Origin of the sequence: Nostoc sp. GT001 (assembly GCF_030382115.1) — a bacterium.
Classification (GTDB): Bacteria; Cyanobacteriota; Cyanobacteriia; order Cyanobacteriales; family Nostocaceae; genus Nostoc.
The window spans coordinates 5229321-5286991 of record NZ_JAUDRJ010000003.1 but is presented as its reverse complement, the minus strand read 5'-3'; the positions used below and the strand labels follow the sequence as shown (position 1 = coordinate 5286991).

Sequence of the window (57671 nt, the reverse complement as noted above, 5' to 3'; positions counted from 1 at the left end):
ATTCGCCAATGTTTCAGTAAGTTTGGTTTTATCGGCCAAAAGGATAGCTAAAATCTTCGGTAACGCTATGCAAGCAGCAATATTGAGCAACGTTAGCATTATGCCGTCGATAAAATTCATAGGTAATCATCTCCTGTGAAACATAGGCGACCGCTGTTCTTAGATGCAAACACAATCATTGCTTGCACTCTATGTAAATTAACTTTAACATAAATTTTTGTAAATATAAACGTGGAATTCCTGGAATTATCATACACAGAAGGGTATGTGGATAATAAGGATGGATATTGTAGCGTAATAACAAAATAAGCTGGAAAATAATCAGTTTAAAATCTTTAAGTAAGGTGTTATGTCAAAAACCCAAACCGCGTCTTCTTTTTTATCTAACATCAGTGAGCGAGAACGGCAGGCATTAAAGCGGTTGGTAGATTACACAAATGTGGAATCGCTACCAGAAATTTGGCCTTTGGCAGCTCAACGATTTGGTGATGTTGTCGCTCTCCGCAATCCTCACGGTAAACCCGAAGTGGCGATTACTTATACCCAGTTGGCAGAGCAAATGCAACTATTTGCTGCTGGTTTACAGGCGTTGGGAGTAAAGGTAGGCGATCGCATTTCCCTGATTGCTGACAATAGTCCTCGGTGGTTTATTGCCGATCAAGGCATCATGACTGCTGGAGGCGTAGATGCGGTGCGTAGTTCCCAAGCCGAAAAAGAAGAACTGTTGTTTATCATCGCCAATAGTGGCAGTATAGCGATCGTTGTAGAGGATTTAAAAACACTTAAAAAACTCCAAGACCGCCTCAAAGATTTACCAATTCAAGTGGTAATCTTGCTTTCCGATGAAGCACCACCAACAGACGAAACCCTAAAGGTACTCAACTTTTCACAGTTACTCGAAATTGGGAAAAGTCATAATTTTGTGCCAGTCAAGCAAAATCGTAACGCTCTGGCAACTCTAATTTATACCTCTGGTACTACGGGTAAACCCAAGGGTGTAATGCTGTCTTATAGTAACTTGATGCACCAAGTGATAACTTTTGGCACAGTATTGCAACCAAATGCGGGTGATATAGTTCTCAGTATCTTGCCTTCTTGGCACAGCTATGAACGAACTGTTGAATATTACCTACTATCTCAAGGTTGTACGCAAGTTTATACCAACTTGCGCTCTGTAAAAGGGGATTTGAGACAATTTAAACCCAATTACATGGTCGGTGTACCCCGCCTGTGGGAGTCGATTTATGAAGGAGTGCAAAAGCAGTTCCGCGAACAACCAGCCAAAAAGCAACGCCTAATTAAATCTTTATTGGGCATGAGTGAAAAATATATTAGAGCGCGGCGAGTTGCTCAGGGACTAGATTTAAATAATCTTCATGCTTCAGGCATCGAACGATTAGCAGCTAGGATAATAGCAGCGGCTTTATTACCCCTCCATGCCTTGGGAGAACGGCTGGTTTACGCCAAAGTGCGGGAAGCCACAGGGGGACAAGTTAAGCAGATGATTAGCGGCGGCGGTGCGCTTCCTAGACACATAGATAATTTCTTTGAAATTATTGGCGTCCAGATTTTACAAGGCTATGGCTTGACAGAAACTTCTCCTGTCACCCATGTACGGCGTCCTTGGCGGAATTTGATTGGCGCATCAGGGCTACCACTCCCGGCTACAGAAGCTAAAATCGTCGATCCTGAGACAAAAGCGCCTTTACCAATAGAGAAGCGAGGCTTAGTATTGTTGAGGGGCCTGCAGATTATGCAAGGCTATTACCAAAATCCTGAAGCGACAGCGAAAGCAATTGACGCGGAAGGTTGGTTTGATAGCGGCGATTTGGGTTGGCTGACACCACAAGATGACTTGGTGCTGACTGGCAGAGCGAAGGATACGATTGTATTGACTAACGGGGAAAACATCGAGCCACAGCCGATCGAAGATGCGTGTTTGCGATCGCCATACATCGATCAAATTATGCTCATCGGCCAAGATCAGCGCAGCCTGGGAGCCTTAATTGTCCCCAATGTCGAAGCCTTAGAAAAATGGGCAGCAAGTCAGAATCTAACGCTGGATACGCTGGGCGATCAGGTGACTTCCTCAGATAGTCAAAAAATTGACTTCGAGAGTAGAATGATCCAGGATTTATTTCGCCAAGAATTGAATCGGGAAGTCCAAAATCGCCCAGGCTATCGACCGGATGACCGCATCGGAACGTTTAAACTCATCCTGGAACCGTTTTCTATCGAAAATGGCTTGATGACACAAACACTAAAAGTTCGCCGACATGTCGTCACGGAACGCTATCGCGATATTATTGACGGCATGTTTGCCTGATCATTCCACCTGCTAACTGTAAAGAGTGAACGTGAAATATTTATGGATGTCTCCAAATCTAATTTGCTTCTGAAACGCGTCGTTAACGTCAAAGTCATTGTGACTCCCCTCTGGAAAGAGGAAGTACAACAGCAGCTGCAAACCCAGATCAATCAACTCGATCAGCAACTGCAACAGCTAGACGTTGAAGGACAAAGAGCGATCGCGGCAATTCAAAAGCAGAGTCTGCAACCACCTGGGCCTCAGACCCTCCAACAAATTGACAATATCCAACTCCAAGTCAATCAAAAGAAAAGTGAATTTCTAGAGCAGAAAAATCAGTTGCTGCAAAACCTCCAGCAAGTGCAGTTTCTCCAGCAAGATCAAGAAGTCAACCAATTCCAAATGGAAGGCTTTTTCCGGGTAGAAATCGGTGATAACCTGATTAGCAAAATGCAAGTCGAAATCGTTCTACGCGATGGCGTTGTAGAAGAAATTCGCGGTGACATTTAGAGAGTTATAAGTTATTAGTTATGAGTTATGAGTTGGAATTCCTAACTTCTAACTTCTAACTCCTAACTTCTAACTTCTAACTCCTAACTTCTAACTTTTAACTCCTCACTCCAGCCCAAACGATTTGCCATACTGGAGGTGAGCTAATAAAAAGCGATCGCCCAAAGGTTGTCATCTCCGCTCGATATTTAACCGTCCCAACTGAATTATTACCCCGCTTGATTTGCGTAATCGTCACTAACGCCTGATTTGGTTGCGGATAAACTACCTCGATCTTTCGCGTTCCTCCCACTGCTATCTCCTCAAAGGCATTCAGGGCAAGGGTAGTAGGATTACTGCCTTGGAGAGATGAGTTAAGTTTTTCTAAAGGTATAGTTTGATAATCGGAACGCTCTGAGAATGCTGCAACTTCCTGAGACTGATGTATTGCTCCCATCTGCTGGGTTTGCCCATCACTAGTCTCAACAATCGGTGCAGATTGCTGGTGCTGAATAATATAAACTCCAGTACCAGCCGTAGCAGAGATACTCAATATCACAATCAAAAAGAATTTCAGCTTTGCCGACATAAAAGTAAACAGGAATTTCAAATAGGTTTATTACCAATTTTGAATTCTAGATTGAANNNCATCCCATATCCTCTATCCGCGAGAAGCTCTTGTATCTTAAGTAGTGGNNNTGAGGANATATAAATAGCAAGGGAATAGGGAACAGATGTATACTAAGTTTTTTCAAAAATCAAATACAAGTCCTATAGACCTCTAAGTTATATTTAGGTTCCTATTAGTCATTAGTCAAAAGCTAATGCCCAATGACCAATGCCCACTTGCCCTGAGCGACTCGTGCCGAGTATCTCGACTTACTTCGACTACGCTCAGTACACAGTCGCTCGATGGAGCCGGAGCCGAGGTAAGCCGAAGGGATGCCCAATTCCCAATGCCCAACCTAAAATATAAACAGTCTAAAACTCTCCCATCAAGATACAATTCGATCTGATAAAAACTGTTAAAGTCCATAAACCATTGATTTCCAAACCACCCTATGAGCATTCACGAAGTATTTATGCAGGCGCTGAGTTCCACGATGACAGAAGGCAAAATCGTTTCCTGGGTGAAATCGCCAGGGGACAAAGTGGAAAAAGGCGAAACAGTGGTGGTTGTAGAGTCAGATAAGGCAGATATGGATGTAGAAACCTTTTATGAAGGCTTTCTTGCCCATATCATAGTTGAAGCTGGTGAAACTGCCCCGGTAGGATCTGCGATCGCCTTCATCGCTGAAACGGAAGCTGAAATTGAACAGGCCAAATCTCTTGCCAATTCCGGCGGCGCGGCTGCTACTCCTACCTCTTCCCCTGAACCAGTTGCCGCCACAGCCTCAGTTGCAACACCTGCCTTAGCGTCTCAAAACGGGTCTAACCACAAAGAAGGAAGGCTTGTAGCTTCACCCCGTGCCCGCAAGTTAGCTAAAGAACTCAAAGTTGATTTAACTACACTCCAAGGTAGTGGCCCCCACGGACGCATTGTCGCCGAAGATGTAGAAGCATTGTCTAACAAGGGTAAACAACCTGCCCCAGTTGCTCCACCCGCACCTGTACCAACCAGCGCCCCAGTTGGACCCCCAGCACCTCGGACACCAGCACCTGCACCCGTGGCGGCGGCTGTTCCTGGTCAAACCGTACCTTTAACTACCTTCCAAAACGCCGTAGTGCGGAACATGGTAGCTACCATATCCGTGCCCGTCTTCCGTGTCGGTTATACAATTACCACTGATGGGTTAGACAAACTTTATAAACAAATTAAATCCAAAGGCGTGACAATGACAGCGCTACTGGCGAAAGCTGTAGCAGTGACATTGCAAAAACACCCATTGTTAAATGCTAGCTACTCAGACCAAGGTATTGTTTATCATTCTGATATCAACATTTCCGTAGCAGTAGCGATGGATGATGGCGGATTGATTACACCTGTGCTGCAAAATGCAGATGCAGTGGATATATATTCTCTGTCGCGTACTTGGAAGTCTTTGGTAGAACGTGCCAGGGCAAAACAATTACAGCCTCAAGAATATAACAGTGGAACTTTTACCCTGTCCAATTTGGGGATGTTTGGCGTAGATAAATTTGATGCGATTTTACCGCCTGGACAAGGTTCAATTTTAGCGATCGGGGCATCTCGTCCGCAAGTAGTAGCAACACCCGACGGTTTATTTGGCGTGCGGCAACAAATGCAAGTCAATATTACTTCTGACCACCGGATTATTTACGGTGCCCATGCTGCGGCGTTCTTGCAAGATTTAGCAAAATTGATTGAGACGAACCCTCAATCTTTGACAATGTAGTTTTGAAAAAACACCAAATTTAAATGTTAGCGCTATGAGCGAACATTACTTTTTCGTAGAGTAGCGCTAACAACAAACAATACTTAAACTAAATTTTTGATGGACAAACTATGTAGCGATATCACGTCTCTACATGAGTTTATATCCAAACTGATATCAAAGTGACATACGACAACACCCTGAAATATCTGGTTGAGCAGTATCCAGAAGATTTTATCCGCTACTTACTTGCATCTGAAGTAACGGATATCCAGATTCTCAAAACAGAATTAAATCAAGAACCAATCCGTGCCGACTCAGTAACCTTTTTGCAAACTGCCAATCAAATACTGCATTTAGAGTTTCAAACTTTACCAGCATCGACTCCACCCTTACCACTGCGGATGTTGGACTATTGGGTGCGGCTATATCGACAATACAATTGTGATATCGAGCAGGTAGTGATTTTCCTTAAACCGACAACTTCAGCAGCTGTCTTCGTAGATCAATTTACCGCTCGCAATACTACCCACCGTTACCGCGTCATCCGAATTTGGGAACAAGATCCAGAACCTTTATTGTTATCTCCTGGTTTATTACCTCTGGCAACTTTGGCGCGAACAAATTCTCCTCAAAGCTTACTCCAACAGGTAGCAGTTCAGGTGAGTATGATTGAAGAAGAAGCCACCAAGCAGACTATCTCGGTATGTACCCAACTTCTAGCAGGGTTAGTATTCGAGCCAGAACTAATTCGTCAGTTTTTGAGGAGAGAAGATATGAGAGAATCTAGCATTTATCAAGAAATTCTCCAAGAGGGACTCCAAGAAGGGAGACAACGAGGCATTGAACAAGGAATTGAACAAGGAATTGAACAAGGTCTTGAACAAGGAATTGAACAAGGAAGACAATCAGAACTAAGGCTAGTGATACGTCTATTAACTCGTCGGCTTGGTTCAATTAATTCTCAGTTACAATCTCGCTTGCAAGAGTTGTCCTTGGCTCAGTTAGAGGACTTGGGTGAAGTATTACTAGATTTTGTTAGTGAAGCTGATTTGATGAATTGGCTAAATACAACAGAAAATTAGAGTTTGCTTTAAACCTTTCTACCAGTTAGAAAAAANGTTAGATTTTCGTACCAAGCTCCTTGCTCGGTTGCTTTTGCTTCAATTTTTTGACGATATTCTGCTTTTAATTCTGCCATTTTCTCTGATGAAACCTGTAACAAAGGATTTTCTCTGGGATGAAACCATCCTCCATTCCATTCTCTAGCTTGCTCTACATTGCGATAGAAACCTAGTTGTTGGATTTTTACTTCAATATCTTTAAAACCAACTTCTGCAAGTAGATGATGACATTTTTCGGGTGTGCCTGTTGGCTCATTGATACTTGTCAGCGAAATGCCATGTTTGTTACATATTTCGATTATAAGTGGCGCTCCACAAGATTCCTCAGAGCAACAAGAAAAACCGATGACTCCCCCTGGTTTGAGAAAACGATACCATTTACGTAGAGCAGCAGGAATATCTTTAAAATACACTATCGCTGTAGAGCAAAGAATTACATCGAAACTCTCATCATTGAAGTTAATATATTCACCATCGGCTTCAATAAGTTCAATATTTTGCAAGCCTAATTCTTCAATTTTCTGTTGTGCTTGAGTTAGCATCCCTGAAGAAAAATCTACTCCAGTGACTTTTCCTTTGGAACCGATAATTTGTGCAACAGCAATAGCAATGATACCTGTACCAGTCGCCATGTCCAATACTTTTTGTCCCTTTTGCAGTTGAACTAAATCTAGTAGAGGTAGAGCGCGATGAATTGTGTAATCGTTATCGTAGCTAGTTCTACTATCAAAGAAATCAATTACTTTTTTCTTATACTGTTGTTCGTATTCACTATTTTGCATGACAAGTCTATTTACTTAAAATAATTATTTATTCTTCAGCATATCTTTACGTTTAGAAATAAAAAAGGTGGGCAATACCCAATACGCTTGGGTTAAGGCTAAAAACTAAAACTGGCGTATTGGAGCGCTACCCACCTACAAATTTATCCTTTAACACAAAGAACTTGTTTGAGTGTTGCTACAACCTCAACTAAATCTGCTTGATTTGCCATAACTTGTTCTATCGGCTTATAAGCACCAGGAATCTCATCTAATACGCCCTCGTCTTTGCGGCATTCTACGCCATTTGTTTGCTCTATCAAATCATCAAGTGTATAGACATTTTTTGCCTTATTTCTAGACATCAAACGTCCTGCACCGTGAGAACAAGAACAAAAACTATGAGCATTACCTTTACCCTTCACGATGAAAGATTTTGCCCCCATCGAACCAGGAATAATCCCATAATCTTCAGTCTGGGCACGGACTGCACCCTTACGAGTAACGTATACATCCTCATTAAAATGCACTTCTTTTTCGGCGTAATTGTGATGACAATTAACCTGCAATAAAGGTTTAGTTGCCTTCCCACCTGCCAGATGTTTCTCAACTATGTGCTTAAAACGCGCCATCATTACATCGCGGTTGACACGCGCATAGTTTTGTGACCATTGTAAATCGTGCCAATATGCCTGGAATTCTGGCGTACCAGCGACAAAGTGAGCTAAATCTGGGTCAGGCAATTTATTACCTGCCATTTTTGCTAATTCTCTGGCTGTGTGAATATGACACTGGGCGAGTTTATTGCCGATGTTACGCGAACCAGAATGCAGCATCAGCCAAACTTGATTCTCTGTATCGAGGCACACTTCAATAAAGTGATTTCCTCCACCGAGAGAACCCATCTGTTTCATTGCTTTACCTTGTAGGTCTTGCACGCCGCGATGCAAGTCTTTAAAATCATCCCAGTATTGCCAATTGCTGACAGATTTTTCAACGTCTTTATTTTCGTTAAATCCAGTCGGAATTGCTTCTTCAATATCCAAGCGGATTTTCTTTAGTTTACCTTCTAGTTGTTCGGCGGTAAATGCTGTTTTGATCGCGCTCATACCGCAACCAATATCCACACCGACAGCAGCGGGGATAATTGCCTCTTTGGTTGCAATTACAGAACCCACTAAAGCACCTTTTCCTAAGTGAACGTCTGGCATTAATGCCACATGCTTAAATACAAATGGTAATGATGCCACATTCTTGGCCATCTTGGTTTCTTCTGGCCCCAAAGAGTGATTTGCCCAAGATAAGACGGGTGCTGGTGTGGTAATTTCTAACTTTTCGTAGGGCATAATCGTTTCTATTTTTGATTTTAAATTTTAGAGTTTGGATTGGGTATTGGGCACTGTTAATTATCGGTATGACATATAACCCATTACCTAGTTAGTTGTAGCAATTTAAATGTTGTATTGTCTTTCATCTGGCTCCCTCAATTTTCGTGAAGCTGAAGAACTACTTTTAGGAGTTATATTTTTGTAGCATAAGTGTAGCGCTTTGAGTTACAGTCGTCAACCTATCACCACAGAGAGAAAGCAGATACTTCCCAGATGTATTAAAATTTGTAAAGAAAATAACTTTGTTTAAATAGCCCCTTAAAGTTCTGACACAATATGGCAGTCCGTCAAGATACAATCTGGGAACGTTTTTTATCCCCTGTAGTGCGTCTTTTGATTGATGAAGATGGGTTACGGCGTTACGCTGATAGTATTAATTGGGAAAAAGAGAGCGATCGCTATCGACGAGATGATGTCATAATTCCGTCGTACTACAGTAATCAAAACTTTCACGGGATTGCTGGCGGATATCTCAATTCCGATGCAGCAGTTACTTACGATCCGATTACTCAATACGTTATACCGCCTAATGAAGGTATTGTCCGTCAAGCTTTAGTTGATGCTGTGCAGGTGAAACCACGACGCATACTTGATTTAGGCTGCGGCACAGGTTCCACTACCTTAATGTTAAAACAGGCTTTCCCCGAAGCGGAAGTTATTGGTTTGGATTTATCACCCTATATGCTGGTAAGGGCGGAAGACAAAGCTAGAAATGCTGGCTTGGAAATAGTCTGGCGACACGGAAATGCTGAAAAAACTGGTTGGAAGGATGCAACATTTGACTTAGTAACCGCTTCTTTACTATTCCATGAAACACCAGATGCGGTGTCTCTAGCAATTCTGCGAGAAAGCTTCCGGTTGCTGGTAACTGGAGGACAAGTATTAATTCTAGATGGGAATCAGAAGACTCTGCGTCAGTTAGAATGGCTCAATGATGTTTTTGAGGAGCCATATATTCGTGAGTATGCTGCTAGTAGTACAGAAGCGAATATGGGTGCGGCCGGATTTGAAGCAGTGCGATCGCAGGATGTATGGTGGATAAATCAGGTAACTAGCGGCATAAAACCAATAGCAACCGAAAATGTCCGTCATTATACTCCCACATCGGTAGATAATAATGATTTGGAGGGACTTGGTTCTCCAGCGTTTGGCATAAGGGCATGAGTTTAAAGGCAGTTCTCTTTGATTTTAATGGTGTCATCATTAATGATGAGCCAATCCACCTGCAACTGATAGATGAGATTCTCATTGAAGAAAATCTCCAACCCCAAAAAGTAAGTGAGCGTCAAGCTTCTTTAGGACGCAGCGATCGCGCTTGTTTTCAACAACTACTCGCTAATCGTGGTAGAGTAGCCAATGAAAACTATTTAACTCAGTTGCTGTACCGCAAAGCCCAAGCTTATACGGTGGAACTAGAAAAAATAAAGAAACTGCCTTTATATCCAGGTGTAGAAGACTTAATATTTCAGGTGCGATCGCGGAATCTGAAACTAGGATTAGTTAGTGGCGCGATTCGCAAAGAAATAGAATTGGTACTGAATCGCGCTAAACTAGACGAACATTTTAAAATTATCGTCGCGGGTGATGACATCACCACCAGTAAACCAGAACCCGATGGTTATTTACTGGCAGTAAAACGCCTAAATAAAGAATATCCCGACTTGAATCTTCAACCACACGAGTGTCTGGCAATTGAAGATACTCCAGCAGGCATCGAAGCCGCGAAGCGATCGCAAATGCAAGTTGTTGGTGTAGCGAATACTTACCCATTCCACATGCTCCAACGCTGCTGTAACTGGACTGTTGATTATCTCAGTGATTTGGAACTAGAACGGGTGCAAAAAGTTTATTCCCAAAAACAGCCTCAACCATCGGTAACAGAATGTTAGAATAATCTATGGTGATAATGTCTTGAGTTAATGAGTAATATTACTCTTGACTTAATACCGATTAAGGGGAATTAGCTCAGTTGGTAGAGTGCTGCGATCGCACCGCAGAGGCCATCGGTTCGAATCCGTTATTCTCCATTTGTTGTAGTTCGCACATTAAATGTCGCAATTCGCAAATTAATGTCCATTTTTTCACAGTTCAGGGACAGAAGTTACGTATTTTCTTTCGCAGCTTTCAGCAATCAAATCAGTTTGAAAGAATTATTGTCCAAAATCAGCTTGTAAAACTTGGCTAAATAATTGAGATAGCTAAAGCCCAGTTAGAAATGACTGGGCTTTTTTGTATGCAATCTCTACTTTAAGCTACTTTAAGGCGCTGTGACCTAACTAGTAACTGATGGCTAATGTCAAACTCTTAACTGGGTGACGGCGATATTACCAGAAAAACATACATCTACATCGCTGCCAGGAGTGCGATCGCGTTTGCCATATTCCCCTACATAATAAAAATCATCACCTTCAATTCGATAGTTAACGGGCAAAGGTTTGGTACAAGCTTGGCAAAATACCACATTAGGATCTGGTTCTCCTGGTTGCAGATGCGGCAGATTCACATTCCAAAAACTTCCCGGTTCTAAGGGACGCTTGAGTAAATCCGCTAAAACTTCAGCAGTGAATTTGGCAGCCAGATCCCAATCAAAATCCTGTTTGGCTTTGCGATACTGAGAAATGGCAACTCCGGGAATCCCATGCATCGCTGCTTCCCGCACAGCAGCCACTGTGCCAGAAATATAGGCATCGACTCCCAAGTTGCCCCCAGCGTTGATACCTGAAAGTACAAATTTGACATCTGCGTGAATTTGTGTTATTGCAATTCTCACGCAATCAGCGGGAGTACCTGCGATCGCATACTCAGTCTCAGAACGTCGCTGGAGGTTGATAGCACGAGTAGTAGTAACTTGATGTCCACAGCCAGACTGATGATCGGCAGGAGCCGCGATAATAGAATTTTTGCCGTTTACAGCTTTCAGCAGCGCTTGGATACCAGGGGCATCAATGCCATCGTCGTTAGTTAAAAGTATAGTCATGTATATATGATATTGATTTAGCTAAAATATCAAAAAAATGCAGATATCAACCATCACATAGACATCTACAGCAGCATTTACCAGGCGGAGCCTGGGAACGCATTCATTGAGTCTGACAGGAGGCAGAGCCTCTAAATCAGGCAATATCATGTCCGCGTAATTAGTTATGCTAACCGCAGTCATTACACCCCACACGCCAGATGCTCCACTTGGGGAGACCCCATCGCCCTTGGCGTCTCCCCTTGGGAGAAGACCGCACTGGCTCCCCTTAATCCCCTCTCCCCGCTCTTCGGGAGGGGAGACAAAGCGTAGCTTTGGCGGGGTGGGGTTCTTCGGGTTTAATAAGCAATCAAGCGGACATGATATAAAATCCGCTTTATACCTGGGTAACAGACTTAGCTTGTCTACCTCGCCTACTTGAAATCTGCTGTATGTAAATTAAATATGCATTGTCCAGAACCCTTGTAGAGAGGTAGCAGGATAACGTCTTGACATTCTTTTTCATTCATATATCTAATTGAGTATGGCAGGAAAAGCTACTCGCAGATATGAAAAAATATGGCGTTGCTGAACCAAAATAGAAATCATGCGATATGATTTCTAGATGGTTTGCAAATTCCGCCCTCAGCATTTGGGTTAATTCCCAAAATGGCGGTATTTCTTATGAATAGTAAGGGGTTTAGCGTCAGGTTAATGCTTGCAACCGCTTCAGAACAAGTTTGTGTAATCAAAAATCCCGTACAATATACATATTTGCTGGGAATATCAGAAATTTTACACTGAAGAAAATCGGGAACGAGGTGATTTTTGCAGTGGTTCTGTAGTATTTTTGGTGCAAGTCTGTCTTAGGGATCACACGATGAAACAGCTCCTCAAACAAGTTTTTAGCAGTCAAAAACACCTCATACGGCTAATTCTACCTTTGGTGACGGTTATTTTCGCAGCCTCACTGTTTGCTACACCTGCTTTAGCCACAGGTGTATATCAAATACCCAGCCTGACAGCAGGGAATGACACTTGGGTTTTGGATCAAGGCGAAGTCATCAGCCGTCTGAATGAAGGCAAGATTAGTAGCGCTTTTAAGGATTTGGCAAAGCAAACAGATAAGGAAGTAAGAATTGTTACTGTTCGCCGCCTCGACTACGGGGAAACACCAGAAAGCTTTACTAAAGAACTGTTTGAAAAATGGTTTCCGACAAAAGCAGCCCAAGCTAATCAAACCTTATTGGTTCTTGATACAGTTACCAATGGTACTGCCATTATTACTGGGGATCAAGTCAAGCCAATACTTACTGACTCTATTGCCGAGAGTGTCGCTACTGAGACAGTAAGTGTGCCGTTACGCAATGGTGACAAATACAATCAGGCATTTCTTGATGCAAGCGATCGCCTTGTCGCCGTTCTCTCTGGCAAAACCGATCCAGGGCCACCCAAAATAACTGACAATGTGCAGGTTGGAGGCACTTACAAGAAAGCAGAAGAAACCAACCAAGGTAACGCTACTGCTTGGGTAGTAGGATTGTTAATTGCTGCCACTGTTATCCCAATGGCAACTTACTATATCTATCAGATAAATCAGCCCTCTTCTAATGGGTAATGCGGGAGTTAGGAGTTAGGAGTTAGGAGTTAGGAATTTGTAACTCTTAATTTTTAACTCCTCACTCCTAACTTTAATCTTGAACATACTCTTGCCGTGTAACTAAAGCTACCTCAGCCCGGACAAATTCTCGACCTAAATAAGCTGCATGATCTAATTGAGTTACCAAAGTGGGCTGAGTTTCTTCAAAAATTTTCACGCAAAGTTCTTTCGCCGTCCTCGCGCTAAAAACTGTTGTATGAGTTCGTTCTACCTTTTCTCGCGCTGGAATAACCTTTCCCGTTTCGGGATCGACAGCTAAACCGCGATCGTCAATCACATTTGTAAAATGCTTGGCATAAATTAATCCTGCATCTCGATCTAAGTAAATAATGAAATATCCACCGGGATCGAGGTCAATATGACGCTGGGAAAGTTTATCATCAATTGCGGCTAAATCTTCAAGTATTAAATCCATAAGCATTATAAAAAGAAATTTTCTTTTTTCAGGGTTTTACACTCTATCTCAAGTGTAATTCGTCCTTTACCCTCTGCCTTGGCAAACTTTTAAGAATCTCGGTTACTAAATGGCAACTCTGCATTAATTGCCTCAATCTGCTGCTGTTCGAGTTGGTTCACTTCCTTAATATAGGGACGGATAATTTGTCCTAAACGATTATTGTAAAAGCGGTGCAAACTGTGATTGGGCATAGCGGGGAAACCACGGCGTTTTTTATGTCGTCCACCCGCGCCAGGATCAAAAATTTGGATATTGTTAGCGATCGCCCACTCAATCGGTGCATAATAACAAGCATCAAAATGTAAGCAATCTATTTCTTGAAAACTCCCCCAATAGCGTCCATAGAGTTTGTCATCTTTAAATAAACAAAAAGACATTCCTAAAGGATGAGAATTATCTTCCTCGCTATATGCGGCAACAAACAAGACTCGATGGCGATAATCGGTGTGTAGCTGCTCAAAAAATCTCCGTGTGAGATACTTGCTACCCCACCAGCCAAACTTATCACAGGTGTCAGCATAGAATTGGTGCATCAAGGGAAACAAAGACTGAGGTATTTGATCGCCACTCAGTGGTTGCAATCGTAAACCTGCTTTCTCCACAGCTTTGCGTTCCCGCTTGATATTGCGGCGTTGATTGGCGTTAAACACCTTCAAGTAATCATCAAAAGTTTTAAAACCAGCATTTTCCCATATATAGCTGTGGTGCAGCCAAGTTGTAAAGCCATGCCGTTCCAGCATCGGCCGCCATTGGGGATCGACGTAGAGAAAATGACACCCAGAAATCCGGTTTTTGGAGCAAAAAGTGTCAATTTCATGCACCATCAGCGCTGTGATTTCATCCTCGTCTTCTCCTGGGGCGATTAAGAAGCGATAACCTTCTGCTGGCGTAAATGGTGTCATTCCCAGCAATTTTGGGTAATATTGGACTCCGATGCGATCGGCTAACTCTGCCCATTGGTGATCGAAAACAAATTCACCAGAACTATGTCCTTTAAGATAGAGTGGCGCAGCAGCAATCAGCGTTTTATCTCGCCACAATGTCAAGTGATTTGGCAACCAACCAGTTTTAGCCGTAACACTCTGGGAAGTTTCGAGATTATTCAGCCACTCCCATTCTAAAAATGGCGTTTTGAGTGGCATTGCCAAAGCATTCCAAGCATTTTGGGGTACTTCAGCGATTTTGTTCGTCCAAACGACAGAATAGCGAGGCTTAAGTTGTTCCACCATCTTAGAGGAGTAGGGAGTAGGGAGTGGGGAGCGGGCAGTGGGGAGCAGGGGGGCAGAGGAGACAAGGGGGACAAGGGAGACAAGGGGAAATTATTGAACAAGTCTCTCCCTTGTCTCCCCCCTCTTCCTTGTCTACCTTGTCTCTTCTCTATGCCCAATGCCCAATCCCCAATGCCCAATGTCCAATAAATAACTTAACTTAGCGTAATCTAATCTGCTGGTCGTTGCAGACGATAGTGCAAAAACACTTCTTGCTCAACTGTATGAACTTCTATGAGTTGTAACTTGGGAGCCAAATCAGGTAAAAATCCTTTCCCTTCGACCGGTGTGGGTGCAGTATTACCACCTAAAATCAGCGGACAGACAGTTAGCCATAATTCATCAATTAAGTCTAATTCCAGCAAAGAAGCGACTAATTCACCTCCACCCAAGATCGCCAAGCGTGTTATATGTAGAGTGGCTAGATACTTTAAAGCTGCGGGAATGTCAATTTCTAGCGTTGGTGTTTCAAAAACCAGAATCTTCTCAAATTCTGAAGGGTACTCCTGTACTCCGATTCCCAACGTTGAGTGAAGCGTCTGTAAGCGTTCTTTCCACGAAAATTCTCCTGCTGTTGTCGTGAGTAGCCAGCGTCTAACTGGTTGCTTAAAAAAGTGAATTTCCGGATTAAGGTTTGCAGAGTTTGTAATCACTATATGAACTGGTTGCTGAGGCTTCCCTCCTTGTGCCCGGAGTTGCACTAGAGTTGGATCGGTTACAGTAAGTGTTGTTCCGTATGCGTCCAGAGTACCAGCACCGAATAAAACGGCATCAGAGGCAGCAATTTGTTTTTCTAAGTGTGCTTTATCAACCTTTGAGCCGAACCGAGCAGGCGATCGCTTAAAATCTGATATCTTGCCATCTGCACTCATTGCTAAAACAACTGTAGTATGAGGACGATGTTGTAACATTAAATAGATTTGATAGTTTTAAGATTTTCTTTAGTCGTATGTAGATTCTCAAAAAAACCATACCTGCAAGCTACTATTTTATCATTTCACCACTGTATTGATATGCAACACAAATCGCTTCTACATTTAGCATATACGAGGTTTGGTATACCACGTTTCTTTTTGAATTATAGCAATTTGTTATTTTTAAACATTGAAAATAAAATTCTGATAATTTAATAAAATGTCTCATCTAGCTGGTTTAATTGCATATCTTTGGTGTTGTAGATTGCAGGTGCAAAGTGAGACACTTGATGACTAATTCCCGCCAATCTTCCTTTCGTCGAATTTTAGTAACGAGAATATTGCTGCTGTTTGTTCCAGTTTTACTTGTAGGGGAAATTGTTGCCTTGAATAAGGCACGTACTAGTATATTGAGAACTGCACGGCAAAATTTAACAGAAAGTGCCATCAGCAAAGGGGAGAGAATTGGTGATGCGATCGCAATCTTAAAAGCTAATTTGCAGAGTGTAAGTAAAACAACGGTTATTCCGTCGGATTCACCTATACAAGAGCAAGAACTTCTCAAGCAGTTAAAGCAACAACTTCCAGCCAGTATTGAGTGCATCCAATTAACGGATCTGCAAAACCAGAAAATAGTTGCCAGTAGCTGTGGGGATCAAGCTATTGGAGAATTGAGATTACCCTTCCCTAGTGACGGAATTAATGTCAAAGCAATCTTCCCGCCAAAAGCAGGAATGACTGGGAAAAGAAATACACAAAATCAACTGCAAATAGTTCTATCTGCACCAATCTTCGATAGCCGAAGAAGTTCAGTTTACAGTTTAAGTATTCAGTCTGCATTGTACCAACAAACCAGAAATCCGCCGGGATCGCTCACGGGCGCTATGGTAGTAATTGCTGAAGATGGAACAATTTTGGCACACCCATTCACCGATTGGGTGGGAACTAATATCAATCAGCACCCTCATGCTTCCCAAATCAAGAGCATAATTAAAAATGCAATTACGGGAAAAAATGATTCGATAAATTTGTCTTTTACACAGGGAGAAGAATTAGTAGCTGGCTATACAGCTATTGCAAATCCACTCACTCAAGAGCAGCAGCAAAAATGGATAATTTTAGCTGTTACTAGTGTCGATAATGCGCTTTTTGGTTTAGAGGAAATCAAATTAATTCTCATTGTTTTGACAGTTGGTTTGATTGGTGCAAGTTTGTTAGCATCTTTATACTTAGCTCCTTACTTGGCCCGTCCTGTAGAAGAATTGCGAGACTATGCTCTCAATATTCACTCTCACCATGCCGCACAACCAGTTCCGCACAATTTTCAAATTCGGGAATTCAATCAACTGGCCCAAGCATTAGACCAAATGGTAGAACGGCTGAAAGCTGGATCGGAAGAATTAGAAATAGCTTGGAAAGAAGCAAAAAGCGCTAACCAAATTAAAAGCCAGTTTTTGGCTACGACTTCCCATGAATTGAGAAACCCATTAAATATTATTATTAACTGTATTCGCCTGGTTGAAGAAGGCTTATGTGATGACCGGGAAGAAGAAATGGAGTTTCTCAAACGTGCCGATGAAACAACGATTCACTTGTTAGGTATTATTAATGATTTACTCGACATTTCTAAAATCGAAGCAGGTAAGCTTTCAGTTGTTTCCACGCCTATTGACCTCCGACAACTATTGTTAGAGGTAATTAATTTACAATCAGTTAATGTCCAACAAAAGGGCTTGCAATTGAAATGTGAGTTAGCTTCCAAAGTGATACCAATTAAGGCAGACGCGGGCAAACTGAAGCAAGTGCTGATTAATGTTATCGGCAACGCCACTAAGTTCACCGACACCGGAAGCATCACCATTGCTACAGAAATTCAATCTAGTAATGGTAAATCTCAGGTGGTAGTAGCTGTCAAAGATACAGGTATAGGCATCGATCCGACTCAACAGCACAAACTATTTCGCCCCTTTGTAATGGTGAATGGCACTACGACACGTCAGTTTGAAGGTACTGGACTGGGACTAGCAATTTCACGAAACTTAATCGAACTCATGGGAGGCAGTATTACTCTTGAGAGTGCGGGACTTTATCAAGGTACGACACTGAAAATTACCTTACCTTTGATTGATATCTCGCTGTTAGCTGTTCCAAATAAAGAAGCAAATGTCGGGGATTTGGGATTCTCCTCTGCGAATGAGCCAGTAAAGGCAAGCCGCTACCCCAACCTACAGGAGTCTGGAGGAAGTTCTTCTTTGGCAATCAACAAATCTGTGAAAGTAGAGGTAGACAAAGAAAAGTTCCCGAAGTCCCAGTTGCTATTTGGAAATGAGACTTGCGAGATTCGTCTTTCGCCCTTGCAAACTATTTTGGTAAGTCTTCCAAAAGGAGGAGTTTGTGTGAATGGGACTTTTGAAAGGTAATCCTTGCTAGACTCTAATTTCCTAACTCCTAACTCTATGGTTTCGATCTAGATTGAGAAGCGTTACTAAATAACCAAGATACAAGATTAGGAATCGTAGCAGCCCCAAAAGAGAATAGCGCAATAATTGCATCACGAGGTAAAACGCCATCTAACCAGCTACCCTGGATTCTGGAAACGGGAAAATCTTGATCTAGACCGATTTGAATCTGTTTAGTTCTGCCAGAGAAGCGGGCTTCTATGCCTTTTTTGGGAACAATTTGCAGATGGCGTATTAGTTGAATATTTAAAGGAATATCAGGGTTTTCTCCCATGAGAAATTGATTTTGTTTAATTTCTTGTTCCTGCCCTACCATGCGAATTTTGCCTTCGACAATAGTAGAAACATCTAAATCATCTCTGAGATCGCTGCCATTTCTATCCACATCTATAAACTGAACATTTTTGGTTTCTATCTTGCCTCTAAACCATTGTTCTGTTTCATATTTGGCAGCTTTGGCTAAGGTAATATAAATATTGGTGTTTTGTGGAAGTTCCAAGTTGAATTCTTGATTATCTGGATTTAAAATAAATTCTAGAGGTGTTGTTATTCAATGCGATCTGCGATCGCAAAGACGCGATAAATCGCCGTCTCTACAAAGGGCTGATTCTTGTAAAGACGGCGTTTATCGCGTCTCTTGCCTTAAGGGACTTCCAACTAAAAAAATATCCCATCGCTGTCTAGGCAGGGGAGCATACTTCTCTACGAGAGGCTGCGCCAACGACTACGCTCAGTAACCGGGGGCAGGGGGCAGGGGGAGAAAGAAAAATATTATCTGAGTAAATTGGATAATTTATTTTCTGGAAGTCCCTAACCGAACAGTATTAGGCGGTTATTCTCAGGGGAAAATTAGACTTGAGAGCAGTTGTTTAGAAAAACAGGTTTGCCGCCTTGTTCAAGAGATACTGTCAGAGCAGCAAGAATTTCTACTAACTGTGTGCCTACCCAGCCAGACGAAATCTCTGAGGGAGTATTGTTGAAGATAGAGTCAACAAAACAAGAGCAAACTCGCCCCAATGGTTCCCCTGGCTCTAATTCCAGCACTATCTGCTTTTGATTTACCGGAATAAAATTATTACCCTGCTGTTCAAACTCCCCATGCAGCAGCGTTAGAGGTGATAATTGCGACATTTCATCAAAAATCAAACTACCAAGGCTACCTACAATCCCCAGCCGTCGCTGCTTATCAGGATTTAACCAACACAAATGAATATAAGCTTGAAAGCCATCTGGGTATGTCAGTGTCAACCATACCAGATCGGCCAAACCTTGAGGCAGAGGAGAATTTATATCTTTCTTCTCCTCTGCTCCCTTGCTCCCTTGCTCCCCGGTAACTGAGCGTAGTCGAAGTGCTGCTCCCTGTAGCCACACCGTACCCGTAGCTTGTACTTTCACAGGAATCTGACCCAGCCAAGCGTTAAAGATAGCAATATCGTGAATAGCTAAATCCCACAGCGCATCAACATCTTGCCGAACAGGCCCTAAATGGGTGCGTGTCGCGTAGCCATAGCGTAAATCACCTAATTTACCCGCTTGTACTACACTTTGCCCTTGCTCAACTGCTGGATGAAATAAATAAGTGTGGTCAACCATGAGTATTAAATGATGCTGCTCTGCTAACTGGCAAAGTTCCCGACATTCTGCGGGATCAAGAGTTAGGGGTTTTTCTGCTAAAACATGGTATCCCTCTTGTAGAGAGTCTTTAATTAAAGCATAGTGGGTGATGGCAGGAGTTGCGATCGCCACCCCTGTCAACCCTGGCACTTTTTTTAAATCTTCCCACTGGGTTGTCAATATTACATTTTCATCTAAATTAAACTGCTGTTTAACCGCCGCTAATCGTTCTGGATGGGGATCTACTACAGCAACTACATCTACTTGAGGATGTGCTAAGAAATTCCGCAGCAGATGCACTCCCCAACGCCCAACTCCGATAACAGCAATTTTAATTTGGTTTGTCATTTGTCATTTATCATTTGTCATTAGTTATTTGTCATTTGTCATTTGTATACAAAGTACTAGGGACAAATGACCACTAACAATCAACTGATTATCGGCTAATTGCTCTTATTTTAAGCTCAGGGTATTTGCGGGTTAGGTATTGCTAAAAAAGCCACCTTAGCTGCGGCTTGTTCAGCAGTTTTGATCGATCGCCCTTTACCTTCTCCGAGTTTATTTCCGTGCAGCCACACTTCAGCCATAAAACGTTCTTGATTACGGTGCGGTTGAGTGACTTCCACAACACGATATTCTGGTAAAACTTTAAATTGCGCCTGAGTCCATTCTTGGAGAGCAGCTTTGTAATTAAGTCTGGCAGGATCGAGGCGAATTTCTGTCGTTAGTTGTTGGAAGTGGGGATCTAGCCAAGAGCGAATCAATTCCAGATTTTGAGTACTTAAGTAAAGCGCACCCAGAACTGCTTCAAAAGCATCTGCCAGTCGTGACTCTAGACCAACTTTATCAGCGGTAGCACTGCCAGCGACTAGTAAGTATAACTCCAAACCATAAACTCTGGCCAATTGGGCGAGGATGCGATCGCTTACCAACACCGAACGAATTGCCGCAAAATCCCCTACTGGACAATCGGGATAATTTTCCCATAACACAACAGCCGACACCAGGCGCACCACTGCATCGCCAACAAACTCTAGCTGTTCATAATTTGCTGAATCAGAGACAGTGGGATGAGTGAGCGCTAAATCCAGCAATTCCCACTTTATAGGTGCTTCTAGCGACAAACCTAATTTTTGGACTAAACTTTCGAGTTGCCGTTGACGGCGTGGATAGGCAAGGGGCATTACGTGAAAAGGGGAAGGGGGCAGGGGAGCAGCTAAGGTAACTAGCTATCTATACTTGTATATCTAAATCTCTTGGACTATTACTCTAACAACTTTTTGCTACTTCTCTCTATCTAGCTTTTCTTGGATAGCTTGACGGCAAAATTCAGGAGGATCGTCTTTAGCTTTCACTTCTTGCTTCATTTCCTTGGTGACACGAAAATTTAATTGTTCGGTTAATTCCTTGCTTGGTTGATTTCCAAAATTTTCAGGTTTTCCCTTAGCTTTAGCCATTTATATAGAAACGTAAATATAGCTTTAAGTCGATGTTAACAACGGAATAGAGTTTTATATCGGTGGCGATCGTGTCTTGCAAACTAGTTCACCACCGATTCCCACTTTTACAAGAGGTAACTCTATTTTATGTTTACGCGCACAGAATTAGAAGTTAAAAGCTTGAGAGCATTACGTGATTTGTGTCTGATACAGTATGGCATCCAAGCAATAAGAAACCCTGCTGATAAGGCATCCTATATTAATGCACTCCTGACTTTTCCTGTTGTAGCTTGCAAGCAAGTAGCGGAAAATAAAGGATTGAAGTCTCCCATATTCTCTCAAGTAGAAGCGCTAGAAGCTATGGGAACACCGACACCAGAGCAGTCAGCATTGCTCAAGGTGACGATGGAGGGGAGGAAACTAGAGTATCCAGCACGGTACAGTCAAGAGAAACTGTTTGGACTCTATCGGGTTAAATGGTATTTGGATACAGCATTAGAGATATTGGGAATACTNNNGGGACTTCCAAGAAATAAATTATCCATTTTGTGGGGTGGGCAACATGACATTGGTGTCAACTTAACGTGAAACCGATGTCCCGCGAGGAACTGAAGTTCCTTGCTCATAGCAAAAGTCATCTTTAGATGACTAAANTATCCCGGAAAATCTTTAGTCATCTTTAGATGACTTGAGCTGTTAGCCTGGAACTTTAGTTCTAGGCGGGTGATGAAGCCAACAGTGAAGCCATTCATAGCTTAAGTTGACACGTATGGCAACATGAGCGCCCTAAATCTGGGACGGGTGGGGACACCCATCCCACAAGAAAATTTGGGATGTTTTTTTATTTGGAAGTCCCTTAGATGATGAATTAGCGATCGCATAAAACCCATACAAAAAATAATAGAGTACAAACCGTGAAAGGTTCATACTCCATTAGAGGGGAGAGAGCAGGACATAAGCCGGGTTCTGTTCTCTTGCGAGGGCAGTTATCTATCTGGGACGTTTGTTACCAAACGCCTCAAGCGGCTCTCATTGAGCGGAACTGGTAAAAGACCAACCGTAGTTCCTATCGCCTTGCTCCCAACCGGGGTTTACCGAGCCAGCACCTCTCGATACTGCTGGTGCGCTCTTACCGCACCTTTGCACCCTTACCAGATCAATTAAAAATGTAAAATTAAAAATTACTCATTTTAGATTTTTAATTTTTAATTTTTAATTGATCTGGCGGTATCTTTCTGTGGCACTATCCTCACGATCGCTCGCACTGGACGTTATCCAGCAAGTTTGGTCTTTCGGGAGTCCGGACTTTCCTCAAACCAGTAACTATGACTGATCTGCAACCGCCTGCGCCTACTCTCTCCTTAGATCCAGTGTAATCTTGGATGACGTAGTATGTTGAGATGTTATTGCTTTTTTTTATTCCAAGGTAGAGCGTAAGTCCAAGGTAGTTTCCTGACTGTGAAAGGACAATTGATAATACTAATGGGAGGAAAATCACGACCTGGGGCTAGACCTAAACGCACTTCAGATATCCGTAGCACCAGTTGCAGGGAAAAGTCCAACTCCTTTTTTCTATTAATAAAGTCGTTGTACAACTTTTTTTGCCCTTTTTGTAGCCCGTTGATATCAATTAGTGGTTTTTTTGCTGAATAGGTTCCAGCTACTTGATCGCGCTCGAAAACGTCTTCTGCTGTCACTGTTTCAGAAAGTGTTTTCTTGGGAGCAATCAGGCTAGGACTTTGGGGTACTGCTAAGTCGCGGGTTAAGTCTGGTGATTTCCGAATTACGCGGCGCGATTGCTTACTATGTTCAACAACTAAAGAACTATTATCCCAGTCAACGTATACGGCAACATTATCCGATTTATTTTCAATGCTAATTCCTAAATCTTTCAAATCGTCAATTGGGTATGAGGGTTTGAGTTTAAAGGAAATTCCAATTTTATCGTCGAGATTGTGTTCTTTGAGTTGTTCGTCAACAGTTCCTTTTTTAAACTCAAATTTAACTTGGTCATCGATGGATTCAATCATGCGGTTGAAAACGTATGAAACACCGATAATATAAATTGTCAAAACTACTAAATTTTGGTCGCTACTCCTCATAACTCAGAATCTTAACTCCCGGTGCTAATGAATATATATTTGACTCATCGCTAATATACAATTTTTAATTGCGCTTGATTACTACAGAATTTTGTAGCCACCCTCTTCGCCAAAAAAAGAATAGCAAACTAACTGCGATCGCTATCATTACTGCCCAGCAAAGTGGATAGCCCCAATACCAATTCAATTCAGGCATATTATATGGCGATTTTTCCGTATCGAAATTCATACCATATATTCCTGCAACAAAAGTCAGTGGGATAAAGATTGTTGAAACTATCGTTAGCACCTTCATGATTTCATTCATTTTATTACTCACTGCCGAAAGATACACATCCATTAATCCAGATGCTAATTCTCGGTAAGTTTCTACCATATCCATCACTTGCACTGTATGGTCATAACAATCTCGCAGGTAGATTCGCACTTCTTCACTAATCAATTCACTCCCATCTCGAATCAAGGAATTAATTGCATCCCTCTGGGGCCAGATAGCACGACGTAGTTGCAGTAATTCTCGCCTAATTTGATAAATATTTTGTAGTGTTTGTGGGGTAGGTCTGACTACTACCTCCTCTTCTAACTCTTCAATTCGCTCACCATAAAGCTCCAGTACGGGGAAAAAGCCATCAATAATTGCATCTAACACAGCGTAAGCTAAATAATCTGCTCCTTGTTTACGGATGATACCTTTATTTTTTTCAATTCGCGATCGCACTCCTTCAAAACAATCATGTTCTGGTTCTTCTTGGACTGTCAGCAGATAATTTTTTCCTAATATCAAACTCACTTGCTCGCTATAAAAACCACATATTTTTTCCTTTGCTACTACCATCCGAGCAATAAATAACAATTGGTCTTCATAATCCTCTGTTTTGGGACGTTCTGGCACATTGACTATATCTTCTAAAACTAGAGGATGTAATTCAAAAACTTTACCCAATCGTTGTAATATATCTTGACTACCTAAACCTTGCACGTCTACCCAAGAAACCGATTCTGCGTCAAGATAGGGAACACACTCCTCTGGAGTTTCTATTTGTTCGCGGATGAAATTGGTTTGGTTATAGTCAATCAAAAAAATTATTGGTGGTGGAGCATCTGCATCAATAAAAATGGTTCCAGGTATAGTCCCTGGTTGGTGATGGAACTCATCTTCATAGAGCTTGGTGAGTAGTTTAGGAAGACGACGTAGTTTTCGTGCCATGCAATATTACCTAATAGTGATTAGTCATTTGTCATTTGTTACTTGTACTGAGCCTAGTCGTAAAGCCTGCGGCATATCTACGCTTAGGGCGCAGCCTCTCCAAGAGTTGTATTTGTTGTTAGTGAATAACAAAGGACATAAGAATAACTTACACGTCCTTTTACAAAAATTAATATAAAGACGGTAATTTCTAAATTAAGCAATTATTTAAGTTGCTAATTTGGTCATCAGCCCGATTAAATATTACGAATTACGAATTACAAATTACGAATTGGTATAGCATATTGCCTTTGAATCAGCAATGCTACAAAAAAAACAGTTTGCCTTGGCAAGACAAACTGCTAAAAAAATATTTATCTGGATGAGCAGAAGTTAGAACATACCCATGCCGCCCATGCCGCCCATGCCGCCCATGCCACCCATACCGCCCATACCACCCATATCAGGGGCAGGAGCAGCGGATTTCTTCTCTGGCTTTTCAACAACGATCGCTTCGGTGGTTAAGACCAAACCAGCAATGGAACCAGCGTTTTGCAAAGCTGAACGCACGACTTTGGCAGGGTCGATAATCCCAGCAGCAATCAAGTCTTCAAATTCGCCAGTAGCGGCGTTGTAGCCAATGTTGAAGTCGCTATCCCGAACTTTCGAGACAATCACAGAACCTTCCGCACCAGCGTTGTCTGCTATTTGGCGCAAGGGGGCTTCTAGCGCTCGTTCGACAATATCAGCCCCAATTCTTTCTTCGTCATTTTGCAAGGTCTTTTTAATCGCTTCTACCGCCTTAGCTAAGTGAATCAAGGTTGTGCCACCACCAGGAACAATACCTTCTTCCACAGCAGCTTTAGTAGCGTTCAGCGCGTCTTCAATCCGCAGTTTCCGGTCTTTGAGTTCGGTTTCGGTTGCCGCACCCACTTTAATCACTGCCACGCCGCCAGCGAGCTTGGCGATGCGTTCTTGGAGTTTTTCTTGATCGTATTCAGAATCAGTTTCTTCTAACTGTCTGCGAATTTGACCAATCCGCTTTTGTACTTCTGGCTTGGTGACACTGCCAGCGACAATTGTGGTGCTTTCTTTGTCAATGGTGATTTTGCGGGCAGTTCCCAGTGCTTCTAAAGCAGCGGTATCCAAGCTTAAGCCGATTTCTTCCGAAATCAACTGTCCATCGGTGAGAATAGCAATATCTTCTAACAAAGCTTTGCGGCGATCGCCAAACCCAGGTGCTTTAATTGCAGCTACGGCCAGTACACCCCGCGCTTTATTCACCACCAGAGTTGCCAAAGCATCACCTTCGACATCTTCAGCAATAATTAGCAAAGGCTGACCAGAACGGGCAACTTTTTCCAAAATCGGCACTAAATCTTGGATGCTGCTGATTTTTTTATCTGTCACCAAGATTCGGGCGTTTTCAAATTCGACGATTTGCCGTTCGTTGTTGGTGACGAAGTAGGGAGAAATATAACCCCTGTCAATCTGCATCCCTTCAACTACTTCTAGTTCAGTTGTGAGGGATTTAGATTCTTCAACGGTAATGACACCATCTTTGGTGACTTTTTCCATTGCTTGAGCTAACATTTGGCCAACTTCTTCATCGTTACCAGCAGAAACAGTGGCAACTTGAGCGATCGCACTTCCTTCTACTGGCTTGGCTATTTTGGCAATTTCTTCTACCAATGCCTCAATAGTTTTGTCGATCCCGCGTCTCAAGCTAACAGGGTTACTACCTGCCGCGACGTTCTTCAAACCTTCTCGAATTAAGGCTTGTGCTAAAACGGTGGCGGTGGTTGTACCATCCCCAGCGACATCTTTAGTTTTTGAGGCTACTTCCTGGATGAGTCTTGCACCAGTATTTTCCAAAGGATCTTCTAATTCAATTTCCTTGGCAACAGTGATACCATCGTTGACAATTTGAGGTGCGCCAAATTTTTTCTCTAAAAGGACATTGCGACCTTTAGGCCCCAAGGTGATTTTTACAGCATCGGCAAGGGCGTTAACACCCCTTTCTAGAGCTCTCCGAGATTCCTCGTCAAATGCAATAATTTTCGCCATGTTTTATTTCTCCAGCGCTTCCATTAGACAATTTAGCACTCACAGCGCCAGAGTGCTAATCTCTCAACCTACTCAAGTTACAAATGGAAATAAAAAAAATTGATTAATATACAGGTGATGCTCATATTAGATACTGGCAGTAATGCTTGAATTGGGAGATGAATCTAGACAACTCCCTTAAGTCCCTTGGTATTGCCGACCCTAGCGGCACTGGCTGGTTGGCAGTAGTATTTACGTTCCTCTTGGCTTGGCTTGTAACTTGGCGTTTAATTCCGACAGTACGCAAATTCGCCTTGCGGGTAGGTTGGGCTGACCAACCCAACGCCCGGCGACTCAACCGAGAACCTTTACCCAATGCAGGGGGGCTGGCTATCTACGCGGGCGTGATTGCCGCGCTGGTATTAGCTAGCCTTTTACGACCGATCGAACTCCAAAACGTATTGGCTCAGGTGCTCACTATTCTGTTGGGGGGTTCGATATTAGTCCTTGTGGGCTTTATTGACGATCAATTTGGCTTACCGCCCTCTGTGCGATTGTGGGCGCAAATTGTCACGGCACTTTTGCTGGTAGCTAATGGCATCAGCGTCAAAGTGCTGTTTGGCACTCCCATCGACTCGCTTCTGTCCATGTTGCTAACAGTACTATGGGTAGTAGGGATTACCAACGCCATCAATTTGATGGATGGTATGGATGGCTTGGCAGGAGGAATTAGCTTTATTACCGCCATGAGTTTGTTGGGCGTTGCTGCTCAATTTAACAATCGTGCAGCGGCAATCTTAGTCCTCGCAGCTTTGGGAGGTGCTGCACTAGGATTTTTGCGCCATAATTTCCATCCATCACGCATTATTATGGGTGATGCTGGAGCATACTTTTTCGGTTATGTGTTGGCGGCAACTAGTATTTTAGGAAAACTGCAACAAAACACAATTTATGCGCTAATTCCCACGGTTTTATTTCTATTATTGCCGGTGCTAGACACCACTCAAGTATTTGTGCGACGGCTACTAGCAGGAAATAACCCTCTGAGTACTCCTGGCAAAGACCACCTGCACCACCGCTTACTTGCTTGGGGACTCTCCCAGCGCAATGCTGCGTTTACCCTTTGGTCAATTACCTTAGTTTTCAACTTGCTGGCGATGAGAATACAAGGTATGAGTTTGGCTGTAATGCTGACAACCGCCAGTAGCATTATCCTGCTTTTGGGCTTTACAGTCTGGCAAAGGATACGCCAACAGCCTTAGTTACTGGTAGGGTGGGCATTGCAGTGCTAGCCCTACTATGTTTATTCAGTCCATCAAAAATTCAAGCTTGAGTTAAATTGTCTTGCAACCAAGCAACTAAATCTCCTTCTGTGGAAAAATCCAACAGTGCCTCGGCTAGATTTTAAAGCTGTTCGATAGATAACTGGCTGATACCCTCTTGCAATTGCGGACTCAAATTACCAATGCGTCGTCGTAACTGGCGCATGACTAGCTCTAGAGTTGTTTCCTGCTTGAGTTCATCATAAAGTCTAGTCGTTTTAATATCAAAATCACCGAGTCCAAACATTTTTATTAACTCCTGACGACTGATACGCGGTAGTTTGTAAACTACAATTGTTTCTATTAAATCTAGCACTTTCTTTTGAAGTGCTTTATCGCTCAATTCCGAACGTGTCTTTGTAATCAAATTTTTGACTAATATGGGAGTTTGTTTTTTATTTACAACTACTAGTTTGATAATACCAACTCCCAAGGAATATTCAGTTACTTCTCCAAGCTCGTTTAAATATAGCCTCGTTACAAGTTGGCTTTCGAGTAAGACTCGATAAGGTTGGACTTGGGTTGGTTCAAGGCTACGGCGAGGGAATATAACTACTGCTCGCCAATCTATAGTAGGTGCGTAAAGTCGTAAATACAGAAATATTTCTGAAAATAAACGAGCATAAAATTCATTATCTTTTTGAAATTGAACCTCTACAAAATAAATCGGCTGATGACTAGTGTCAGCAACAGAAAGAAAGACTCCATTAATGCGAAATGCTGTTTGCTTTAATTCTACTGAAGCGAAATTATATGCATTTGCTTCTGATGGTTGCAGATTAATTAATTCAAAAAAAGCACTGGGGAAAGTTTGAAATCAACGATAAAAAATAGAGTCTGTTTTCATAACTAGTCTGTCAAATATTATTTAATAAGTTCGTAGTTGGCGCTAAAGCGCCAACTACGAAAATCGCTACCCCTCAATTATTTAGCTCAACTATTTAAGCCATTACCATGCCGCCATCGACGTTAAAGACTTGTCCGGTGACGTAAGCGGCGGCGGGATCGGCAGCGAGGAAACGCACCATCCCAGCAACTTCTTCAGGTTGACCGAAGCGACCGAGTGGGATGTATTTCAGAATATCTTCGGGGTTGTTGAGATCGCTGGTCATGTCGGTGGTGATGAATCCAGGTGCGACGGCGTTAACGGTGATCCCACGAGTAGCTAGTTCTTTGGCAACGCTTTTGGTAAAGCCGATTACACCTGCTTTGGCGGCGCTATAGTTTGACTGACCTGGGTTGCCCATTTGCCCAGCAACGGAGGTAATATTGATAATCCGCCCCGATCGCTGCTTCAGCATGATTTTACTGGCGGCGCGTGTACATAAGAAAACACCAGTTAGGTTAAGGTCTATTACAGCTTGCCAATCTTCTGGCTTCAAACGCAAAAGCAGTGTGTCGCGCGTAATTCCGGCATTATTGACCAAAATATCCACACGCTTAAACTTTTCCATAACGGTGTTAACTAGTGCGTCTACTTGATCGCCTTTAGAAACGTCTGCTTGGATCGCGATCGCTTGACCTCCCGCACTTGTAATTTCTGTAACAACTGCTTCAGCCGCAGCACTAGAACTGGCATAATTAACAACTGCGATCGCTCCTCGTGAAGCTAATTCAATTGCGATCGCGCGGCCAATTCCTCGTGATGCACCTGTGACAATTGCGACTTTATCTTGTAATAGTGTCATTTAATGTTCCTCAATCTTAGAAATACCGCGCTAATTATCTTATGGTGATTTCGGGAACATCTGAATATTGTCTGAGTAAAATCCCACTCTTGCGGGATGACAATCTTGCTGTCATGCTCCAAATTAGATAGCTAATAGATAAAGTTATATGTCGTATTTAGCTAGATACAGGTATCCTGAATCAAATGCGCAGAAATAAGATCCCGACTTGATAAAAGTTGTCGGGGACGCGGGTTGCAATTCTGACAAATCAAATAGGATTGCTATATAACTCGAATAACACGAATTAACGTTTTACTATAATTAAATATCTATAGTTATTTCTCTGTGAATAGATGAATAACTTGAAGCAATATATTCACCTGGCTGGATAGACTAGAAAGTGTTGCAGCTAGACCCTTCGTAGATATCACTCTCGTGAACGCCTTTATAATTATTTGGTTAGTCAGGATAGGTTTAAATACATATTTAATGCGGATGCACAACCTCAAAAAAATACCTATTTTATTATAATAATTTAATATTTTGGGTTACTAAATCGTTCTATATTAACTAATTTAATCTTTTCCCAACAAAAACCCATGAACCTATACCTATTTTATTTTCTAAGAATTACTATTGAAACAAACAATTGAAAATCGGTGTGTGTCACATGGCAACTAAAAAGCAATTCAACAGCTTTGAAGAGATGCTGTCTGCTTCTGATGTACCTGTATTAGTAGATTTTTATGCTGACTGGTGTGGTCCCTGTCAAATGATGGTGCCAATTTTAGAGCAAGTCAATGCCCAACTTAAGGATCGCTTAAGGATTGTCAAAATCGACACAGAAAAATACACAGATTTGGCTACTGAGTATAAAATTGCATCTCTTCCAACCTTAGTACTGTTTAAGCAGGGTAAGCCTGTGGATAGGATAGAGGGAGTGATGCAAGCACCGCAGTTGGTGCAATATCTACAAACAAAGATTTAAGCTAACACTTAGAATTTTGATTTTAGTTCTTAGAGGCGCGAAATATCGCGTCTCTTTCAATAGATAGATAATAATCTGCGCCCATATTAATCAAATCACTGTTTTATTAAACTTCTAGGAGCTATAGGACTCTATTTGATTGGGTGAAAAACTTTGAAAAGCCTGATTCCCTATTACCTGCCTATGGCGCTTGCACTGTACTTTGAGTAGCACGCAAATAAGTTTAAAAATTAAATCGGATTGCGAGCAAACCTTAAGTAAATATTAAGCATATTTACTTATATATCTAGAGAAAGTAGTTTAGAAGTTGAGATGTATATATTGTATAGATATAACAAAATATCTTGACAAGTAAAGCAATATATGAGCTATAAACAGCAAAAACCTGATAAAGCCTATATTTGGGTGAATATTGACTTTGATAAAGTTAAACATAGAATAGATGCGGTAACTTGCCAGATTGAGCGGGTTATACAAAAGCACCAAATTTCAAATCAAACTGCTAACTCAGGTAGAAGAAACAATTAGGTTATCTCTAGGGCAATATCTACGATGGGCTAAGGGCGTGCCGTCGTTTACTTCTAGTCTTGATTCTTTCCTGCTCTCTATTTTACGCTTCTATGCAGCCTCACATAGAATTGGTATAAGTCTACTAAGGTGTAGTTACTCACCCAACGGTCTTGTTTTGGTTCCAAACCTTGAAGCAGTGCAGCAGTGAGAACGCTGTGTTGGCTGTTAATCTCTTCAAAAACTACTTCAAAATCACGAGAAGCCGCAATAAAACACCTGTCTCTACCTTTACCGCGATCGCCTGGATCTGCCTCTGCAAAATTTAGCACTTCTCCGCTATAACAGCAATCCAAAATCACAATTTGTTGTCTGACTTCACTTTCTTGCAGCAGTCGCCGCAGCCATTGCAAAGAGAATCCCCAATTACCCGCATCGGGGTTGACTTCACTCGTTGCTAAAAAGCCTTCCTGAATCCCCAGATTTTTCCGCAATCCATGACCAGAAAAATACAGCAGTGCTGTGTCAGGTGGCTTACCATCTGGCTTAAACAATTGGACGATCGCTTTTTCTAACTGAGTTAAACTAACTTTAGTTTGCTTACCAATGCGAATCGTCTCATTTTCCTTATCTTTGACTGCTGGTAGCCGCGTTACCCGAAACTCCCCATATTGTTGTAAGATTTGAGCGATCGCTTCACCATCGGCAGCTGGTGCGTTGAGACATTTTAAGCGGTCATACGTATTAATTCCCACCACCAAAGCGTCTCGACTCATCCTGCAAAGCCCTATGATAGTTATGCCGAATTATTTCCAGCTTCTACAAGAAATTTACCGCATTTTCCGTAAAATTTTGTAGATAAGCACAACTGGGCTATTTTAGAGGTTGTTTGAAAAGTGGTTTGCTGTATCTTTGTACTTATTGATCCCCCCTAACCCCCCTTAAAAAGGCTACGGTGTACACACAAGTCTTCTAGAGTTGCGCCACAGCCTTTTGATCCCCCCAACCCCCCTTAAAAAGGGGGGCAAAAAGCTCTCAAAGTCCCCCTTTTTAAGGGGGATTTAGGGGGATCTAGAACGTTTTGCTACCGAGAAGAAGACTTTTCAAACATCCTCTTAGACGCAATTCTTTTAGGCGAGATTATCTCATGACTCAACTCACACCTATTCAATTAGAAGATGGCACGATTATTGACATTGAGGCTACAAATAATGTAGATGCTCCGCCAGTGATTACCGAAGTTTCCCCGGAGGGAGAAGAAGAAGCACTAATTGATAAGGGATGGGATGCTGATGCTGCACAAAAGCAAATAGTCCAAAATTTCCAAGCAATTGAAGGTACAATTCGGGCTTACACTGTTTATTCACTGAATGCTTTTAAGAAAATCCCTGTTGCCAATATTGATAAACTCACTTTAGAATTTGGGATCAAAGTTGGCGGTGAAGCAGGTATACCTTACATAACTAAAGGCACGGCTGAAAGTAATCTGAAGGTAACGGTAGAGTGTTCGTTTCCTGACCAACCGGAAAAGCAAACTCAGCAATCATGAGTGAGAGTATTGACGCTGCTAAAATTTCGATTATTATTCCGGCTATTAATGAAGCGGGGAATATTAAAAAAGCTATTGCTACTACTCAAGCCAATCTAAATATAGAAGTCATTGTAGTCGATGGTGGCTCTAGTGATGATACTGTAGCGATCGCTCAGTCTTTAAATGTCAAAGTTATCTCATCATCTCCCGGTCGTGCTGTGCAAATGAACGCGGGTGCTGTAGCGGCTAGCGGCGAAATTCTGTTATTTCTCCATGCAGATACCCGTTTGCCAACTGGGTTTGATGAGATGATTCGCACGGCATTACAACAGCCTGGGATTGTGGCTGGTGCTTTTAAGTTGCGGATTGATGCGTCACTTTTAAGTTTACGATGGGTAGAGTGGGGGGTAAATGTGCGATCGCATTTTTACCAAATTCCCTATGGCGACCAAGCAATTTTTTTAACTAAGGAAGTATTTCAGCAAATAGGTGGCTTTCCCGAATTGCCTATCATGGAAGATTTTGAACTCATGCGTCGTTTAAAAGGCATCGGACACGTTGTAATTATTCCTACACCAGTTGTCACCTCAGCCCGTAGATGGTTGCAAAAGGGAGTATTGAAAACTACGCTACTCAATCAAATAGTAATTATTGCTTATTTGCTCGGTGTTTCACCTGAGCGAATTTGTAGCTGGTATCGCCGAGAAAAATTTAAGAGGCTTTAAGCTGTTTCTCATGTGGGTAGTATATCTTAGGGGCATTGGATTTGAGGTGTAAATTTTAAAGTTGAGCCTCAGAAGGTCAACGTCAAGCCTCAGAAGGTCAAAGTTGAGCCTCAAAAAGTCAACATTGAGCCTCAGAAGGTCAAAGTTGAGCCTCAAAAAGTCAACATTGAGCCTCAGAAGGTCAAAGTTGAGCCTCAGAAGGTCAACGTCGAGCCTCAGAAGGTCAAAGTTGAGCCTCCGAAGGTCAAAGTTGAGCCTCAAAAGGTCAACGTCGAGCCTTAGAAGGTCAAATTTATAAAAATGAACAAGCGTTTATTAAATTCCAAACTCAAACTACTACTCCTAAGTTGCCTCGCTGTCACTTTCATAATTGCTGCTAAACAGTTAAACTTTCAGGGACTTTTACAAACTTTAGTCATTTGGGTTGAAAGTTTGGGTGTTTTAGGGCCTATCGCCTACATAGTTATTTACAACTTGGCAACATTACTGTTTATACCGGGTTCTCTTCTAACCCTCAAAGGTGGTTGTCTGTTTGGTGTATTTTGGGGATCAATATATGTGCTAATTGCTGCAACAATTGGAGCAACCTTGGCTTTTATTATTGGACGCTACCTGTCACGGGATTGGGTTTCTCGACAAATGGAAAAACATCCTAAATTTAAAGCGATTGATTTAGCAGTTTCCAAAGAGGGATGGAAAATTGTTTTGCTAACTCGTCTCTCTCCTATCTTTCCCTTCAATTTATTAAATTATGCATTTGGAGTAACACAGGTTTCTCTCAAAGACTATATATTAGGTTCCTTCGGCATTATTCCCGGTAGTGTAATGTACGTTTATATTGGTTCTTTAGCTGGGAATCTTGCCATGATTAACACCTCTCATCAACCAATTACTCCAGAAACTCAAATCTGGCAATGGATAATGCGAGTAGTTGGGTTGATTGCTACCGTTGCTGTGACTGTGTATATCACAAAAATTGCTCAGAAAGCATTAGCTCAAAGTGTGGCAGTAGAAGAAATCACAACCCATGAAAAAACTAACAATCATTCAGATATTTAAAGCCTCTCTGCGAGACGCTACGCGAACGACTCCGCTCGGCTTTAACAGTGAGCGAAGCCGAAGTGTTAAAAGTATTGATGCCAGAAACTTCCAGAAGTTTTTTAACCTCTGCGCATTAATATTAATAATATTGGCAAGTAGTTTCTCATTAAACACAGACCCGGCTTTGGCACAAGAATTGGCAAATTCAAATTCTTTCAATCCCCAAGCAATTTTACGCGAAGCCTTGCAGTGGATTGAAAGCCTAGGTGCGTTAGGAGCCATAGCTTTTATTGCTATTTATATTGTCGCTACCGTTGCTTTTTTCCCTGGTTCTATTCTCACTTTGGGGGCTGGTGTAATTTTTGGCGCAGTTTGGGGTTCTCTCTACGTGTTTATCGGTGCAACCCTTGGCGCTACCGCTGCTTTCCTCGTCGGACGTTATTTAGCAAGGGGTTGGGTTGCTGGTAAAATTGCAGATAACAAAAAATTTGCCGCCATTGACCAAGCGGTAGGTAAAGAAGGATTAAAAATTGTCCTGTTAACGCGACTGTCTCCCATATTTCCTTTCAATTTGCTCAACTATGCCTTTGGCATCACGGGAGTTTCACTTCAAGATTACTTCATCGGCTCTCTAGGGATGATTCCTGGAACCATCATGTACGTTTATATTGGTTCCCTTGCAGGTAATCTGGCGATGATTGGGACTGAGACTCAACCTACCAACCCAACTTTACAATGGGCAATTCGCATCTTGGGTTTGATTGCGACAGTCGCCGTTACAGTTTATGTAACCCGGATTGCCCGCAAAGCTTTAGAAGAGGAATTGTAGAGGTGGACAGTTGTGCTACCCTACTGTGGTCTATTAAACTGCAAATTTCTGTAAATTATTGATTGCTGAAACGTTTATACAGAAAAGCTTCAATCATATCTGTCAATTTGTCTCGTTCCCAGTCTCAGACTGGGGATGCCGTTCTAGAGGCTCCGCCTCCCTTGCTGGCGGCTCTGCCGCCAGGAGAAGCATTTCCAGGCGGAGGCTGAAAACGAGATTTGAAACAGGAAAGGTTCAATCGTATCTGTCAATTCCCAAACGGACAAAACAATTCAAAGGCTGTATTCCTTATTAGACAAGCATAAAAATAAAAGACTGAGCCGCCTAAATTAATCGGGATTCTTAATTTTAAAAGAGGTTCTGCCAATGACCAATTCAGATTTAGAGAGAGTCACAGTTCGCCCAATTGACGAGTATAACCAAAAGTTGGTGTCTTACGTCCATCCGCCAAATTGGGTTAATCCTCAACCTGCCGATGTTTACGACTTGGTAGTAATTGGTGCTGGTACAGCAGGATTAGTGGTGGCAGCGGGTGCTGCGGGTCTGGATTTGGGTTTAAAAGTGGCGTTAATTGAAAAGCATCTCATGGGTGGAGATTGCTTAAATGTTGGTTGCGTACCATCTAAAACTATTATTCGCTCTGCCCGCGTTGTTGGCGAAATCTGGAATGCTAAAGATTTGGGAGTTAATATTCCCCAACATAATATAGATGTTGATTTTCCCAAAGTCATGGACAGGATGCGGCGAATCAGGGCTGATATCAGCCCTAATGACTCGGCGGAACGGTTTAAAAAGTTGGGTGTCGATGTCTTTTTGGGTAGCGGTCGATTTGCAAGTAAAAATACCGTGGAAGTTGGCGACAAAACCCTCAAGTTTAAAAAGGCTGTAATTGCTACTGGCGCAAGAGCTGCACAACTGTCAATTCCGGGAATTGAACAGGCGGGTTATCTAACTAATGAGACGGTTTTTTCTCTGATTCAACGACCGGAACGTTTGGCGGTGATTGGCGGTGGCCCCATTGGTTGCGAATTGGCGCAAGCTTTCCGGCGCTTGGGTTCTGAGGTGGTGCTTTTCCATAGCGGTTCTCATCTCCTGAACAAAGAAGACGCTGAAGCGGCTAAAATTCTCCAAAAAGTTTTGATTAACGAAGGAATTCGCGTAGTGCTGAATTCCAAATTGGAAGAAGTGGTAACTGTCACCGAAGGGAAACGGCTTTACTTTTCCTCCAACGGTCATCGAGATTCGGTGACAGTCGATGAAATTTTAGTCGGTGCGGGGCGATCGCCAAATGTCGAAAATCTAAATTTAGAAGCTGTGGGTGTAGAATATGACAAGCACCAAGGCGTAAAGGTAAATGATTACCTCCAGACGACCAATCCCAAAATTTATGCAGCTGGCGATATCTGCATGAACTGGAAGTTTACCCATGCTGCTGATGCAGCGGCGCGGATTGTAATTAAAAATACCCTGTTTTCTCCCTTTGGCATAGGACGCTCGAAACTCAGTAGTTTGGTGATGCCTTGGGTAACTTATACTGACCCAGAAATTGCTCACGTAGGGTTATACGAACACGAAGCGCAGAAATTGGGTATTGAGGTGACGACAATTAAGATACCTTTTAATAGTGTAGACCGAGCGATCGCAGATGGTGAAGAGTTAGGATTTCTCAAAATCCACCATAAAAAGGGGTCTGATGAAATTATCGGTGCAACTATTGTCGCTAGTCACGCGGGGGAGATGATTTCAGAAGTGACTACGGCAATGGTGAATAAGCTCGGTTTGAGCAAGTTAAGCAGTGTAATTCATCCTTATCCCACTCAAGCCGAAGCGATTAAAAAAGCCGCTGATGCTTATCGTCGAACACTTTTAACATCAAATACCAAAAAATTCTTGGGATTTCTGACAAAGTTATCTTGAGCAAAATCAGTGAACAGTTAGAGGACTGTTCACTGATAACTGATACAGCAGTTTTCAACTAGATGAAGTATAAAGTACAGGAGTCAAAATCAGACATCAAGAGTTTATTTCCTGCCTTCTGCCTCCTTCAAGTCATCTCTAAACAGGTCGGAAGCGATCGATCTCGCCTCCGATCAAGTTTGCGTAATACAGATTACCATCAGGACCAGTGGTGATTTGTGTAGGCAGTCCTAGATTAGGTCTGTCTGCTGTGGAAGCAAACCGCTTAACTGAGGTAACTTTACCTTGACTATCTAATATCAAAGCATCGATAGTTCCTTGACTGAAATCACCAATGAATAAGGCACCTTGATAGATTGAAGGGAAAGTATTACCTGTGTAAAAGTCACCCACAAGGATCGAATTAGAACCAGAATGCTTGTAAGTGTACAGTGGTTCTGTAACAGATGAGCCACTATTATAGAAGGCTTTTGCTGCATCTAAATTAGCGTAGACTGGTTGTTTCAGACTGACGACATTACCATTTGCATCAAGGCCACCTTCATAGAATGGCCAGCCAAAGTTAGCTCCTGGTTTTCCGATATTGACCTCTTCGTAAGTACCTAAGCCAACATCGCCAATTACAGGGGTATTGGTCTTTTTATCAATTGTGAAACGGAAGGGGTTACGCAGACCCAAGTCATAAACTTTGGAAATATTGCTATTGGCGTCACCGTTGTAGAAAGGATTGCTTGATAAGCCTTTACCAGTAATCGGGTCAATCCGCAGAATCTTGCCGGATAGATTATTCTTATCCTGGACGCGAATTGCTCTGGGGTCTACTCCATTGTAGGAAGTACCATCTCCTAAGCTCACAAACAGAGAGCCATCAGTACCAAAACGCACAGAACCAACTGAGTGAGATTCACTATCATTAGCTATAAAATTCTGGACATTTTGGACTTTATCGAGATTATTGAGATAATCCTGCAAGCTGGTAAACGGCTTACCAGTATCTCTGTTGAGAATTCCTGATGGTGCATAGCCAAGTGTGACATTTGTACTATTTCCATCTGGCTTGACAATATTCGCCCAAGTGCCATTTGTGCCGAGTAGTACAACTTCGCTGCCAGCGATCGCAGTAGTGTAATTAGTGTTGGGGTCGGCTGTAAAGCGACTTAGCCGTGCAGTCCGATTCCCATTCTGGTCAGGATCGTCTAATGTGCTATTGGGATTGTTCTTAGAATTGCTTGTATTAGTTTCTGGTGGATCGTAGGTATACAACAGGTAAACATAGTTGTTGCCGTTTGGACTTTTGCCAAAATCTGGATGTACAGCAATGCCTAACAGACCGCGATCGCGCGTATCATTTACTTGTCCGCGAATATCAGTAAATGGTGTAGCTAATAAGGTACCGTTTTTCGTGACTCGCACTACCCCATTTTTCTGGGCAATGAACATGCTGTTACCATCAGGTGCCCATTCAAAAGCTGTGGGTTGATTCAAACCAGAAACTACCGTATCTAAAGCAAAGTTACCAGAGTCATTATCAATAATACTGATACTTGTTTCTTGATTAGTGAGCTGCACTCCAACTGCGTTACTGAACTTTAAAGCAAATGTTTCATTTGATTCCCCAATACTGTCATTAAGAATGGGGATAACAATAGTGTTGCTGGTTTGTCCAACTACAAAACTCAAGCTTCCAGATACAGCCTGGTAGTCAGATCCAGCTTTAGCAGTCCCATCTTGGGTTATGTAGTTCACGCTAGCAGCCGCCGAAGCATTGCCCCGTGTAACTATCACCTTAGCAGTGCCGTCACCCTCATTAACTACTGGCTGACTGAAATCGAGTCCGGAGCGATCGTTGTCTTGAATCGTAATTGCGAGAGTTCTTTGAACTCCGAGTGTTGCCCCCTCTGCCTGATCGATGACAAAATTAAAGGTTTCATCTGCTTCTATCGAGGAATCATCATTGATCGGAATGGATACCTGCGTGCTGCTTTCTCCCGCCGCAAAAGTCAGTGTTCCAGCACTTTCAATGCCTTCACTCCCATAGTCAACTCCTTTTGTGGCAGTATTAGCTATAGTTGCATACTTGATTGAGGATGTACTACTTAAATCTCCAGTTCTAAGTATTTTAACGGTAACACTATCACTGCCTTCGTTCACAGTCATCGAAGACGATCCTAATGTGATAGCGGTCTGAAGAACTGGTGAATAAAGTTGAGACTGAGGAATGATTTCTTTCACCTGAGAGGCGCTTGACCAACGCAGTTGAGAAACGGCATTGTTTTTATTTTCGTAGTACTCAAGTTTAATATCGTACTTCTGACCTGCAACTAGTGCGATCGAGCCACTGGATTCGGTGGCAGGTTGATCGATAAACTGATTGATGATTTGTTGACCATTCACCCACAGTCGCACACCATCATCAGCAGTGGTGTAAAAGTTATAAGTTTCGCTGTACTTGGCTTCTACCTGACCTGTCCAGCGCGCTGAGAAGGTATCTGCTTCAATCGACGGAGCGGGAGAATTAGCGCCCCAATTAAAGTTCACCGTCGGATTTGTAGTAGTTACCTTTAGGTTAGTGAAGTCGATGTTGTCGTAGTACTCTCCTTTGAGTCCATTGCCACTACCAAGTGTGCTGACATTACTATACAGTTGGGACTGAGGAATGATTTCCTTTGCCTGAGAAGTGCTTGACCAAGCCAGTTGAGAAACGGCATTGGATTTATTTTCGTAGTACTCAAGTTTAATATCGTATTTTTGACCTGCAACCAGGGCGATTGAGCCAGTAGATAGTGTGGCAGGTTGATCGACAAACTTATTGATAATTTGTTGACTATTTACCCACAGTCGCACACCATCATCACTAGTGGTGTAAAAGTTATAAGTTTCGCTGTACTTGGCTTCTAGCTGACCTGTCCAGCGCGCTGAGAAGGTATCTACACCAATCGACGGATCGGGAGAACCAGCGCCCCAGTTAAAGTTCACCGTCGGATCTATGCGAGTTTGCTTGAGATTGGTGAAGTCGATGTTGTCGTAGTACTCTCCTTTGAGTCCGTTGCCACTACTACCACTACTAGGTGTGCTGACATTACTATACAGTTGGGACTGAGGAATGATTTCCTTTGCCTGAGAAGTGCTTGACCAAGCCAGTTGAGAAACGGCATTGGATTTATTTTCGTAGTACTCAAGTTTAATATCGTATTTTTGACCTGCAACCAGAGCGATTGAGCCGGTAGATAGTGTGGCAGGTTGATCGACAAACTTATTGATAATTTGTTGACCATTTACCCACAGTCGCACACCATCATCACTAGTGGTGTAAAAGTTATAAGTTTCGCTGTACTTGGCTTCTAGCTGACCTGTCCAGCGCGCTGAGAAGGTATCTACACCAATCGACGGATCGGGAGAACCAGCGCCCCAGTTAAAGTTCACCGTCGGATCTATGCGAGTTTGCTTGAGATTGGTGAAGTCGATGTTGTCGTAATACTCTGCCTTTAGTCCATCTCCTTGAGAGATTAGGCTAGACCGAGCAGAAATGCTGGTTTGTCCCTGGTCAATGCTTTCTAGAGATGATTTAGTAGTAATTACTGGGCTTACAGATGTTGATAAGTTTTGATTTGATGCCATGATTAATGTTTCAGGATTAGTTTTACATTGAATATTTCAACAAATAATGCATCATAAAGCTTGATATAAACATAATAATAAGCTAATCATTGATTTAACCTATAAATATATATTCAGTAATTGCTAATTATGAATAATTAGTTGAGGAAGATATTAGTCTTTGTTTTCTTTCAAAAAATTACTGAATTATTGAGACCTTCTAAATTTCACTAATGTGCAGATGCATATTCCGTCAGACAAGCAATGCTCAAGAAAGCAAATACATGCGTAATTAGTCAAATGCAATAACTTTACATAGATTACTTAAGTATTCTTTGACTTCTACATATTTGACAATAGAGCGCGGTGTTATGTCTATCTTGTTTATGGAATTTTGTTTAAATATTCACATTAATATATCCTTTTTTAAAGGAATATAAAAGTTTTGATGATGTTTAAATAAAATTTGCCAAAGTACCGGATAATTAATATGTTTTATCTACATATTTATTAACTGTATAAAAAATTGATAAAGAAAAATTGTAATATTTAAAGATTTAAAAAATTAATATTTATCTATATTTCATCTTGACTATTACTTGATTACCAGAACCAGCAGAAATATAGTAATAATCTAAAATTAGTGGAACAGAAAACTTGGCAAGAGCCTGACTAGTCATGCATTTAAGCTAGGGAACACAAGTTACTGAATTCAGAAATAATCGTACTTTTTGAGTACCCTTGTTATGGGTGCATTATCCTGCAAATCGCTATGTGACCACATATTTGGGTCTGAATCCTAAGGCTTCACGCAATGCTTTAAAGTAATGAGTAAGGAGTAATGAGTTTCATAGTGGATGAAAAATGGGTATTTACTCATTACTTGTTACTTATTACTCATTACTCCTTCTTAAGAGCGCCTTTAGCTCGGTGAGGATGTCAAAGTTTATCTTCTCTACAAGAGGCTACGCTAACGAGACACCGTGATATCGCTGAACGCAAAGAATTGTCAACGTCCGAAATCTTACTCTTTCGTTCATTTACAAAAGTTTTCAATCTACTCCTAGTCAGAAAAATTACAAGTTTGACGTTGCACATCCCACTTTCCCCTAGACTAGGGGCAGCAACCTTGTTCAAACTGGCTGAGGAAAGTGGACTTTGACTGAGACAAACAATTTAAACTCTACCATCCAGAATCTCTCACGCAGGGAATTGCGAGATTTAGTGCGGACTCAGCTACAAATGCTCCTAGAAGCAGGAGACTTGCAGGGAGCAAAATCTATTCTCGTACCCGTGCAGCCTGCGGATATCGCCGAGGCGATTGAGGGTTTGCCAGAAGCGATGCACGCTTTGGCTTTTCGCTTGCTTTCTAAGGATGAGGCGATCGAAGTTTATGAATATCTCGACTACAGTGTTCAAGAACGGTTAATTGAAGAACTTAAAAGCCAGGAAGTCCGCGATATTGTCGATCAAATGTCGTCGGATGACCGAGCTAGGTTATTTGATGAATTACCAGCAAAAGTCGTCAATCGCTTGCTAGAACAACTGAGTCCAGCAGAACGCCAAGCTACAGCCCAACTATTGGGTTATGAAGCTGATACTGCTGGACGAATTATGACGCTAGAGTTAATCTCACTGAAAGAAAACTTTACAGTATCTCAAGCTCTAGAGCGAATTCGCAACTTAGCTAATGCCAGTGAGATGATTTATTATCTTTATGTCATGGATGCGGCAAGGCGCTTGACGGGGATTGTATCGTTGCGGGAATTAGTAACGTCTCAGCCTGAGCAAATTATTGGCGAGATTATGACGCGTGATGTGATATTCGTCCACACTGATACAGATCAGGAAGAAGTCACGAGATTAATCCAAAGATATGACTTTCTGGCTGTGCCTGTGGTAGATCGAGAACAGCGTTTAGTAGGTATTGTCACCGTCGATGATGTGATTGATATTTTGCAACAAGAAACCACCGAAGATATCTATGCCTTGGGTGGTGGTGTGCAGTCGGGGGGCGACAACTATTTTCAAATGAATTTGCTGGAAATTGCTCGGAAGCGGGTTGTCTGGTTATTGGTCTTACTTATAACCAATACCGTCACAGGCACAATTATTAAGTCGCAAGAAGATATTTTAGCAAAAGTTGTCACACTGACGGCCTTTATCCCCTTGTTGACTGGTACTGGGGGTAATGTAGGCGCTCAATCTTCCACAGTGGTGATTCGTGGGATGAATACCGATGAAATCCGATCGCTTGGTGCATTGCAGGTAATCGGGCGGGAAGCGATCGCAGGGGCATTATTAGGAGGAATGTTAGGTACGATCGCTACTGTCTGGGCTTATTTTCTGCAAGGACGATTAGAAGTAGCGATCGCTGTAGGCACTAGTTTGGTGGCTATTTCTATTTTGGCTTCGATCTCCGGTTCAGCACTACCATTTCTATTTCGCTATCTGCGTTTAGATCCGGCATTAATGTCAGCACCATTTATTACCACAGCAGTTGATGTAGTAGGTGTTTTGATTTATTTCAATTTGGCGCGGGTAATTTTAAAGTTATGAAAAGAGTCATTAGTCATTAGTCACTTGTACTGAGCGTAGTCGAAGTATTAGTCATTAGTGAATAACACACTACAAATGACAAAAGACAAATGACAAATGACTAACTTAACTTTTACAATTCTGATTCTGTATCTGGAGCAACAATTTCACCAGTACCCAATTGCAGGATCATGTCCTGGTCAGTAATCAATCCGCTGAGTTCCTTAACTTGTAAATTCATTTCTTCACAAGCTTGTCTAAGTTCTCTGGCAAATGTGTTGAGGTCTTGACCATAGCCACATTGATAAGCAGCAGTTTCAATTCCTTGCTGGGCATTTGCTCTAGCACAATCTACTAGTTCTGTGCCTTTCAGTGGTGTAAGAGATGCCATAAACGTAGTTATTATTTCTTAAATGTACGCTGTTAGACAGGTTATCAATATTTCAACATTAGATCATCCCTCCAATGGATGACCATGAAGGTAGAGTTAAGAGTTAGGAGTTAACAGTTAAGAGTTATAAGTTTAGAGTTAGGAGTTAACAGTTGTAAGTTTAAAATATATTATTTATAACTCTTAATTTCTAACTCCTCACTCATAACTCCTAACTATTGTACTCACCCATTCACAACATCTCCACCATTGACATGTAACACTTGTCCAGAGACATAAGAACCATCATCAGAAGCTAAATATACGTAGCTAGGAGCAACTTCTTCTGGTTGTCCGGCTCTTTCCATTGGCACTTGTTTCCCAAAGGTTTCAACTTTCTCTTCAGGAAAAGTTGAGGGAATTAAAGGTGTCCAAATTGGCCCTGGTGCGACAGCATTAACGCGAATTCCTTTGGATACCAAATTTTTTGATAAGGAGCGAGTGAAAGCAACGATCGCACCTTTTGTAGAAGAGTAATCTAGTAGTTGTGGACTACCTTTATAAGCTGTTACCGATGTGGTATTGATAATAGCACTGCCCGCTTGCAAATACTTGAGTGCAGCCTTAGTCATGAAAAACATTGAGAAGATATTAGTGCGGAAAGTTCGCTCTAATTGTTCTTCGGTAATTTCTTCAATACTTTCTTTTGGATGTTGTTCAGCAGCGTTGTTGACGAGAATATCTAGTTTACCAAACTCACCAACCGTTTGTTGTATGGCTTGCTGACAAAAGGTTTCATTGCCAATATCACCTGCAATTGTTACTGCACGACGACCTTGTTTTTCTACCAAATGTTTTGTTTCTTTGGCATCATCGTGTTCATTAAGGTAAAGGATTGCCACATCTGCACCTTCTTTGGCAAATGCGATCGCAACAGCACGACCAATCCCACTATCTGCACCCGTAATCAATGCTACTTTATCTTGTAACTTGCCACTACCCCGATACTGAGCATCATCAGCTTTGGGTTTTGGTGTCATTTCTGATTCAACACCTGGTGTTTCTTGTTGTTGTGGCGGTTGCAATTTTTGCTCTTTTTTCTCTTTTGGTTCTTTTGATTTAGCCATCTGTTTTACCTTGGTAATTGAATATTGAATGGGGCATTGAGAAAGGGACATTGGGAATTAGTTACACTCCATCTTTCTCCTATTCCCTATTTCATAACTAAACCTTGGATCGAAAATTCAACCCAAGGTTTATTTTTTGCTTTGACTCTCACTAGCCATTTGCAATTTTAGGCATTCATATCTTGGATGTTTGCCAAACTTACTTATTCCAGCAACTCTACGCAACTTACATTATTTATCCTCATGCCTGACCATGAAAATAAGTACATAACTCTAATGTGATGAAGAATTTATCTTTTTCATCTGTTTTAAAGTTAACTATTATATTGCTGTACTTTATCGCCCCCTAGAGGTAAAGTAAGCAGCAATTAACTCAACCTTAAGAGGGAAAAGAATTAAAGAAGTCGGCGATTTGCGGGTTGCTATAGTTTGATCGATCATTGCTGACTTCGGGAAAATTTTTACAAAACTACCTGAATCTTGACACGGCGACTATACATCCTCCAAAAAGGTGCGTGGTGCGCTACATTGAGATCATTAGAGGGCATGGGTTATGGCAACATTAAATATTTCCGAGTTAGAACAGGTTGAAAAGTTTCGCCACTTACAATTAACCCTGCGCGATCGCTGGAAAACGAGCGAACTATTTGACAATAGCGAAGCGGATATTTTAATTATTCCCTCCTTGAGTCTCGACCAGCGCGAACTCCAAAAGATCGAAGGCTGCGAACATTATGAAGAAAGATTACTATTTTCTTTAATTCGGTTGCGGAATCCCCAAACTCGCCTGATTTATGTAACATCAGTACCCCTGCATCCAAGTATCATTGATTATTATTTGCAGCTATTGCCAGGTATCCCTTTTTCTCATGCTCGCAATCGCTTGCTGTTACTTTCTACTTACGATTCCTCTCTTAAGCCTCTGAGTCAAAAGATTTTAGAACGTCCCCGTCTGCTAGAGCGGATTCAGAAATCTTTGAGGCTAGACAAATCATTTATGATCTGCTACAACTCTTCGCACTGGGAAGGCGAATTGTCTTTAAAATTAGGTGTACCATTGTATGCTGCTGCACCAGATTTACAGATTTGGGGAACAAAAAGTGGTAGTCGGCAAATTTTCAAGGAAAGCGGAGTACCGCATCCAGATGGCAGCGAAAAAGTTTGGAACCCCACAGATTTGGCAGAAGCTACTGTTGATTTGTGGGAACGCCAACCAACATTAAAACGAGTAGTAGTAAAACTCAACGAGGGCATTTCTGGAGAGGGGAATGCATTGTTGGATCTTAGACCGATTGAGAATTTAGCACCAAACACTGGTACTCATGCCGAAAGGGTAGCTGCAATTAGCGATCGCTTCTCAACGATGCGCTTTCAAGCAAAACTTGAGACATGGGAGAATTTTTCGGGAAGAATCCCGGAATTAGGGGCAATTACCGAAGCATTTGTGGAAGGGGAAATTAAGCGATCGCCCAGCGTTCAAGGACGGATTACACCCCAAGGCGAAGTGGAAATCCTTTCAACTCACGACCAAATTCTCGGAGGCCCAGACGGTCAGATTTATCTTGGTTGCAGCTTTCCTGCTGATGAAACATATCGATTGCAATTACAGCAATTGGGACTTCAAGTTGGCAGAAAGCTAGCAGATAAAGGCACTTTAGAGCGGTTTGGTGTAGATTTTATCGCCGTTGACAAGGGTAATGGAGAGTGGGATATTCAGGCGATCGAAATTAACCTGCGTAAAGGCGGTACAACGCATCCATTCATGACCCTGAAATTATTAACGAACGGTCGCTATGACCTTTCCACGGGTTTATTTTATAGTCAGCAAGGTCGTCCAAAATATTACATTGCCACTGATAATCTGCAAAAAGAGCGCTATCAGGGATTATTGCCTAATGATTTAATGGATATCATTGCTCACCACAGACTGCACTTTGACAGCGGTACAGAAACGGGTACAGTGTTTCATCTTATGGGCTGCCTTTCGCAGTTTGGCAAGGTGGGATTAACCAGTATTGGTGATTCCCCACAACAAGCACAAGATATTTATAACAAAGTTGTCAAAGTTCTAGATGAAGAAACCCGCAGCGAAAATCGTAATTTCTCGCCATTTTCAGATTATTCCTTTCCTGTGGTTTGGGATGAATTATAGGGCACAGCAATGCTGATTAGTTCTAAATGCGCTGATCGCTATTAGGTAAATTTTGCTGGTTGCTTGGCTGTTTACCAGATTGTAATTGAGTATATATATAGGTTACTACTGCTAAAGTCAGCCCAATAGCCAACACCACCCCTACAATTCGCAAGAAATTGGGAGTAATTCTCGTAGTTAGCTGCTCACTTAGCCTTGGTTGGTAAATAGTGTCATCCGTTCGCGCTTGTGGTCTGCGTTGATTAGACGCAGGTCGTGGCTGATACAACGTCACGTCTGCTTGCACTGGTGGTCTACTTTGATTAGATACTGGTCGCGGCTGAAACAAAGTCTTATCCGGTGACACTTGTTGCCCACTTTGATTAGATCCCGGTCGGGGTTGAAACAACGTCTTGTCTGGTGGCACTTGTTGACCGCCTTGATTAGCTCCTGGTCGCGGTTGAAACAACGTCTTATCGGGTGGTACTTGTTGCCCGCCTTGATTAGCTCCTGGTCGTGGTTGATATAACGTCACATCAGGTTTGCTGGCGTTCAGATTATTCCCAGGACTTTGTGAATTTTGTTCAACTGGGTTAAATGGTCTGGGAACAGTTTCGTGATTTGAGCCTTGATTGAAACCAGATGGAGGACGAATCACAGTATCGTCGTTCGATTGTCTGGGAACAGTTTCGTGATTTGAACCTTGATTAAAACCCGATGGAGGACGAATAACGGTATCGTCGTTCGATTGTCTGGGAACAGTTTCGTGATTTGAGCCTTGATTGAAACCAGATGGAGGGCGAATAACGGTATCGTCGTTCGATTGTCTGGGAACAGTTTCGTGATTTGAGCCTTGATTTGAAGAAGGTTGCGATCGCCCAGTCATTAGTTCGGGTACGCTAGATTCTGTGGCAAATTTGGCAGCAGCTTGCAAAGCCTGATTCAGTTCTTCTACCGTTGCAAATCGGTTAGCTGGGTTCTTATGGAGGCATTTCATCACCACGGCTTCTAATTGTACGGGTAAATGCTCACACCCTGGTTGTTCGCGCAGTGGTTTCGGTGGCTCATAAGCATGAGCTAATACCCAAGAAGCCTCACTGATATGACTACCCTTAATGCTGATTCCAAAGGGATCGGCTGCACTCAGCATTTCATAAAGGATAATCCCTAAGCTGTAAATATCACCTCTAGCATCCAGGTTGCGATCGCTTTGGATTTGTTCAGGAGGTGCGTAACGAAATGTACCGATAAATGTACTAGTTATATTTGTAATATTGGAATTTTCTGAAGATTCACTCCGAATTTTGGCAACACCAAAATCCAAAACCTTCACCCACTCTCCCAAATCTGTTGGCATTAGAAATATATTATCTGGCTTCAGGTCGCGGTGAACTACTTGAATATGTTCACTGGTTTTGCCGCCATCCCGTTGGAGAGTCACTCCTTGATGGGCAAGCTGTAAACCCTTACAAACTTGCGCCATAATCTTCACCGTCCGCTCAACAGACAGCCGCTTTTCGCGCAGCAGTAATTGTCTAAGCGTTTGCCCCCGCAAATATTCCATGACGTAAAATGGAAAACCTTCCGGGGTTACACCACAGTCACTAATCTTAACAATATGGTCGCTTTGCAAAGCAGCACAAACTGCCACCTCCCGCTCGAAACGCTTTCTCATTTCGAGTGATGCCACTAGCGTATCTTTGAGCAACTTCAACGCTACCTGCTGACCAACACGGGTGTCCGTTGCTAGGAAGACTTCTCCCATGCCACCCCCGCCTAACCGTCTGTCTAAACGGTATCGCTGGTTATCACCTACGAAGCGACCATTCCAAGAATTTGAAGAAGGTGGGGATTTCATCTGGGGCAACCCATCCTAGTTACTTTAAAATGTTAACTTTATTCAGAGATAATACTAGTATTACAAATATGATTGCTTCATAACTTAGATGAATATTAGTAATATATACTACTAGTACTTATCTAATTATACTCAGCTTAACATATTAGTAACTTAAAGTAATGTGATAATTTTGATAAAATGTTTAAACTTTAGACTTAATAGCAGTTGAAATTTGTTCCTGATATTAAGTTAGCGCAAGTTCGACGAGAATCGTCTGCTTCAGTAGTACTGAGTGACTAAAAGAGTGAAACTGTAGAGCGCAAACTACGAACCTAGCAAGTCAAACTTGACAGACAAGTAATTGAATTTAACACTCTGATTAAATTACACTGCTAATTTTGACTAGCAAATCAGGAGGCTAAGATGGAAAGCAACACCACAACATGGTGGATATATGCATTATTGTCAGCTGGCTTTGCAGCATTGACAACTATCTTTGCCAAAATTGGGATAGAAAATGTGAATGCTAATTTAGCAACAGCAATCCGAACTGTTGTCATCTTAGTAGTTGCTTGGGGGATTGTATTTTTTCAGGGAAACGTAGTTAATATCTTAGCTATATCCCAAAAAACCATGATTTTCTTATTATTATCTGGATTATCGACAGGGTTATCATGGATTTTTTACTTCCAAGCCTTACAAGTAGGAAAAGCTTCACTTGTCGCACCAATTGATAAATCAAGCTTGGTATTAGTTTTATTGTTTTCAGTTATTTTCTTGGGAGAAACTTTAAGCTGGAAGATTATTTTAGGAACGGGGTTAGTAGTCATAGGCACTTTAGTTTTAATTATTTAAAGTCTTAATTAAAAGGATGTTTTAAAAGTCCGACTGTTCAAGTAGGTCAGGTAGCTTTAAGTGGAAATTTGCCTACTTTTAACAAGCTGATTTTGATCGTTGCCGAGTATTTTAAATTGAGATGCTAGGTGGATTTACGCCATACTGTACTAATAGTTGACACCGTGCTTTTGTCTGTCGTGCTGATAGTCTTGGCTACAACAGGACTTAAAGTTTTGCAAAATATATTCTATTAATGTGCTGTGGCGTACATGATTAATATGTGCTATTGCCATGAGGAATCAGGATGAGTAATGTGCTCTCTATAGCCGCAGTGACAGCAGTACTAAAAGTCTTGCTGGAAAATGGTTTAGTCAGCGATCCGATCGCTGCTAGTGTTGGTGATGTGATTGTAACTGCCCTACCGCCCGATCGAATTTCAGTTGAAGCTGACGAGCGTGCCCAAATCAACCTTTTTCTCTATCAAGTGACGCAAAATCGCAATGTCGATTGGGTATCTCAAGAATTTCGGAGCAGGCACTCACCTATTAATGGAAACCCACGCTCTCCAACTCCACCACTAGCTCTTGACCTGCACTACTTACTCACAGCCTACGGAGCCAAGGATTTCCAGGCGGAGCTTTTACTCGGCTATGCAATGCATTTATTACACAAAACACCAGCTATCACATCTGATATTATTGAAAATACTTTGATAAATGCATCTACAACTAATACCTCAAGTGCTTTTTCGCAAGCTGTAGCAAGTGTGTCTGTATCTGCCTTAGCTGAACAAATTGGGCAGATCAAACTGACTCCAGAGTTTTTTAACATGGAAGAAACTTCTAAGTTATGGTCTGCTTTACAAACACACTATCGACCTTCAGCTACCTATTTGGCATCAATGGTATTGATTGAAAGTAGTAATGACAAGTCTGAAAGTTTTTACATGATGCCCTTGTCTCAACCGAATATAGAGCAAGTTATAGCTCCGGCAAAGACTGAACAAATGATTGTTACAGGTACAACATTAGTAATTCGTGGTAAACGGTTACGCGGTGAGATCACACGAGTTCGTTTCGGTAATACGGAGACATTACTAGTACCTCAAGAAGTAAAAGAAACGCAAATCAGTTTGTTAGTCCCGCCAGATTTATACGCAAGTATACAGGGTGTGCAAGTTGTACATCTAACAATGGGTAATGCAGGGCAAACGAATCATTTAGTTGAATCAAACGTGGCGGCTTTTGTCTTACATCCAACAATTACAGCATTTGTCAATAAAGTAGAAAATAGCGGTGAGAATTTACGCGCAGCAGAAATTACTGTTAAATTCCAACCCAAAGTCGGTAAGGCACAGCGGGTAGTTTTGCTACTCAATGAAGTATCAGGTGATAATCCAGTAGCTTACTCTTTCTTGGCTGCACCACTTACCCAAGACACTGATGCGATCGCGATTCCAGTCAAAAATGTGAAACCAGGAACTTATATTGTTCGGGCGCGGGTAGATGGCGCCGAAAGTCCACTGCAAAAGAATCAGTTTGGGGAATATGATTCGCCACAGGTGACAATTTTATGAATGCTACGACAATAAATCACAATTGGGATGAGGCAAACTACCGCTATCTATCAGCAGCCCTAGCCGTGGTGCGTGGTATTTTAGAAAATCACACGGCAAAAGAGCAAAATCAACCTGAAGAGAACAACCAAGAGCATTTACAGCAAACGTTACAGGAAGCCGCTGCTGCAATGCCTGTACCATCGGCATTGGAGAGAATATGCAAAATGTTTCGCCTCTCATCCTTTGAACGCGATCTGTTGCTGTTGTGTGCAGGTATGGAATTAAATGGAGATTTTGCCAAATTGTGTGCCATCGTTCACGGTGATTCACAACGAGCTTACCCAACTTTGGGTTTAGCTTTGGCAGCTTTACCCGATGTCCACTGGGATGCGATCGCTCCAAATGCTCCCTTACGTTATTGGCGGTTAATTCAAATTGGTGATGGTCATGCCCTAACTCTTAGTCCCTTGAGAATTGACGAGCGGATTTTACATTATCTCACGGGTATTCAATATCTTGACGAACGGCTAGCTGGTATCATTGAGCCATTACCAGAGGTTAGCGATTTAGTTCCCTCGCACCAAGATTTGGCAGAGCGAATCGCAGCAATTTGGGCGCAAGCTAACAAGGTTAATAACTTGCCAATTGTCCAGTTATCTGGTGGTGAAACTGCCAGTAAACGTGCCATTGCCGCCGCAATTTGTCAGCTTCAGGGTTTAAACCTGTGGGTAATGCCTGCACAAGTCATTCCTTTAGCACCTGGCGAGTTGGATAATCTCATCCGCCTGTGGACTCGCGAGACAATTTTAAGTAAGTCTGCCTTACTGATAGACTGCAACGAACTGGATACTAATGATACAGCGCGGGTGAATGCGATCGCTCGTTTCATCGAACGCATAAACGGCTTTTTAATAGTCACGAGTCGGGAACGGATCGGCTTATCACAACACCTAGTAGTTAATTTTGACGTACATCAACCAACTAGTAAAGAACAAAGTGCAGTTTGGCAAAATGCATTAGGGGCGAGTGCATCGCAAATGAATGGGCAAGTCAAAACCCTAGTGGATCAGTTTAACCTCAGTGCTGCAACCATTCGCGCTGCTTGTGCAGAAGCCGCAGGACAGTTGGCACAAACACCAGAAACCGATATCACTAGTATTTTATGGGATGCTTGCCGCGTACAAGCACGTCCGCGCTTAGATGAACTCGCCCAACGAATTGAGCCATCTGGCGATTGGGAAGACTTAGTATTGCCAGAAGCACAGAAACAAGTTCTCCGGGAAATTGCGGCTCATGTACGGCAACGTAGTACTGTATATAACAATTGGGGTTTTGGGGGCAAGAGTGCTAGGGGATTGGGAATCAGCGCTCTATTTGCAGGTAGTAGCGGCACTGGGAAAACTTTGGGAGCAGAAGTACTGGCCCAGAAATTGCGCCTCGATCTCTATCGTATTGACTTATCATCAGTAGTCAGCAAATATATTGGTGAGACAGAGAAGAATTTGCGCCGGGTATTTGATGCCGCAGAACAAGGTGGAGTGATTTTGTTATTTGATGAAGCTGACGCTTTATTTGGTAAACGGAGTGAAGTTAAAGATGCGCGCGATCGCTATGCCAATATTGAAGTTAGCTATTTATTGCAACGGATGGAAAGCTACCCAGGTTTAGCAGTATTGACTACTAACTTGAAGAGTGCAATTGATACAGCCTTTCTGCGGCGGATTCGCTTTGTGGTGCAGTTTCCCTTCCCTGATACTATGCAACGAGCCGAAATTTGGCGGCGTGTCTTTCCAGCCGAAACCCCAACCGCAGATTTAGATGCTCTGCAACTAGCGCGGCTCAATGTCGCTGGGGGTAATATCCGTAACATCGCCTTAAATGCCGCTTTTTTGGCTGCCGATGCTGGGGAACCAGTGCAGATGAAACACGTATTGCGGGCGGCTCAAACAGAATATAGTAAGTTGGAAAAACCCTTGACTGATGCGGAAGTTGGCGGATGGATGTAATTTTGCAATTTTGAAATGGATGTTACTGATTTTCAAAATTTAGGATTGAATGCGTCCCTGTTGGCGAATTCTCAACTAACAATGGTGTCACCAGTCGTGATCGTCGTTGAGGACACTTCCATCCTCCAAAACAAGACCTCTGACGCGAGTACCAGTCCAGTCAACATTACTCACATGCTTGGCACCATTCATATTGGTGTTACCCAGCCAAGTTTGGGTGATAGAAGCGGATCGCAATTCAGCACCACTCATGTCAGTATCCATGAATTCAACAACATCCAAGCAAGCTTTAGTCAAATTGGCTCCACTCAAATTAGCACGAATCAATTTGCACTGACCCAAGTTGGCACTAGTCAGATTGGCGTTACTCAAATTGGCATCAGTGAGATCAGCACCAGCCAAGATAGTATCAGTCAAGTTGGCTCCACTCAAATTGATTCCACTCAAGTCAATATTAATAAAAACATCTTCCATTGGTTCGGAGCCGCTGATATTAATACCACTGAGATTGAGACCGCTAAAATCTCTTTCCCCAGCAGCATATCTTCTTCTCAACTCTTCTCCATCCATAATTTACTTTTGAATTTTGAATTTTGAATTGGTATTACTCTGGTAATTCACCAAATCTTTCCCGATAGCGAGCAAGCATGGACTCCATTTGGGCAAGTTGTTGCTCGGCTTGTTCGCGTTGCTGTTCAGCTTGTTGACGCTGTTGCTGTTCTTGGTGTGCTACTTCTTCTGGCGTGGGCGTTAGTTGTCCATCGGCAGTGAAAAAGCGCAACTTCGATTGATAAACTCCCAAATATAACTGCAATTGCTGACTCCATAACCAGCCTGCTTCATTTGCTTGCAGTTCTTGATAACGACCATCTAATAAATGAAATCCTTTAAATTCTAAACTTACCGGGTCAAACCAAAAATAATCAGGAGTCCGCCAAATATCTTGATAGATTTCCTTTTTCAACCCTCTATCAGTAGCAGCTGTTTTGTCAGAAAGAATCTCTACAATCGCATTTGGGTATTTGCCATCTTCTTCCCAAACTACCCAGCTTTTGCGTGTTTTGCGTTGGGTATTTAAAACTACAAAGAAATCGGGACCTCTAAATTGCTCAGACTTGCGTTGACGCGGACTGTAATAAATCGTCATGTTACCGCAAGCGTAGAAATCTTGGCGCTCCTGCCACAACCATTCCAAACACTGAATCAACAGCAGTATTTGCCGTAAGTGAAGTTCTGTTTCCAAAGGTGGTTCATCACTGTACAAATCACCAGGAGGAAATATAACATCTTCTGGTGTGTCTTCTAAAATTATTCCTAAATCTTGAGCAGAAGACATAATAATTTCTATTTTGACAAGATAAATCTAACTTAACCCAATTCATTCACCTGCAAAAGCGATCGCCCCAGCTTTCTAGAATTATAAATCTCGATCGCACAGAGCCACTGCTGGCAAAGAATAATTTCTACTTAAGTCGATAGCGATCGCCACTAAACAAATTGTATAATTTGATTCAAAAATATGCATTGAGGATGTGAGATGAGCGATGTCTACGACGGGCTATGCCTACGCATATTTAAACCCAAGAAAGCAGGTATATCCACTTCAAATCCGTCGCTGCTCTCAGCAACAACTCCAACGCTGGCGAATCCAGTGCGTGGCTTTGACATCGCAAATAAAGCTCCAATCCAAGCATCCTCTGAAGTATCAACCGACCTGCAAGCAGCTCAGTCTACTGGCGAACAATCCTGGGAATCACAAGCTATCAAAAAAAAGCCTGTTCACGACATTAGTAGCATAGCGTTGCGTCGTCCACAAGCAAAACTGACGGTTGGAGAACCAGGAGACCAGTTGGCTAATCGAGTCATGTCAATGCCTAATACTGCGATGCAAACGCAGATGACAGCAGAAGAACAGACTCAAGAGGAAGAAGTGCAAACTAAACCTCTCGATGTTTACTTTGGGCAAAGGAAATCGCCAGTAAATAATCAGTTGACTCATGTAGTACAACAGAAAGGTCGAGTATTGCAGAGAGATGTGTTGCAGAGAGCGCCAAAAAACTCAGTAGTTACAGAACTTTCGACAAAACTGCCACTGACGGAAGCCAATGCAAGATTAATTGATGCTTGTCATAATTTAGGTAGTATTTATGTGGATTTATCTGTAGCAAATACTGATTTAATCAGTACAAAATTAAGAATTTTCTCCATAAATTACGATATGGCTTACAGCAATTACTCAAGAGTAATTGGTCAAGGAAGAGCAGAAGCACAAAATCAAACTCTTTGGAGAGGAATATTTTTAGGAATAGGAACGGGTGTTTTAGCAGGTCTTGCCGCCGCCTATATTGCTCCTTCTACCGCTGCTGGATGGTTTGCTCTCACCCTCGCTGATGCAGGTACAGCAGCTGGTTCTTCATTTTTACAAGGAGCTGCCTCTTCAGCAGTAGCTCTTGCTGTATCAGATGCTATCACAACACGAGGCAGTGATTTACAACCTGGTGGTCTTTCACCGGATATGCTGCGAAGTAATATTTGGCAACACGTTGCATCAATGTATCGTGGTGCATTGCAAACCAATAAAGTATTAGCAAACTTACATAAAAATACTGTTATTCTTGAGCGATTAATTGCAGAAATCAGGGTACAAATTGCTGGTGGTGCATCGTCATATTCGCCAGCAGATATACTAACAGCAACTAATGCCATGAACGATCGCATTAATGGAATGGCAAGTGTCTTTAGCGAATTGAGACAAAAAGCAACTGCGATGAGTGCCTTTGGTAATTCTATTTTGGCTTACGATACTACTAAACCTGGAGTCGATCAAATAGAAAAAGATATTTGGATTATGTGGATGGGAACTTTAAGTAATGATGACTCTGACATTCTTGATTTAGATAATATTGAGGCTCATTTGAAGAGTATCGGGATTTTAGGTAATGGTGGTTTATTAGGTGTAGATTTTGGAGACTATACCTCGGAAGATGATGAGCTAGCGGCTTTAGCAGCAGCTCGTCCTCGCGCTGCAACCATAAAAGGTAAGTACGATCAAACCACTTCTCAATGGACTGCACCAAGTCCTTAAGTCAACTTTTAATTATTTACTTTGATTTGTTTGCAGAACCGTTTCTAAACCAAAGATTTTACCTCATTTCCAATCTCCGACTGGTGACACAGATATGAGTAGCACACTTTAAAACTTTTTCAACTTGTTTTGGTGCTTTAATTTCAGTAAATAGCTGAATTGCTCGATCAAAATTTATTTGACTTTCATCAGATTTTGACATCCTTTGATTAGTTAAACCCAATTGAAAATAAGCTTCAGCCAGATCGCATTTAGCGCCTATTTTATCCAAAAGTTCGATTGCTTCTGTATGATTCGCAATAGCTAATGCAAAATCTGTTTGTTGCCGATGGATTTCTGCTAAACCATTGAGTGTTTTTGCTTTTACCTGCATATAGTGACTTTCTTCAGCAAAAGTCAAAGCTTGGTGGAATATCTGATTTGCCTGAGAAAATTCGCCTAAATTGACGTAGGTTTGACCTAAAATTTGCATAAAATAGACAAATCTACCAGTCTGTTCTATCAGTTTTTCGTTCGTAATATTTTGATAAGCTACATCTGCTAATGCAGACGAGGCATCAGGCAAACCTAAATAAGAATACACCAAAGCTAAACAAACTGAAGCTTTCTCTGCCCAGCGATGATGTTCAGTATTTTGAGCTAAGTAAATTACTTGTTGAAATAATTTGGCGGCTGCCTCTAGTTCCCACAAATCTATTTTGTAAAGACCAATACTTAATAAAGAATCTACCTCTAGCATCCTCAGATAGTAAACTGTATGTTTATTTTCTGGCTGAAGTACAAGTGATTTGAGTGCTTGGGTTGCGAGTGTAATAGTCTTTTCTTGACAAGCGATCGCTTGACTAATTTTACCTGTTATCCAATACAAATCGCCTAATATATTATAAAGTTCGCTGAGATTTTGGTCATCTTCTAGATTGTTAACAACTCGCTCAATTGCCGCAAGTATCGGTTGAATTAAACCCATCCGATACAATGTGCTACCAAGAGGTAAAAACTGCTGCCATTGATTATTTCGGCTTTTTAAAATGACCTTACCCGCCAACTCAAAGTCATGAATTTCTATGTAGTGATAATATGCTTCTAGAGCTTGCAAAGCATCTTTAAAAGTTTCAATTTGTTTAACACTAATTGTCCAAAATTCTGCGGCTTTGTGGTTGGCAATTTGCCATTCATCGGTGAGGCGTAAACGCGCGATCGCTTCTTTTTGAATCACGGGATGCAACCAGTATTCACCTTTATCGCACTCCACCAAAGACCGATTTCTCAAGGAGGCGATGATTTGGCGATGTTGCTCGGCTGGAACATCCCACAGTAAACAAAACAATCCTGGTGATGAAATGGTGGGCATATCTTGGTAACGATAACATCCCAAACGGCAAAGTAAGCGATATGCTTGAGGGTCAAGAGTTTGCAAACGATTGATTTGACTAACCGCCAAATTTTTTAAGTCGGTTGCGGCTAACGGATCGGCATGATTTTCTTGCCAATAAAGAGCCATATCACCATCAAAATCCTCCTGAATTGAACCGCAGAGAATTCCCA

General features: G+C 42.1%; 46 protein-coding genes, 1 tRNA gene, 1 other RNA gene and 1 pseudogene (2 of these 49 cut by a window edge). 23 read left to right on the top strand and 26 right to left on the bottom strand.

Annotated elements, in window-relative coordinates; translation table 11 throughout:
- Positions 1-120, bottom strand: the start of a protein-coding gene (locus QUD05_RS25270; RefSeq protein ID WP_289798491.1) for a hypothetical protein. 126 nt of this gene lie to the left of the window's left edge; the window shows 120 of its 246 coding nt (coding positions 1-120); its start codon is at positions 118-120; the stop codon falls past the left edge of the window.
- Between the two features lie 229 nt (positions 121-349).
- Here QUD05_RS25270 and QUD05_RS25265 point away from each other — a divergent pair, with 229 nt between their 5' ends.
- Positions 350-2326 (top strand): AMP-dependent synthetase/ligase, encoded by a 1977-nt coding sequence (locus QUD05_RS25265; RefSeq protein WP_289798490.1) that lies wholly within the window; start codon positions 350-352, stop codon positions 2324-2326.
- A gap of 42 nt (positions 2327-2368) precedes the next feature.
- Complete coding sequence (locus QUD05_RS25260; protein ID WP_012412623.1) at positions 2369-2818, top strand: YlqD family protein; 450 nt, start codon at positions 2369-2371, stop codon at positions 2816-2818.
- Positions 2819-2915: 97 nt separating this feature from the next.
- Here QUD05_RS25260 and QUD05_RS25255 read toward each other — a convergent pair whose 3' ends face one another.
- Positions 2916-3386, bottom strand: coding sequence for a hypothetical protein (locus QUD05_RS25255; RefSeq protein WP_289798489.1), 471 nt, complete (start codon positions 3384-3386; stop codon positions 2916-2918).
- Positions 3387-3858: 472 nt separating this feature from the next.
- Here QUD05_RS25255 and QUD05_RS25250 point away from each other — a divergent pair, with 472 nt between their 5' ends.
- Positions 3859-5154 carry a dihydrolipoamide acetyltransferase family protein gene (locus QUD05_RS25250; protein WP_289798488.1) on the top strand — a complete coding sequence of 432 codons (1296 nt, stop codon included), beginning with the start codon at positions 3859-3861 and terminating at the stop codon, positions 5152-5154.
- Between the two features lie 161 nt (positions 5155-5315).
- Positions 5316-6218, top strand: coding sequence for an Rpn family recombination-promoting nuclease/putative transposase (locus QUD05_RS25245; protein WP_289798487.1), 903 nt, complete (start codon positions 5316-5318; stop codon positions 6216-6218).
- Between the two features lie 8 nt (positions 6219-6226).
- On the opposite strand, the gene QUD05_RS25240 is transcribed toward QUD05_RS25245, so the two are convergent.
- Together QUD05_RS25240 and QUD05_RS25235 are read right to left on the bottom strand one after the other, a co-directional pair.
- On the bottom strand, positions 6227-7039 hold the full coding sequence (locus QUD05_RS25240; protein ID WP_289798486.1) for a class I SAM-dependent methyltransferase: 813 nt from the start codon (positions 7037-7039) through the stop codon (positions 6227-6229).
- Between the two features lie 143 nt (positions 7040-7182).
- On the bottom strand, positions 7183-8364 hold the full coding sequence (locus QUD05_RS25235) for an RtcB family protein (protein WP_289798485.1): 1182 nt from the start codon (positions 8362-8364) through the stop codon (positions 7183-7185).
- A gap of 318 nt (positions 8365-8682) precedes the next feature.
- Between QUD05_RS25235 and QUD05_RS25230 the strand changes: the two genes are divergently transcribed.
- The 3 genes from QUD05_RS25230 (at position 8683) to QUD05_RS25220 (ending at position 10433) form a co-directional block, all read left to right on the top strand.
- Complete coding sequence (locus QUD05_RS25230; RefSeq protein ID WP_289798484.1) at positions 8683-9570, top strand: class I SAM-dependent methyltransferase; 888 nt, start codon at positions 8683-8685, stop codon at positions 9568-9570.
- Positions 9567-10295 (top strand): HAD family hydrolase, encoded by a 729-nt coding sequence (locus QUD05_RS25225; protein ID WP_289798483.1) that lies wholly within the window; start codon positions 9567-9569, stop codon positions 10293-10295. Before QUD05_RS25230 ends, QUD05_RS25225 begins: the two co-directional genes overlap by 4 nt.
- Positions 10296-10360: 65 nt before the next feature.
- Positions 10361-10433: transfer RNA gene (locus QUD05_RS25220), tRNA-Ala, on the top strand.
- A gap of 269 nt (positions 10434-10702) precedes the next feature.
- On the opposite strand, the gene surE is transcribed toward QUD05_RS25220, so the two are convergent.
- Entirely contained in the window at positions 10703-11383 is a 681-nt protein-coding gene (surE, locus tag QUD05_RS25215; RefSeq protein WP_289798482.1) for a 5'/3'-nucleotidase SurE, read from the bottom strand.
- Positions 11384-12242: 859 nt separating this feature from the next.
- Between surE and psb32 the strand changes: the two genes are divergently transcribed.
- Positions 12243-12980 carry a photosystem II repair protein Psb32 gene (psb32, locus tag QUD05_RS25210; RefSeq protein WP_289798481.1) on the top strand — a complete coding sequence of 246 codons (738 nt, stop codon included), beginning with the start codon at positions 12243-12245 and terminating at the stop codon, positions 12978-12980.
- A gap of 73 nt (positions 12981-13053) precedes the next feature.
- On the opposite strand, the gene QUD05_RS25205 is transcribed toward psb32, so the two are convergent.
- From QUD05_RS25205 to QUD05_RS25195, 3 genes are all read right to left on the bottom strand, one after another.
- Positions 13054-13437, bottom strand: a complete 384-nt coding sequence (locus QUD05_RS25205) for a DUF4346 domain-containing protein (protein WP_289798480.1) — start codon at positions 13435-13437, stop codon at positions 13054-13056.
- An 89-nt stretch (positions 13438-13526) separates the two neighbouring features.
- Positions 13527-14708: a GNAT family N-acetyltransferase gene (locus QUD05_RS25200; protein WP_289798479.1), complete on the bottom strand. Its 1182-nt coding sequence runs from the start codon at positions 14706-14708 to the stop codon at positions 13527-13529.
- A 209-nt stretch (positions 14709-14917) separates the two neighbouring features.
- Complete coding sequence (locus QUD05_RS25195) at positions 14918-15658, bottom strand: RibD family protein (protein WP_289798478.1); 741 nt, start codon at positions 15656-15658, stop codon at positions 14918-14920.
- 293 nt (positions 15659-15951) lie between these two features.
- Between QUD05_RS25195 and QUD05_RS25190 the strand changes: the two genes are divergently transcribed.
- Entirely contained in the window at positions 15952-18081 is a 2130-nt protein-coding gene (locus tag QUD05_RS25190) for an ATP-binding protein (RefSeq protein ID WP_289798477.1), read from the top strand.
- A gap of 34 nt (positions 18082-18115) precedes the next feature.
- Here QUD05_RS25190 and QUD05_RS25185 read toward each other — a convergent pair whose 3' ends face one another.
- The 8 genes from QUD05_RS25185 to groL all read right to left on the bottom strand — a co-directional run bounded on the left by QUD05_RS25185 (position 18116) and on the right by groL (position 26528).
- Positions 18116-18619, bottom strand: a complete 504-nt coding sequence (locus QUD05_RS25185; protein WP_289798476.1) for a hypothetical protein — start codon at positions 18617-18619, stop codon at positions 18116-18118.
- A gap of 350 nt (positions 18620-18969) precedes the next feature.
- Entirely contained in the window at positions 18970-20082 is a 1113-nt protein-coding gene (locus QUD05_RS25180) for a Gfo/Idh/MocA family protein (RefSeq protein WP_289798475.1), read from the bottom strand.
- A gap of 116 nt (positions 20083-20198) precedes the next feature.
- A complete protein-coding gene (gene rnc, locus QUD05_RS25175) occupies positions 20199-20918 on the bottom strand; it encodes a ribonuclease III (protein WP_289798474.1) in 720 nt (239 codons plus the stop codon).
- Positions 20919-21017: 99 nt separating this feature from the next.
- Positions 21018-21191 carry a hypothetical protein gene (locus tag QUD05_RS25170; RefSeq protein WP_289798473.1) on the bottom strand — a complete coding sequence of 58 codons (174 nt, stop codon included), beginning with the start codon at positions 21189-21191 and terminating at the stop codon, positions 21018-21020.
- A gap of 922 nt (positions 21192-22113) precedes the next feature.
- Positions 22114-22530, bottom strand: an RNA gene (gene rnpB, locus QUD05_RS25165) — RNase P RNA component class A.
- A gap of 46 nt (positions 22531-22576) precedes the next feature.
- Entirely contained in the window at positions 22577-23275 is a 699-nt protein-coding gene (locus QUD05_RS25160; RefSeq protein ID WP_289798472.1) for a hypothetical protein, read from the bottom strand.
- Between the two features lie 64 nt (positions 23276-23339).
- Positions 23340-24482, bottom strand: coding sequence for a magnesium/cobalt transporter CorA (gene corA / locus QUD05_RS25155; RefSeq protein WP_289798471.1), 1143 nt, complete (start codon positions 24480-24482; stop codon positions 23340-23342).
- Positions 24483-24854: 372 nt separating this feature from the next.
- Complete coding sequence (gene groL, locus QUD05_RS25150; protein ID WP_069068951.1) at positions 24855-26528, bottom strand: chaperonin GroEL; 1674 nt, start codon at positions 26526-26528, stop codon at positions 24855-24857.
- A 158-nt stretch (positions 26529-26686) separates the two neighbouring features.
- Between groL and QUD05_RS25145 the strand changes: the two genes are divergently transcribed.
- A complete protein-coding gene (locus QUD05_RS25145; protein WP_289798470.1) occupies positions 26687-27769 on the top strand; it encodes an MraY family glycosyltransferase in 1083 nt (360 codons plus the stop codon).
- 61 nt (positions 27770-27830) lie between these two features.
- Here QUD05_RS25145 and QUD05_RS25140 read toward each other — a convergent pair.
- Positions 27831-28634 (bottom strand): annotated as a pseudogene (locus QUD05_RS25140) (Rpn family recombination-promoting nuclease/putative transposase); the annotation flags it as partial.
- Between the two features lie 136 nt (positions 28635-28770).
- On the bottom strand, positions 28771-29517 hold the full coding sequence (gene fabG / locus QUD05_RS25135; protein ID WP_289798469.1) for a 3-oxoacyl-[acyl-carrier-protein] reductase: 747 nt from the start codon (positions 29515-29517) through the stop codon (positions 28771-28773).
- 652 nt (positions 29518-30169) lie between these two features.
- Here fabG and trxA point away from each other — a divergent pair.
- The gene (trxA, locus tag QUD05_RS25130; protein WP_289798468.1) at positions 30170-30487 is read left to right on the top strand and encodes a thioredoxin; all 318 of its coding nucleotides are present in this window, start codon (positions 30170-30172) and stop codon (positions 30485-30487) included.
- Positions 30488-30850: 363 nt separating this feature from the next.
- Positions 30851-31015 carry a hypothetical protein gene (locus tag QUD05_RS25125; RefSeq protein ID WP_289798467.1) on the top strand — a complete coding sequence of 55 codons (165 nt, stop codon included), beginning with the start codon at positions 30851-30853 and terminating at the stop codon, positions 31013-31015.
- A gap of 77 nt (positions 31016-31092) precedes the next feature.
- Here QUD05_RS25125 and QUD05_RS25120 read toward each other — a convergent pair whose 3' ends face one another.
- Positions 31093-31770 carry a caspase family protein gene (locus tag QUD05_RS25120; RefSeq protein WP_289798466.1) on the bottom strand — a complete coding sequence of 226 codons (678 nt, stop codon included), beginning with the start codon at positions 31768-31770 and terminating at the stop codon, positions 31093-31095.
- Positions 31771-32141: 371 nt separating this feature from the next.
- Between QUD05_RS25120 and QUD05_RS25115 the strand changes: the two genes are divergently transcribed.
- The 5 genes from QUD05_RS25115 (at position 32142) to QUD05_RS25095 (ending at position 37037) form a co-directional block, all read left to right on the top strand.
- On the top strand, positions 32142-32543 hold the full coding sequence (locus QUD05_RS25115) for a CU044_2847 family protein (protein ID WP_289798465.1): 402 nt from the start codon (positions 32142-32144) through the stop codon (positions 32541-32543).
- The gene (locus QUD05_RS25110; RefSeq protein ID WP_289798464.1) at positions 32540-33250 is read left to right on the top strand and encodes a TIGR04283 family arsenosugar biosynthesis glycosyltransferase; all 711 of its coding nucleotides are present in this window, start codon (positions 32540-32542) and stop codon (positions 33248-33250) included. The genes QUD05_RS25115 and QUD05_RS25110 overlap by 4 nt, the downstream gene beginning before the upstream one ends.
- Positions 33251-33550: 300 nt before the next feature.
- A complete protein-coding gene (locus QUD05_RS25105; protein ID WP_289798463.1) occupies positions 33551-34309 on the top strand; it encodes a TVP38/TMEM64 family protein in 759 nt (252 codons plus the stop codon).
- On the top strand, positions 34278-35120 hold the full coding sequence (locus QUD05_RS25100) for a TVP38/TMEM64 family protein (protein WP_289798462.1): 843 nt from the start codon (positions 34278-34280) through the stop codon (positions 35118-35120). Before QUD05_RS25105 ends, QUD05_RS25100 begins: the two co-directional genes overlap by 32 nt.
- A 366-nt stretch (positions 35121-35486) precedes the next feature.
- Complete coding sequence (locus QUD05_RS25095; RefSeq protein ID WP_289798461.1) at positions 35487-37037, top strand: mercuric reductase; 1551 nt, start codon at positions 35487-35489, stop codon at positions 37035-37037.
- A 138-nt stretch (positions 37038-37175) separates the two neighbouring features.
- Here QUD05_RS25095 and QUD05_RS25090 read toward each other — a convergent pair whose 3' ends face one another.
- Complete coding sequence (locus tag QUD05_RS25090) at positions 37176-40655, bottom strand: PA14 domain-containing protein (protein WP_289798460.1); 3480 nt, start codon at positions 40653-40655, stop codon at positions 37176-37178.
- A 1137-nt stretch (positions 40656-41792) separates the two neighbouring features.
- Here QUD05_RS25090 and mgtE point away from each other — a divergent pair.
- Positions 41793-43193: a magnesium transporter gene (mgtE, locus tag QUD05_RS25085; protein ID WP_289798459.1), complete on the top strand. Its 1401-nt coding sequence runs from the start codon at positions 41793-41795 to the stop codon at positions 43191-43193.
- Between the two features lie 112 nt (positions 43194-43305).
- Here the strand turns inward: mgtE and QUD05_RS25080 are convergent, their stop codons facing one another.
- On the bottom strand, positions 43306-43563 hold the full coding sequence (locus QUD05_RS25080; RefSeq protein ID WP_289798458.1) for a hypothetical protein: 258 nt from the start codon (positions 43561-43563) through the stop codon (positions 43306-43308).
- Positions 43564-43787: 224 nt separating this feature from the next.
- A complete protein-coding gene (locus tag QUD05_RS25075) occupies positions 43788-44669 on the bottom strand; it encodes an SDR family oxidoreductase (RefSeq protein ID WP_289798457.1) in 882 nt (293 codons plus the stop codon).
- Between the two features lie 553 nt (positions 44670-45222).
- Here QUD05_RS25075 and QUD05_RS25070 point away from each other — a divergent pair.
- Complete coding sequence (locus tag QUD05_RS25070) at positions 45223-46821, top strand: peptide ligase PGM1-related protein (protein WP_289798456.1); 1599 nt, start codon at positions 45223-45225, stop codon at positions 46819-46821.
- Between the two features lie 22 nt (positions 46822-46843).
- Here the strand turns inward: QUD05_RS25070 and QUD05_RS25065 are convergent, their stop codons facing one another.
- A complete protein-coding gene (locus tag QUD05_RS25065) occupies positions 46844-48658 on the bottom strand; it encodes a protein kinase domain-containing protein (protein WP_289798455.1) in 1815 nt (604 codons plus the stop codon).
- A gap of 405 nt (positions 48659-49063) precedes the next feature.
- On the opposite strand from QUD05_RS25065, the gene QUD05_RS25060 reads away from it, so the two are divergent.
- The 3 genes from QUD05_RS25060 (at position 49064) to QUD05_RS25050 (ending at position 53041) form a co-directional block, all read left to right on the top strand.
- Positions 49064-49495 carry an EamA family transporter gene (locus QUD05_RS25060; protein WP_094352699.1) on the top strand — a complete coding sequence of 144 codons (432 nt, stop codon included), beginning with the start codon at positions 49064-49066 and terminating at the stop codon, positions 49493-49495.
- A 286-nt stretch (positions 49496-49781) separates the two neighbouring features.
- On the top strand, positions 49782-51053 hold the full coding sequence (locus QUD05_RS25055) for a Pvc16 family protein (RefSeq protein ID WP_289798454.1): 1272 nt from the start codon (positions 49782-49784) through the stop codon (positions 51051-51053).
- Positions 51050-53041 carry an ATP-binding protein gene (locus tag QUD05_RS25050; protein WP_289798453.1) on the top strand — a complete coding sequence of 664 codons (1992 nt, stop codon included), beginning with the start codon at positions 51050-51052 and terminating at the stop codon, positions 53039-53041. The genes QUD05_RS25055 and QUD05_RS25050 overlap by 4 nt, the downstream gene beginning before the upstream one ends.
- Positions 53042-53128: 87 nt before the next feature.
- On the opposite strand, the gene QUD05_RS25045 is transcribed toward QUD05_RS25050, so the two are convergent.
- Both QUD05_RS25045 and QUD05_RS25040 read right to left on the bottom strand, forming a co-directional pair.
- On the bottom strand, positions 53129-53611 hold the full coding sequence (locus tag QUD05_RS25045; protein WP_289798452.1) for a pentapeptide repeat-containing protein: 483 nt from the start codon (positions 53609-53611) through the stop codon (positions 53129-53131).
- A 34-nt stretch (positions 53612-53645) separates the two neighbouring features.
- On the bottom strand, positions 53646-54377 hold the full coding sequence (locus QUD05_RS25040) for a Uma2 family endonuclease (RefSeq protein ID WP_289798451.1): 732 nt from the start codon (positions 54375-54377) through the stop codon (positions 53646-53648).
- A gap of 201 nt (positions 54378-54578) precedes the next feature.
- Here QUD05_RS25040 and QUD05_RS25035 point away from each other — a divergent pair, with 201 nt between their 5' ends.
- Positions 54579-56126: a hypothetical protein gene (locus QUD05_RS25035; protein WP_289798450.1), complete on the top strand. Its 1548-nt coding sequence runs from the start codon at positions 54579-54581 to the stop codon at positions 56124-56126.
- A gap of 58 nt (positions 56127-56184) precedes the next feature.
- On the opposite strand, the gene QUD05_RS25030 is transcribed toward QUD05_RS25035, so the two are convergent.
- On the bottom strand, positions 56185-57671 hold the 3' portion of the coding sequence (locus QUD05_RS25030) for a helix-turn-helix domain-containing protein (protein ID WP_289798449.1). Its footprint extends 922 nt past the window's final position; the window shows 1487 of its 2409 coding nt (coding positions 923-2409); the start codon falls outside the window, past its right edge — the gene reads right to left on this strand; it ends in the stop codon at positions 56185-56187.

Excerpts from the sequence above, each read along its gene's own strand:
- QUD05_RS25265 (WP_289798490.1), top strand. The coding sequence starts at position 350 with ATGTCAAAAACCCAAACCGCGTCTTCTTTTTTATCTAACATCAGTGAG.
- QUD05_RS25260 (WP_012412623.1), top strand. The coding sequence starts at position 2,369 with ATGGATGTCTCCAAATCTAATTTGCTTCTGAAACGCGTCGTTAACGTC.
- QUD05_RS25255 (WP_289798489.1), bottom strand. The coding sequence starts at position 3,386 with ATGTCGGCAAAGCTGAAATTCTTTTTGATTGTGATATTGAGTATCTCT.
- QUD05_RS25250 (WP_289798488.1), top strand. The coding sequence starts at position 3,859 with ATGAGCATTCACGAAGTATTTATGCAGGCGCTGAGTTCCACGATGACA.
- QUD05_RS25235 (WP_289798485.1), bottom strand. The coding sequence starts at position 8,364 with ATGCCCTACGAAAAGTTAGAAATTACCACACCAGCACCCGTCTTATCT.
- QUD05_RS25230 (WP_289798484.1), top strand. The coding sequence starts at position 8,683 with ATGGCAGTCCGTCAAGATACAATCTGGGAACGTTTTTTATCCCCTGTA.
- QUD05_RS25225 (WP_289798483.1), top strand. The coding sequence starts at position 9,567 with ATGAGTTTAAAGGCAGTTCTCTTTGATTTTAATGGTGTCATCATTAAT.
- surE (WP_289798482.1), bottom strand. The coding sequence starts at position 11,383 with ATGACTATACTTTTAACTAACGACGATGGCATTGATGCCCCTGGTATC.
- psb32 (WP_289798481.1), top strand. The coding sequence starts at position 12,243 with ATGAAACAGCTCCTCAAACAAGTTTTTAGCAGTCAAAAACACCTCATA.
- QUD05_RS25205 (WP_289798480.1), bottom strand. The coding sequence starts at position 13,437 with ATGGATTTAATACTTGAAGATTTAGCCGCAATTGATGATAAACTTTCC.
- QUD05_RS25200 (WP_289798479.1), bottom strand. The coding sequence starts at position 14,708 with ATGGTGGAACAACTTAAGCCTCGCTATTCTGTCGTTTGGACGAACAAA.
- QUD05_RS25195 (WP_289798478.1), bottom strand. The coding sequence starts at position 15,658 with ATGTTACAACATCGTCCTCATACTACAGTTGTTTTAGCAATGAGTGCA.
- QUD05_RS25190 (WP_289798477.1), top strand. The coding sequence starts at position 15,952 with ATGACTAATTCCCGCCAATCTTCCTTTCGTCGAATTTTAGTAACGAGA.
- QUD05_RS25180 (WP_289798475.1), bottom strand. The coding sequence starts at position 20,082 with ATGACAAACCAAATTAAAATTGCTGTTATCGGAGTTGGGCGTTGGGGA.
- rnc (WP_289798474.1), bottom strand. The coding sequence starts at position 20,918 with ATGCCCCTTGCCTATCCACGCCGTCAACGGCAACTCGAAAGTTTAGTC.
- QUD05_RS25170 (WP_289798473.1), bottom strand. The coding sequence starts at position 21,191 with ATGGCTAAAGCTAAGGGAAAACCTGAAAATTTTGGAAATCAACCAAGC.
- QUD05_RS25160 (WP_289798472.1), bottom strand. The coding sequence starts at position 23,275 with ATGAGGAGTAGCGACCAAAATTTAGTAGTTTTGACAATTTATATTATC.
- corA (WP_289798471.1), bottom strand. The coding sequence starts at position 24,482 with ATGGCACGAAAACTACGTCGTCTTCCTAAACTACTCACCAAGCTCTAT.
- groL (WP_069068951.1), bottom strand. The coding sequence starts at position 26,528 with ATGGCGAAAATTATTGCATTTGACGAGGAATCTCGGAGAGCTCTAGAA.
- QUD05_RS25145 (WP_289798470.1), top strand. The coding sequence starts at position 26,687 with ATGAATCTAGACAACTCCCTTAAGTCCCTTGGTATTGCCGACCCTAGC.
- fabG (WP_289798469.1), bottom strand. The coding sequence starts at position 29,517 with ATGACACTATTACAAGATAAAGTCGCAATTGTCACAGGTGCATCACGA.
- trxA (WP_289798468.1), top strand. The coding sequence starts at position 30,170 with ATGGCAACTAAAAAGCAATTCAACAGCTTTGAAGAGATGCTGTCTGCT.
- QUD05_RS25125 (WP_289798467.1), top strand. The coding sequence starts at position 30,851 with ATGAGCTATAAACAGCAAAAACCTGATAAAGCCTATATTTGGGTGAAT.
- QUD05_RS25120 (WP_289798466.1), bottom strand. The coding sequence starts at position 31,770 with ATGAGTCGAGACGCTTTGGTGGTGGGAATTAATACGTATGACCGCTTA.
- QUD05_RS25115 (WP_289798465.1), top strand. The coding sequence starts at position 32,142 with ATGACTCAACTCACACCTATTCAATTAGAAGATGGCACGATTATTGAC.
- QUD05_RS25110 (WP_289798464.1), top strand. The coding sequence starts at position 32,540 with ATGAGTGAGAGTATTGACGCTGCTAAAATTTCGATTATTATTCCGGCT.
- QUD05_RS25105 (WP_289798463.1), top strand. The coding sequence starts at position 33,551 with ATGAACAAGCGTTTATTAAATTCCAAACTCAAACTACTACTCCTAAGT.
- QUD05_RS25100 (WP_289798462.1), top strand. The coding sequence starts at position 34,278 with ATGAAAAAACTAACAATCATTCAGATATTTAAAGCCTCTCTGCGAGAC.
- QUD05_RS25095 (WP_289798461.1), top strand. The coding sequence starts at position 35,487 with ATGACCAATTCAGATTTAGAGAGAGTCACAGTTCGCCCAATTGACGAG.
- QUD05_RS25090 (WP_289798460.1), bottom strand. The coding sequence starts at position 40,655 with ATGGCATCAAATCAAAACTTATCAACATCTGTAAGCCCAGTAATTACT.
- QUD05_RS25080 (WP_289798458.1), bottom strand. The coding sequence starts at position 43,563 with ATGGCATCTCTTACACCACTGAAAGGCACAGAACTAGTAGATTGTGCT.
- QUD05_RS25075 (WP_289798457.1), bottom strand. The coding sequence starts at position 44,669 with ATGGCTAAATCAAAAGAACCAAAAGAGAAAAAAGAGCAAAAATTGCAA.
- QUD05_RS25070 (WP_289798456.1), top strand. The coding sequence starts at position 45,223 with ATGGCAACATTAAATATTTCCGAGTTAGAACAGGTTGAAAAGTTTCGC.
- QUD05_RS25065 (WP_289798455.1), bottom strand. The coding sequence starts at position 48,658 with ATGAAATCCCCACCTTCTTCAAATTCTTGGAATGGTCGCTTCGTAGGT.
- QUD05_RS25060 (WP_094352699.1), top strand. The coding sequence starts at position 49,064 with ATGGAAAGCAACACCACAACATGGTGGATATATGCATTATTGTCAGCT.
- QUD05_RS25055 (WP_289798454.1), top strand. The coding sequence starts at position 49,782 with ATGAGTAATGTGCTCTCTATAGCCGCAGTGACAGCAGTACTAAAAGTC.
- QUD05_RS25050 (WP_289798453.1), top strand. The coding sequence starts at position 51,050 with ATGAATGCTACGACAATAAATCACAATTGGGATGAGGCAAACTACCGC.
- QUD05_RS25045 (WP_289798452.1), bottom strand. The coding sequence starts at position 53,611 with ATGGATGGAGAAGAGTTGAGAAGAAGATATGCTGCTGGGGAAAGAGAT.
- QUD05_RS25040 (WP_289798451.1), bottom strand. The coding sequence starts at position 54,377 with ATGTCTTCTGCTCAAGATTTAGGAATAATTTTAGAAGACACACCAGAA.
- QUD05_RS25035 (WP_289798450.1), top strand. The coding sequence starts at position 54,579 with ATGAGCGATGTCTACGACGGGCTATGCCTACGCATATTTAAACCCAAG.